Annotated in this window: 72 protein-coding genes and 1 tRNA gene (1 of these 73 running past the window's edge); 7 read left to right on the top strand and 66 right to left on the bottom strand. The window is 28.6% G+C overall.

The features are described from left to right. The 41 genes from X275_RS04795 to X275_RS04995 all read right to left on the bottom strand — a co-directional run. Positions 1 to 1174 (bottom strand): cache domain-containing protein (locus X275_RS04795; RefSeq protein ID WP_047267791.1); only part of this gene is annotated, 1174 nt, incomplete at its 3' end. A 24-nt stretch (positions 1175 to 1198) separates the two neighbouring features. Beyond that, positions 1199 to 1942 carry an alpha/beta fold hydrolase gene (locus X275_RS04800; RefSeq protein ID WP_047267792.1) on the bottom strand — a complete coding sequence of 248 codons (744 nt, stop codon included), beginning with the start codon at positions 1940 to 1942 and terminating at the stop codon, positions 1199 to 1201. Between the two features lie 252 nt (positions 1943 to 2194). Further along, complete coding sequence (gene rho, locus X275_RS04805) at positions 2195 to 3451, bottom strand: transcription termination factor Rho (RefSeq protein WP_047267897.1); 1257 nt, start codon at positions 3449 to 3451, stop codon at positions 2195 to 2197. Between the two features lie 318 nt (positions 3452 to 3769). Further along, complete coding sequence (rplQ, locus tag X275_RS04810) at positions 3770 to 4180, bottom strand: 50S ribosomal protein L17 (RefSeq protein ID WP_047267793.1); 411 nt, start codon at positions 4178 to 4180, stop codon at positions 3770 to 3772. 5 nt (positions 4181 to 4185) lie between these two features. Continuing rightward, positions 4186 to 5235, bottom strand: coding sequence for a DNA-directed RNA polymerase subunit alpha (locus X275_RS04815; protein ID WP_047267794.1), 1050 nt, complete (start codon positions 5233 to 5235; stop codon positions 4186 to 4188). 86 nt (positions 5236 to 5321) lie between these two features. Then, entirely contained in the window at positions 5322 to 5951 is a 630-nt protein-coding gene (gene rpsD / locus X275_RS04820) for a 30S ribosomal protein S4 (RefSeq protein WP_047267795.1), read from the bottom strand. A 21-nt stretch (positions 5952 to 5972) separates the two neighbouring features. Next, positions 5973 to 6356, bottom strand: a complete 384-nt coding sequence (gene rpsK / locus X275_RS04825) for a 30S ribosomal protein S11 (protein ID WP_047265662.1) — start codon at positions 6354 to 6356, stop codon at positions 5973 to 5975. A gap of 15 nt (positions 6357 to 6371) precedes the next feature. Next, complete coding sequence (gene rpsM / locus X275_RS04830) at positions 6372 to 6740, bottom strand: 30S ribosomal protein S13 (RefSeq protein ID WP_047267796.1); 369 nt, start codon at positions 6738 to 6740, stop codon at positions 6372 to 6374. Between the two features lie 22 nt (positions 6741 to 6762). Next, positions 6763 to 6879, bottom strand: coding sequence for a 50S ribosomal protein L36 (rpmJ, locus tag X275_RS04835; protein ID WP_047265664.1), 117 nt, complete (start codon positions 6877 to 6879; stop codon positions 6763 to 6765). A 4-nt stretch (positions 6880 to 6883) separates the two neighbouring features. Then, complete coding sequence (infA, locus tag X275_RS04840; RefSeq protein WP_084825113.1) at positions 6884 to 7135, bottom strand: translation initiation factor IF-1; 252 nt, start codon at positions 7133 to 7135, stop codon at positions 6884 to 6886. A 17-nt stretch (positions 7136 to 7152) separates the two neighbouring features. Beyond that, positions 7153 to 7905, bottom strand: coding sequence for a type I methionyl aminopeptidase (gene map, locus X275_RS04845; RefSeq protein WP_047267797.1), 753 nt, complete (start codon positions 7903 to 7905; stop codon positions 7153 to 7155). Further along, a complete protein-coding gene (locus X275_RS04850; RefSeq protein WP_047267798.1) occupies positions 7902 to 8561 on the bottom strand; it encodes an adenylate kinase in 660 nt (219 codons plus the stop codon). Before X275_RS04850 ends, map begins: the two co-directional genes overlap by 4 nt. Positions 8562 to 8563: 2 nt before the next feature. Continuing rightward, on the bottom strand, positions 8564 to 9841 hold the full coding sequence (secY, locus tag X275_RS04855; protein WP_047267799.1) for a preprotein translocase subunit SecY: 1278 nt from the start codon (positions 9839 to 9841) through the stop codon (positions 8564 to 8566). Continuing rightward, positions 9841 to 10296, bottom strand: coding sequence for a 50S ribosomal protein L15 (gene rplO / locus X275_RS04860; RefSeq protein ID WP_047267800.1), 456 nt, complete (start codon positions 10294 to 10296; stop codon positions 9841 to 9843). The genes secY and rplO overlap by 1 nt, the downstream gene beginning before the upstream one ends. 13 nt (positions 10297 to 10309) lie before the next feature. Next, a complete protein-coding gene (gene rpmD / locus X275_RS04865; RefSeq protein ID WP_047265669.1) occupies positions 10310 to 10495 on the bottom strand; it encodes a 50S ribosomal protein L30 in 186 nt (61 codons plus the stop codon). A gap of 3 nt (positions 10496 to 10498) precedes the next feature. Next, on the bottom strand, positions 10499 to 11032 hold the full coding sequence (gene rpsE / locus X275_RS04870) for a 30S ribosomal protein S5 (RefSeq protein WP_052913647.1): 534 nt from the start codon (positions 11030 to 11032) through the stop codon (positions 10499 to 10501). 17 nt (positions 11033 to 11049) lie between these two features. Further along, the gene (rplR, locus tag X275_RS04875; protein WP_047267801.1) at positions 11050 to 11412 is read right to left on the bottom strand and encodes a 50S ribosomal protein L18; all 363 of its coding nucleotides are present in this window, start codon (positions 11410 to 11412) and stop codon (positions 11050 to 11052) included. 14 nt (positions 11413 to 11426) lie between these two features. Continuing rightward, the gene (rplF, locus tag X275_RS04880; RefSeq protein WP_047267802.1) at positions 11427 to 11981 is read right to left on the bottom strand and encodes a 50S ribosomal protein L6; all 555 of its coding nucleotides are present in this window, start codon (positions 11979 to 11981) and stop codon (positions 11427 to 11429) included. Between the two features lie 14 nt (positions 11982 to 11995). Next, a complete protein-coding gene (rpsH, locus tag X275_RS04885; RefSeq protein WP_047265672.1) occupies positions 11996 to 12400 on the bottom strand; it encodes a 30S ribosomal protein S8 in 405 nt (134 codons plus the stop codon). A 13-nt stretch (positions 12401 to 12413) separates the two neighbouring features. After that, on the bottom strand, positions 12414 to 12599 hold the full coding sequence (locus tag X275_RS04890) for a type Z 30S ribosomal protein S14 (RefSeq protein WP_047265673.1): 186 nt from the start codon (positions 12597 to 12599) through the stop codon (positions 12414 to 12416). Between the two features lie 14 nt (positions 12600 to 12613). Further along, a complete protein-coding gene (gene rplE, locus X275_RS04895) occupies positions 12614 to 13168 on the bottom strand; it encodes a 50S ribosomal protein L5 (protein ID WP_047267803.1) in 555 nt (184 codons plus the stop codon). A gap of 17 nt (positions 13169 to 13185) precedes the next feature. Beyond that, positions 13186 to 13503 (bottom strand): 50S ribosomal protein L24, encoded by a 318-nt coding sequence (gene rplX, locus X275_RS04900; protein ID WP_047267804.1) that lies wholly within the window; start codon positions 13501 to 13503, stop codon positions 13186 to 13188. A 9-nt stretch (positions 13504 to 13512) separates the two neighbouring features. After that, positions 13513 to 13881 (bottom strand): 50S ribosomal protein L14, encoded by a 369-nt coding sequence (gene rplN / locus X275_RS04905; protein WP_047265676.1) that lies wholly within the window; start codon positions 13879 to 13881, stop codon positions 13513 to 13515. Beyond that, positions 13881 to 14183, bottom strand: a complete 303-nt coding sequence (rpsQ, locus tag X275_RS04910) for a 30S ribosomal protein S17 (protein ID WP_047265677.1) — start codon at positions 14181 to 14183, stop codon at positions 13881 to 13883. Before rpsQ ends, rplN begins: the two co-directional genes overlap by 1 nt. 6 nt (positions 14184 to 14189) lie before the next feature. Beyond that, the gene (gene rpmC, locus X275_RS04915) at positions 14190 to 14396 is read right to left on the bottom strand and encodes a 50S ribosomal protein L29 (RefSeq protein WP_047265678.1); all 207 of its coding nucleotides are present in this window, start codon (positions 14394 to 14396) and stop codon (positions 14190 to 14192) included. Continuing rightward, positions 14393 to 14821: a 50S ribosomal protein L16 gene (gene rplP, locus X275_RS04920; RefSeq protein WP_047267805.1), complete on the bottom strand. Its 429-nt coding sequence runs from the start codon at positions 14819 to 14821 to the stop codon at positions 14393 to 14395. The genes rpmC and rplP overlap by 4 nt, the downstream gene beginning before the upstream one ends. A gap of 22 nt (positions 14822 to 14843) precedes the next feature. Continuing rightward, positions 14844 to 15476 (bottom strand): 30S ribosomal protein S3, encoded by a 633-nt coding sequence (gene rpsC / locus X275_RS04925; protein ID WP_047265680.1) that lies wholly within the window; start codon positions 15474 to 15476, stop codon positions 14844 to 14846. A gap of 12 nt (positions 15477 to 15488) precedes the next feature. After that, positions 15489 to 15941, bottom strand: a complete 453-nt coding sequence (gene rplV, locus X275_RS04930) for a 50S ribosomal protein L22 (protein WP_047267806.1) — start codon at positions 15939 to 15941, stop codon at positions 15489 to 15491. A gap of 14 nt (positions 15942 to 15955) precedes the next feature. Then, a complete protein-coding gene (rpsS, locus tag X275_RS04935) occupies positions 15956 to 16240 on the bottom strand; it encodes a 30S ribosomal protein S19 (RefSeq protein ID WP_047265682.1) in 285 nt (94 codons plus the stop codon). Positions 16241 to 16257: 17 nt separating this feature from the next. Further along, complete coding sequence (gene rplB, locus X275_RS04940; protein WP_047267807.1) at positions 16258 to 17082, bottom strand: 50S ribosomal protein L2; 825 nt, start codon at positions 17080 to 17082, stop codon at positions 16258 to 16260. Between the two features lie 16 nt (positions 17083 to 17098). Further along, positions 17099 to 17398: a 50S ribosomal protein L23 gene (gene rplW, locus X275_RS04945; protein WP_047265684.1), complete on the bottom strand. Its 300-nt coding sequence runs from the start codon at positions 17396 to 17398 to the stop codon at positions 17099 to 17101. Beyond that, positions 17398 to 18075 carry a 50S ribosomal protein L4 gene (rplD, locus tag X275_RS04950; RefSeq protein WP_047267808.1) on the bottom strand — a complete coding sequence of 226 codons (678 nt, stop codon included), beginning with the start codon at positions 18073 to 18075 and terminating at the stop codon, positions 17398 to 17400. Before rplD ends, rplW begins: the two co-directional genes overlap by 1 nt. 34 nt (positions 18076 to 18109) lie before the next feature. Next, positions 18110 to 18733, bottom strand: a complete 624-nt coding sequence (rplC, locus tag X275_RS04955) for a 50S ribosomal protein L3 (protein ID WP_047267809.1) — start codon at positions 18731 to 18733, stop codon at positions 18110 to 18112. Positions 18734 to 18763: 30 nt separating this feature from the next. Next, entirely contained in the window at positions 18764 to 19072 is a 309-nt protein-coding gene (gene rpsJ / locus X275_RS04960) for a 30S ribosomal protein S10 (protein WP_047265687.1), read from the bottom strand. Between the two features lie 88 nt (positions 19073 to 19160). Further along, entirely contained in the window at positions 19161 to 20360 is a 1200-nt protein-coding gene (gene tuf, locus X275_RS04965; protein WP_047265688.1) for an elongation factor Tu, read from the bottom strand. A gap of 33 nt (positions 20361 to 20393) precedes the next feature. After that, positions 20394 to 22472, bottom strand: coding sequence for an elongation factor G (gene fusA / locus X275_RS04970; RefSeq protein WP_047267810.1), 2079 nt, complete (start codon positions 22470 to 22472; stop codon positions 20394 to 20396). Positions 22473 to 22492: 20 nt separating this feature from the next. Then, the gene (rpsG, locus tag X275_RS04975) at positions 22493 to 22960 is read right to left on the bottom strand and encodes a 30S ribosomal protein S7 (RefSeq protein WP_047267811.1); all 468 of its coding nucleotides are present in this window, start codon (positions 22958 to 22960) and stop codon (positions 22493 to 22495) included. Positions 22961 to 22972: 12 nt separating this feature from the next. Next, entirely contained in the window at positions 22973 to 23347 is a 375-nt protein-coding gene (rpsL, locus tag X275_RS04980; protein WP_047265792.1) for a 30S ribosomal protein S12, read from the bottom strand. 316 nt (positions 23348 to 23663) lie between these two features. Continuing rightward, the gene (locus X275_RS04985; protein WP_047267812.1) at positions 23664 to 24851 is read right to left on the bottom strand and encodes a vWA domain-containing protein; all 1188 of its coding nucleotides are present in this window, start codon (positions 24849 to 24851) and stop codon (positions 23664 to 23666) included. Then, positions 24839 to 25408: a hypothetical protein gene (locus tag X275_RS04990; protein ID WP_047267813.1), complete on the bottom strand. Its 570-nt coding sequence runs from the start codon at positions 25406 to 25408 to the stop codon at positions 24839 to 24841. The genes X275_RS04985 and X275_RS04990 overlap by 13 nt, the downstream gene beginning before the upstream one ends. Further along, positions 25395 to 26750 (bottom strand): MFS transporter, encoded by a 1356-nt coding sequence (locus X275_RS04995; protein ID WP_047267814.1) that lies wholly within the window; start codon positions 26748 to 26750, stop codon positions 25395 to 25397. The genes X275_RS04990 and X275_RS04995 overlap by 14 nt, the downstream gene beginning before the upstream one ends. A gap of 263 nt (positions 26751 to 27013) precedes the next feature. On the opposite strand from X275_RS04995, the gene pulA reads away from it, so the two are divergent. Then, positions 27014 to 29608, top strand: coding sequence for a type I pullulanase (gene pulA, locus X275_RS05000; RefSeq protein ID WP_084825114.1), 2595 nt, complete (start codon positions 27014 to 27016; stop codon positions 29606 to 29608). A 98-nt stretch (positions 29609 to 29706) separates the two neighbouring features. Here the strand turns inward: pulA and X275_RS05005 are convergent, their stop codons facing one another. Both X275_RS05005 and X275_RS05010 read right to left on the bottom strand, forming a co-directional pair. Further along, positions 29707 to 29940, bottom strand: coding sequence for an ATP-binding protein (locus X275_RS05005; RefSeq protein WP_047267815.1), 234 nt, complete (start codon positions 29938 to 29940; stop codon positions 29707 to 29709). 201 nt (positions 29941 to 30141) lie between these two features. Continuing rightward, positions 30142 to 30216 (bottom strand) — tRNA-Gln (locus X275_RS05010). A 108-nt stretch (positions 30217 to 30324) separates the two neighbouring features. Here X275_RS05010 and X275_RS05015 point away from each other — a divergent pair. The 6 genes from X275_RS05015 to X275_RS05040 all read left to right on the top strand — a co-directional run bounded on the left by X275_RS05015 (position 30325) and on the right by X275_RS05040 (position 38899). After that, positions 30325 to 31980 carry a nucleoside kinase gene (locus X275_RS05015; RefSeq protein ID WP_047267816.1) on the top strand — a complete coding sequence of 552 codons (1656 nt, stop codon included), beginning with the start codon at positions 30325 to 30327 and terminating at the stop codon, positions 31978 to 31980. A gap of 262 nt (positions 31981 to 32242) precedes the next feature. Beyond that, complete coding sequence (locus X275_RS05020) at positions 32243 to 33490, top strand: S41 family peptidase (RefSeq protein ID WP_084825115.1); 1248 nt, start codon at positions 32243 to 32245, stop codon at positions 33488 to 33490. Continuing rightward, positions 33491 to 34186 carry a hypothetical protein gene (locus X275_RS05025; protein ID WP_047267817.1) on the top strand — a complete coding sequence of 232 codons (696 nt, stop codon included), beginning with the start codon at positions 33491 to 33493 and terminating at the stop codon, positions 34184 to 34186. It abuts the gene before it with no gap. Then, positions 34186 to 34611 carry a hypothetical protein gene (locus X275_RS05030; RefSeq protein WP_047267818.1) on the top strand — a complete coding sequence of 142 codons (426 nt, stop codon included), beginning with the start codon at positions 34186 to 34188 and terminating at the stop codon, positions 34609 to 34611. The genes X275_RS05025 and X275_RS05030 overlap by 1 nt, the downstream gene beginning before the upstream one ends. Before the next feature lie 4 nt (positions 34612 to 34615). Further along, the gene (locus X275_RS05035) at positions 34616 to 36976 is read left to right on the top strand and encodes an efflux RND transporter permease subunit (protein WP_047267819.1); all 2361 of its coding nucleotides are present in this window, start codon (positions 34616 to 34618) and stop codon (positions 36974 to 36976) included. 237 nt (positions 36977 to 37213) lie between these two features. Next, positions 37214 to 38899, top strand: coding sequence for a hypothetical protein (locus tag X275_RS05040; RefSeq protein ID WP_047267820.1), 1686 nt, complete (start codon positions 37214 to 37216; stop codon positions 38897 to 38899). A gap of 8 nt (positions 38900 to 38907) precedes the next feature. On the opposite strand, the gene X275_RS05045 is transcribed toward X275_RS05040, so the two are convergent. The 23 genes from X275_RS05045 to X275_RS05155 all read right to left on the bottom strand — a co-directional run. Then, positions 38908 to 39255, bottom strand: coding sequence for a (Fe-S)-binding protein (locus X275_RS05045; protein WP_047267821.1), 348 nt, complete (start codon positions 39253 to 39255; stop codon positions 38908 to 38910). Between the two features lie 13 nt (positions 39256 to 39268). After that, a complete protein-coding gene (gene rsxA, locus X275_RS05050) occupies positions 39269 to 39844 on the bottom strand; it encodes an electron transport complex subunit RsxA (RefSeq protein WP_047267822.1) in 576 nt (191 codons plus the stop codon). Beyond that, positions 39841 to 40458 (bottom strand): electron transport complex subunit RsxE, encoded by a 618-nt coding sequence (gene rsxE, locus X275_RS05055; protein WP_047267823.1) that lies wholly within the window; start codon positions 40456 to 40458, stop codon positions 39841 to 39843. The genes rsxA and rsxE overlap by 4 nt, the downstream gene beginning before the upstream one ends. Next, complete coding sequence (locus X275_RS05060; RefSeq protein WP_047267824.1) at positions 40458 to 41165, bottom strand: FMN-binding protein; 708 nt, start codon at positions 41163 to 41165, stop codon at positions 40458 to 40460. The genes rsxE and X275_RS05060 overlap by 1 nt, the downstream gene beginning before the upstream one ends. Continuing rightward, complete coding sequence (locus X275_RS05065) at positions 41162 to 42145, bottom strand: RnfABCDGE type electron transport complex subunit D (RefSeq protein WP_047267825.1); 984 nt, start codon at positions 42143 to 42145, stop codon at positions 41162 to 41164. Before X275_RS05065 ends, X275_RS05060 begins: the two co-directional genes overlap by 4 nt. Further along, positions 42142 to 43470, bottom strand: coding sequence for an electron transport complex subunit RsxC (gene rsxC, locus X275_RS05070; RefSeq protein WP_047267826.1), 1329 nt, complete (start codon positions 43468 to 43470; stop codon positions 42142 to 42144). Before rsxC ends, X275_RS05065 begins: the two co-directional genes overlap by 4 nt. Positions 43471 to 43483: 13 nt before the next feature. Beyond that, the gene (locus tag X275_RS05075; RefSeq protein WP_047267827.1) at positions 43484 to 44368 is read right to left on the bottom strand and encodes a radical SAM protein; all 885 of its coding nucleotides are present in this window, start codon (positions 44366 to 44368) and stop codon (positions 43484 to 43486) included. Position 44369: 1 nt separating this feature from the next. After that, positions 44370 to 44633, bottom strand: a complete 264-nt coding sequence (locus tag X275_RS05080) for a hypothetical protein (protein ID WP_047267828.1) — start codon at positions 44631 to 44633, stop codon at positions 44370 to 44372. Continuing rightward, entirely contained in the window at positions 44633 to 45661 is a 1029-nt protein-coding gene (locus X275_RS05085; protein WP_047267829.1) for a DUF4899 domain-containing protein, read from the bottom strand. The genes X275_RS05080 and X275_RS05085 overlap by 1 nt, the downstream gene beginning before the upstream one ends. A 16-nt stretch (positions 45662 to 45677) precedes the next feature. Continuing rightward, positions 45678 to 46925 carry a glucose-1-phosphate adenylyltransferase gene (locus tag X275_RS05090; protein WP_047267830.1) on the bottom strand — a complete coding sequence of 416 codons (1248 nt, stop codon included), beginning with the start codon at positions 46923 to 46925 and terminating at the stop codon, positions 45678 to 45680. A 35-nt stretch (positions 46926 to 46960) separates the two neighbouring features. Beyond that, complete coding sequence (gene glgD, locus X275_RS05095) at positions 46961 to 48073, bottom strand: glucose-1-phosphate adenylyltransferase subunit GlgD (RefSeq protein WP_047267831.1); 1113 nt, start codon at positions 48071 to 48073, stop codon at positions 46961 to 46963. Positions 48074 to 48077: 4 nt separating this feature from the next. Continuing rightward, positions 48078 to 48728, bottom strand: a complete 651-nt coding sequence (locus tag X275_RS05100; RefSeq protein WP_047267832.1) for a hypothetical protein — start codon at positions 48726 to 48728, stop codon at positions 48078 to 48080. 4 nt (positions 48729 to 48732) lie between these two features. Further along, positions 48733 to 49899, bottom strand: a complete 1167-nt coding sequence (locus X275_RS05105) for a class I SAM-dependent rRNA methyltransferase (protein WP_047267833.1) — start codon at positions 49897 to 49899, stop codon at positions 48733 to 48735. Then, entirely contained in the window at positions 49896 to 50339 is a 444-nt protein-coding gene (gene ndk / locus X275_RS05110) for a nucleoside-diphosphate kinase (protein WP_047267834.1), read from the bottom strand. Before ndk ends, X275_RS05105 begins: the two co-directional genes overlap by 4 nt. A gap of 32 nt (positions 50340 to 50371) precedes the next feature. Beyond that, entirely contained in the window at positions 50372 to 50995 is a 624-nt protein-coding gene (locus X275_RS05115; RefSeq protein ID WP_047267835.1) for an ABC transporter ATP-binding protein, read from the bottom strand. After that, a complete protein-coding gene (locus X275_RS05120) occupies positions 50985 to 52058 on the bottom strand; it encodes an ABC transporter permease (protein WP_047267836.1) in 1074 nt (357 codons plus the stop codon). The genes X275_RS05115 and X275_RS05120 overlap by 11 nt, the downstream gene beginning before the upstream one ends. Continuing rightward, entirely contained in the window at positions 52055 to 53239 is a 1185-nt protein-coding gene (locus X275_RS05125; protein WP_047267837.1) for an LCP family protein, read from the bottom strand. Before X275_RS05125 ends, X275_RS05120 begins: the two co-directional genes overlap by 4 nt. A gap of 4 nt (positions 53240 to 53243) precedes the next feature. Further along, positions 53244 to 53966, bottom strand: coding sequence for a hypothetical protein (locus X275_RS05130; RefSeq protein ID WP_047267838.1), 723 nt, complete (start codon positions 53964 to 53966; stop codon positions 53244 to 53246). A gap of 22 nt (positions 53967 to 53988) precedes the next feature. After that, positions 53989 to 54552: a bis(5'-nucleosyl)-tetraphosphatase (symmetrical) YqeK gene (yqeK, locus tag X275_RS05135; RefSeq protein WP_047267839.1), complete on the bottom strand. Its 564-nt coding sequence runs from the start codon at positions 54550 to 54552 to the stop codon at positions 53989 to 53991. 12 nt (positions 54553 to 54564) lie between these two features. After that, positions 54565 to 54870, bottom strand: coding sequence for a DUF503 domain-containing protein (locus tag X275_RS05140; protein ID WP_047267840.1), 306 nt, complete (start codon positions 54868 to 54870; stop codon positions 54565 to 54567). Next, positions 54851 to 55378 (bottom strand): cob(I)yrinic acid a,c-diamide adenosyltransferase, encoded by a 528-nt coding sequence (locus tag X275_RS05145; protein WP_047267841.1) that lies wholly within the window; start codon positions 55376 to 55378, stop codon positions 54851 to 54853. The genes X275_RS05140 and X275_RS05145 overlap by 20 nt, the downstream gene beginning before the upstream one ends. Before the next feature lie 127 nt (positions 55379 to 55505). After that, positions 55506 to 57590, bottom strand: a complete 2085-nt coding sequence (gene fusA, locus X275_RS05150; protein WP_047267842.1) for an elongation factor G — start codon at positions 57588 to 57590, stop codon at positions 55506 to 55508. 26 nt (positions 57591 to 57616) lie between these two features. Continuing rightward, on the bottom strand, positions 57617 to 57671 hold the 3' end of the coding sequence (locus tag X275_RS05155; RefSeq protein WP_047267843.1) for a phosphodiester glycosidase family protein. 1775 nt of this gene lie beyond the right edge of the window; the window shows 55 of its 1830 coding nt (coding positions 1776–1830); its start codon lies beyond the right edge, outside the window; its stop codon occupies positions 57617 to 57619.

The raw sequence follows: 57671 nt of genomic DNA on the forward strand, positions 1-57671 counted from the left end.
TGTCTACTTTTTTGCTTAATTCCATTAATGGTTTTGATATTTTTCTGGCAAATATTATTGATATTATTATCGATATTATTAATATTATTATTGAGGTTATTATCAACACTATTTTTATCTTTTCTGATGCTAAAAATGCTTCTTTTGTCGATACTTCTGATATAAATGCCCATTTTATTTCTTTGTATTTAAATGGCGCATATGCCACTATTACTTTTTCACCTTTGTAATTTCTCCCTATTTCCCATCCTGTTTCTCCTGATAATGCCTTTTCTACATAATCTGTTTCTACTTTTTGTTTTAATATCGTTTCTTCTCCTGGTAGATTGTTTTTCATTATTTTATCTTCACTTACTATATATGTCTTTCCTGTTTCTCCCATTCCACTTTTGTCAAGAAATATATTTTCAAATGTTTCATCTAAAATTCTGACTATTAAATACCCTACATTTTCACCATCATATAATACTCTTTTTCCGGCAAAAAAACCGTGTTCTTCTTCACCAATATTATATGATTCTATATCCGAAAAATGAACATTATCATCATTAGACTGTTTTAGAATATTATATAACCTTCCTAAAACAGTATCTTTATATTTACCATTTTCTATATTTGTTCCAAAATCTTCGTTTTTTTTCACAGAATACAATATATAACCATCAGGCGTTATATAATAAATATCATAATATATTTCTTTTATATTTATTAATTTTCTTAATAATGGGTTTATCTGCTCATGTATGGAATTATATTGATATATTTCATCCAATATATCTGGTGATATTTTATTTTGATCAAAATTATCATCATAGAAAAAATTATCTAATTTTTCTCTATTTTTATATGGGTTTTTTTCATAATATACTATCTGTAAGTCTTTTAAATATTTATCAAATCCACCTAAACTTTTTGAAAAATCTTCTTCACCATAAAAACCATTTAAATTTTCTATTATAACTGGCATTTCTGTGAAATAAACTAAATCGTTTTTTACCTCAGATAATGTTTTTTCTAAAAATACTTTTTTTGAATCTCTTGCAACTATGAGCTTATCAACAAAACTTTGTTGAAGTGAATTTTGTGAATTGGTAAGACTTATATAAAAGAATATCGAAAAGGATATGAAAAGCAAAGAAAACACCAGTATGAGAATTTTAGAATTTATTTTCATATTTTTCCCTCCCTGAAATAATAATTAATTTATAAACTCTAAAATATTAGAAATATATTTATCTTTATATCGTGGTTCATTAAAAATCTCATGCTTGGCATATTTATGTTTTTGTATGACCAATGTTTTGAATTTTTTTGCTAATTCATTACAACTATCAACTTTAATTATTTTATCGGATTCTCCATATTGTAATAATACGGGTATATCAACATTTTCCGCTTCTTCTAAAGCTTTTTCGGCTTCTGAAAAAAGTTGTTTTGCAGTTTTAAAGGCTATTTTATTATGAACAAGAGGATCATCTAAATACTCTTTAATTGCCTTTTCATCATGACATAAATCTTTTGGGTCTATACCATTGTTTATTGATATTTTTCCCATCCATCCTATTGTTGATAATAAAATTTTATGAAATGCTGTATATAATTTTCCAACTGCTGGAGAAGATAATATCAATTTTTCCGGTTTTTTATTAGAATATTCTGTATATCTTAATGCAATTAGGCCGCCCATACTATGACCAAATAATATAAATTTTTCTGGTGTTATTTCTTCTATAAATTTGTATATTTTATAAAAACTTTTTATATAACCTTTTGGTCCTTCACTTACTCCATGCCCTGGAAGATCAAAAGTAATCACCTGATAGTCTATATCAAGAAGTATATCTATTAAAAATTTGTATCTTCCAGAATGCTCGCCTAACCCGTGAATAATTACAAATGTTTTTTTCGAATTTTCAGTACTTTTATATCTTTTCAAAAACATTTTATCACCTTAATTTTTTTTATTTTTTCTTAATTTAGTCTGTCTAAAAAGTCTCAAATGAAACGAAGACTCGAAGATTGCCCTTAAAATTATGAATGTAAGCCGTCAAAAAAACAGGATGTTTTTTTGAGTGAAGCTTTTTTATGGATAAAAAATCTGAACGACGGCTGAGAATGAATAATTTTAAGGATTAGCAATCGAGCTGTCTGAGTGAATTTGACTTTTTGGACAGTCTTTTTTAATTTATATTTTTTAATTCATAAATTTTTGTTTTTCTATTTCTTTAAATAATTTTTTATTATTGTCATATTTTCTCATTAATCTGAAAATCTCCATTATTGCTTCTTCTTTTGACAAATCATGTAACCAATTTCTTAAAATCCATGAATATCTAAGTTCTTCTTTTGTAAATAATAATTCTTCTTTTCTTGTTCCAGAAAGTTTTATATCTATTGATGGGAATATTCTTTTATTTGCTAATTCTCTTGATAATACCAATTCCATATTTCCCGTTCCTTTAAATTCTTCAAATATTACTTCATCCATCTTTGAACCAGTTTCAACAAGCGCTGTCGCCAATATAGTTAAACTTCCTCCCTCTCTAATTCGTCTTGCGGCACCAAAAAATTTTTTCGGAAATGTTAATGCAGAAGGATCTACACCTCCACTTAATAATTTACCACTTGGCGGAACATAAAGGTTATATGCTCTTGCAAGCCTTGTCAATGAATCCATTAATATAATAACATCATGACCAAATTCAACCAATCTTTTTGCCATATTTAAAGTCATTTCAGCAACTTTTATCTGATTTTTTGGGTCCATATCAAAAGGCGCTGCTATTACTTCCGCATCAACTGTTTCTCTTATATCTGTAACCTCTTCAGGTCTTTCATCTATTAATAATACTATTCTTTTGGTCTCTGGATTATTTTTTGCTATAGAATTTGCCATGTCTTTTAATAATGTTGTTTTACCAGCTTTTGGTGGTGCAACTATAAGACCTCTTTGCCCTTTACCAATAGGTGAAAATATGTCTATAATTCTTGAACTAACTGGGGAAGATTCAGATTCCAGTTGAAGCCTTTCATTTGGATAGACTGGTGTAAGATTTTCAAAAGAAATTCTATCTCTTGCATGCTCAGGTGCCTGATAATTTACAGCTTCAACACGCAATAATGCAAAAAATTTTTCTCCTTCTTTGGGAGGACGTACCTGCCCTGCAACTGTATCACCTGTTGCTAAATTAAACCTTCTGATTTGTGATTGAGATACATATACATCATCATTTCCGTTTAATAAAGAATTGTGTGTATTCCTTAAAAAACCATATCCATCTGGTAATATTTCAAGAACTCCTTCATGAAAAAAATATCCAAATGATTCAGTTTGTTTGCTGAGTATTTTAAATTTTAATTCATGATCAGTCAATACAGAGTAATTTTCTATTCCATATTTTCGTGCAAGATTATATAATTGTCTTCTGGACATTTGATTTAATTTTCCCATATCTATTTCTACAGGAATTATTTCATCTTTTTTTACATCTTTATTATTTTCATTCACGATTTCACCTCATTGAATTTATTTGTAATTGAATCTATTATATTCATTGATTATTTTTTCGTAATTTTACTTCATATGTGTTATCAATAATAAGTCCAATTGATATTAGCAGAATGTTAGAAGTTTATGAAGAATTATTTTTGTGGATGCTTTTTATTGTATATTATACCACATTTTTTATTATATAAAAAACTATCAACAACTGTATAAAAAAGTTTTATTTACAATCTAAATAATAAAATGCCCCATTGGGGCATTTTATTATTTTTCTTCTTCGTTTTCCTTTTTCTCTATATTTTCAACTAATTGTAATAAAGATAATTCTGCAGCATCTCCTCTTCTAAACCCTATTTTTAATATTCTTGTATATCCACTGTTTCTATTTTCAAATACTGGTGCAATTTCATCTACTACTTTATTCGTAAATTTTCTATCATTAAAATATCTATTTATCTGTCTTCTTAAAGCAATACTTCTATCTTTATTGTCTGTTGTTTTTGCTTCTTTAGCCTTTGTCAAGATTTTTTCAACTAATGGCCTTACTGCTTTAGCTTTTGCTGTTGTTGTTATTATGCTCCCATGCTCAAACACTTCTCTTGCTAAATTTTTTAATAATGCCTTCCTATGTGAAGCATATCTGCTTAATTTGTTTGTTTTTACTCTATGTCTCATAGTAATCAGGCTCCTCCCTTCTGGATCTCATCATAATCCAATTGGAATTTTTCTTTTAATTCCTTTCGGATCTCATCTAAGGATTTCTTTCCAAAGTTTTTGATTTTCATTAATTCATCAGGATCCTTTTTTAGAATATCTCTAACTGTATGTATTTTTTCTCTTTTTAAACAATTTTTTGCTCTTTTGCTTAAATCTAATTCATCAATTTTTGTCTCTAATATTTCAATATTAATAGTTTTAAATTCATCTTCTACTTCTTGAGTTGCAGATTCATCTACAATATTTTCACCTATTTCAATAATAGGTTGTTCTTCTTCTTTTTCTTCTATAATCTCTTTCCATGATGCATATATAATGTTAAAATGTTCAATTAGTATCTTGGTTGCTTTTACTAAAGCATCTTTGGGATCCACTGATTTTTTCGTCCATACTTCCAGGATTAATTTGTCATAATCAGTTCTTTTACCAACACGAACATTCTCTGTTAAATAATTTACTCTAATAACAGGGCTGTAAACTCCATCTATATATATATATTCTATATCTTTTGATAAATCCATTTCTGCCGTTGAAACAAATCCTTTCCCAATAGTTGCATATAATTCCATTTCGAATTTTCTATTTGTATTCATAGTTGCAATTTTAAATTCCGGATTTGCTATTTCAATTCCAGCAGGGGTTATTATATCTCCAGCTTTTATTTCAGCTGGACCCATTTTGTCTATTCTTAAAATTATTGGTTCTTTTAAATTAGTTATATTATCAAAATCTGTTACTTTTAGTTCCACTTTCTTTAAATTAACTGTGATTTCTAAAATATCCTCTTGAACGCCTTCTATTACATCAAATTCATGTAATTTTCCTGGAATTCTGATGCTGGTAATTGCCAATCCAGGAATTGAGGATAACAATACTCTTCTCAATGCGTTACCTATTGTAACTGCATATCCTCTTTCTAAAGGCGACAAGACAAACCTGCCATATTTGTATTCTAATTCTTCTGATTCTTCTAAAGTTTCTAATATCATTTTCTCCGGTTTGATAAATTCCATTCATTACCCCCAATTTAGCTTTTCTAAATTGGAGTGCACCCCCTTTCTTTTTGTTAGGCGCGTTTTTGCGATAATCAATGTAATTATTATTTTGAATAAAGCTCGATGATAGCCTGTAAGTCTACTGGTACTTCCATCTCATCTAATGTTGGTAATCTTAAAAATGTACCTTTGAATGCATTATAATCTACTTCTATCCAATCTAATTTTTTGTTTGCTTTTTGAGTTAATTCGATTCCCTGTTTAATAGGTAATATTGATCTACTCTTTTCTTTCACTTCAATAACATCTCCTGGTTTTACTCTATATGATGGAATATCCACTTTTTTACCGTTCACAAGGAAATGTCCATGTCTTACTAATTGTCTTGCTGTTCTTCTGTTTACTGCATACCCCATTTGATATACAACATTGTCCAATCTTGTTTCAAGAATTCTCATTAAGTTTTCTCCTGTATTTCCTTCTTTTCTTGAAGCTTCATCAAAGTATCTTCTAAACTGTCTTTCTAATACACCATAAATTCTTTTTAATGCTTGTTTTGATCTTAATTGTAATCCATATTGTGTTGGTTTTTTTGTTTGTTTTCCGTGTTGCCCTGGTGCATATGGTCTTCTTGCAAGAGCACATTTGTCTGTATAACATCTTTCACCTTTTAAATATAATTTAAATCCTTCTCTTCTACAAAGTTTACAAAGAGATCCTATATATCTTGCCATTACATTCCCTCCTCTTAGGCCTTACATTCCTTTTCTTTTCTTTGGTCTACAACCATTATGAGGTATTGGAGTTTTATCTTTAATATTTTCAATTACCAACCCTGCAGCTTGCATTGTTCTTATTGCTGATTCTCTTCCAGCACCTGGTCCTTTTACATATACATCTAATCTCTTTACTCCATATTTCAAAGCTTCTTTTGCAACTTTGTCTGCTGCTAACTGTGAAGCATATGGAGTTCCTTTTTTTGTTCCTGAAAAACCAGCTGTTCCTCCACTTGCCCAATATAATGTATTTCCTGCTGGATCTGTTAATGTTATTATCGTATTGTTAAAAGTTGATTGGATATGTACAACTGCTTTTTCAAGAGATATTTTCTTTTTCTTTTGAGTTGTTCTCCTAGCCATAAATAAACCTCCTTATTACTTTTTCTTGCCGATTTTTGAAGGTCTTGGACCCTTTCTTGTTCTTGCGTTTGAATGTGTTTTTTGTCCTCTAACAGGTAATCCATTTTTATGCCTGTAACCTCTGTATGAACCGATTTCAATTAATCTCGCTATACTTTTTTGAATTTCCTGTCTTAATTCTCCTTCAACGAGGTAATGTTCGTTAATATAATGTGTTATTTTACTAATTTCATCATCTGTTAATTCTTTTGCCCTTTTGTCAGGATCTATCCCTGTTGATTCTAATATTTCCATTGCTCTATGTTTGCCTATTCCATATATATATGTAAGAGCAATGAACAACTTCTTGTTGTTTGGTACTTCAACACCCAAAATACGTGGCATTCAAATTTCCCTCCTTTAAAATTTATCCCTGTCTTTGGTTATGCTTAGGATTTTTGGAACAAACTACCCATACTCTGCCTTTTCTTCTTATAACTCTACAATGTTCACATCTTTTCTTTACTGAGGCTCTTACTTTCATTTGCTCATTCCTCCTCACTACTTGGATTTCTCTTAATTCTCTCTCTTCTTATTATTCTTCCTCTATTTAAATCATAGATAGATACTTCTACTATCACTCTATCTCCTGGTACTAATCTTATAAAATTTTTCCTCATTTTACCGGAAATATGAGCGAGAATCATATGACCATTATCCAATTTTACTCTAAATGTAGCATTTGGTAACGATTCTACAATATGACCTTCCATTACAATAACATCATCTTTTTTTGCCACGATAATCACCTCTCGGGCTAATCTAATATGGTTAATATCTCTGGACCATTTTTGGTGATAACCAGAGTATTTTCATAGTGAGCTGCATACGATCTATCTGCTGTAATAGCAGTCCAACCATCTTCCAACACTTCAACCTTATGTGTTCCTATAGATACCATTGGTTCTATTGCAAAAGTCATTCTTTCTCTAATTAGAGGACCTTTTCCTTTTGACCCATAATTTGGAATTTGCGGATCTTCATGTAATTTTCTTCCAACTCCATGCCCAACATAATCTTTAATTATTGAAAATCCAAATGACTCAACATATGTTTGAATAGCATTGCCGATATCTCCTATTTTGTTTCCTGGAATAGCCTGTTCTATACCTATCCAGAATGATTTTTCCGTTACTTCGACTAATTTTTTTATTTCTTCAGAAACTTCACCTATAATGAATGTCCTTGCGGCGTCCGCTATATATCCGTCTAATGTTAACCCCATATCTATTGATACTATATCCCCATTTTTGAATATTTTTTCCTTTAGTGGAAATCCATGCACAATTTCTTCGTTTACCGATATACATGTAGCATACGGAAATCCACCATAACCTTTGAATGTAGGAATAAAACCTTTCGCTTTCATATAACTATTAACAAATTTTTCTACTTCATATGCATTCGAACCTTCTACTACTAAATCCTTTATTTTCTCAAAGAGGATAGCGAGCTGTCTTCCAGCTCGCTTCATTTTATCAACTTCGGATTGCGTCTTAACTAAAATCATATTATCCCTTCCAATATATTAAACACTTCTTTTGTAACTATTTCAACCGTTCCACTACCGTCTAATGTAAAGAATTGGTTATACTTTCTATAAAATTCTATTACGGGGTATGTTTTTTCCATATATACTTTGTATCTATCCCTTACTACTTCTTCTTTATCATCATCTCTTTGAATCAATTCTTCACCACATATATCACATTTATTTTCTATTTTTGGTTTTAATGTTATTACATTATATATTTTTCCACATTTTGGACATATTCTTCGTGAGGTTATTCTTTTTACAACTGTTTTCTCATCAACTTCAAGGTATATTATTCCCGTTATAGGATTTTTTATATCCTTTAATAAAGTTTCTAATGCTTCAGCTTGTGGTAAAGTTCTTGGAAATCCATCTAATATAAAGCCTTTTTCAACATCATTTTGATTTAATCTGTTTTTTATTACTTCCAACATTATTTCGTCTGATACAAGTTGTCCACTATCTAATACTGATTTTATTTTTTTTCCTAATTCACTTCCTGAAGCTACAGCTTCTCTTAACATATCACCTGTAGAAATATGAGGTATATTATATTTTTTAGAAACTTCTTTAGCTATAGTTCCTTTTCCTGCTCCAGGAGGACCAAAAAACAATAAGTTAAGCTTTTTCATTATTATCTCCTCCCACGGAGTTTGCCTTTTTTCATAAAACCTTCATATTGCCTTGTTATCATATGAGCTTCAATTTGTTGCATTATATCTAATGAAACACCTACTGCAATAAGTGCTGAAGTTCCACCTATCCATATATTAACCCCAGATGCACTTCTAATAATGTAAGGTAATAAAGAAATCACCACAAGGAATACTGCTCCAATAAATGTTACTCTCATCATTGTTTTGGTTATATAATCTGATGTTGGTTTTCCAGGTCTTATACCTGGTATAAAACCGCCATATTTCTTTATATTTTCTGATATATCATTTGGATCAATAACAACTGAATTATAAAAATATGCAAAGAAGAATATAAGTAATGCATATATTATTAAATAAATTGGTGTGCCATAACCAAACCATCTACTTACCCATTGAGCTCCTGTTGCGGTTGCAAGCATTGAGGGTAATGTCATAATCGCTGATGCGAAAATTATTGGTAATACACCACCACCGTTTACTTTTATTGGAATGTATGTAGAAGCTCCTCCATATATTTTATTTCCAACAACTCTTTTTGCATATTGAACATTTATTCTTCTTTCTGATGTTTGTAAATAAACTGTTCCCACAACTACTGCAATTGCTACTATAATTAATATTATCCATTCAAAAATGCTTAATCTTCCAACTAAACCACTTGCTACATATTGCGGAAATCTTGATACTATACCTGCAAAAATCAATACTGATATTCCATTACCTATACCTTTTTCTGTTATCATTTCACCTAACCATAATAAGAACATGGTTCCTGCAACTATTGATGTTGTTGATATCAATATAAATAATAAATAATTCAAATTAGGAGCTCTATATCCAGCTACTCCTAATGACAAGAAAAATCCTTGAAGCAATGCAAGACCTAACGTAACCTGTCTCGTCAATCTTCCAAATTTTTTTCTACCCTCTTCCCCTTCTTTTAACATTTCTTTCAAACTTGGAATTACTGATGCTAATAATTGTAAAATAATTGATGCGTTAATATAAGGTGTTACACTTAAAACAAAAATTGAAAACTGTTTTAAAGATCCTCCTGTAAATACATCAAAAAAACTAATTAATCCTTGTGAAGCTCCTCCTAATCCTGCTATAAAACCTTCCCATCTTACTAAATCTATACCTGGAATAGGTATATATATTCCTATTCTAAAAGCTATTAAAGCTATTAATGTAAATATAATACGATCCCGGAGTTCCGGGATCTTCCACATATTTTTAAATGCTTCTTTCATTACTGAATCACCTCGACACTTCCGCCGGCTGATTCTATTTTCTCCTGTGCTTTTTTACTAAAAGCATGAGCTTTTACTTTTAATGGTTTTGTCAATTCACCATTTCCTAATACTTTTACACCATCTTTTATTTTTTTAAGTATTCTTTTTTCTAAAAGTTTTTCTGGAGTTATTTCTTCGTTTGCTTCGAATTTACTTTCTAATACAGAAATATTTATTTCTGCATAATTCTTTTTAAATGGTGCATTTGTAAATCCATATTTTGGAATTCTTCTAAATAAAGGTGTTTGACCACCTTCAAAACTTGGTCTAACCTTTCCTTTACCTCTGGATTTTTGACCTTTATGTCCTTTTCCACCTGTTTTTCCTAACCCAGAACTCCAACCTCTTCCTGTTCTTTTAGCTACTTTTCTTGATCCTTCGGCGGGTTTTAAGTCTGATATTTTAAGAGACATATTTGCTACCCCCTCATTCTTCAATTTCTTCAACTTTTATAAGATGTTGTACCTTTGTTATCATACCTCTTATTTCTGGTCTATCTTCTTTTATTACTTCTTGATTAGGTTTTCTTAACCCCAAGGCATCTAAGGTGGCGAGTTGTCTATAATTTTTTCCCGCTCTTCCTCTTACAAGTTTTATTTTTAATTTAGCCATTTCTTATCCCTCCTTATGGGCACCTTGAAATACCTTTTTAACACTCAAGTCTCTAAGTTCTGCATATTCTTTTGGAGATTTTAATTCTTTTAATCCGTTCAATGTTGCTTTCGATAAATTTATAGCAGTTGTTGAACCCAATGCTTTCGAAAGAATATTATGTACTCCTGCTAATTCTACAACAGCACGAACTGCTGCTGAAGCAATAATACCTGTACCTGGTCCGGCAGGCTTTAATAATACCTTTGAAGCATCCTGTTTTCCTAATACTTCATGAGGTATAGTACCATTTTTTACTGGAACTTCTATCATATTTTTCTTTGCATTTTGAATTGCTTTCCTTATTGCTTGAGGAACTTCTCTTGCATTTCCACTTCCAACTCCAACTTTTCCATTCCTATTTCCTACAACAGCAACAACTCTAAAAGATATATTTTTTCCTCCTGTTGTAACCTTTGTAACCCTTCTAATTTCTATTATTCTTTCTTCAAATTCTTCAGCAGCTGCTGAAGCCATTAAATTCTTATCTAAGGTCATTTTCTGTTTACACCTCCTTAAAAGTCAAGACCTGCTTCACGTGCAGCCTCAGCTAATGCTTTTATTTTCCCATGATATTTGAAGCCGCCTCTATCAAATGATACTTTGGATATTCCTTTTTCTAAAGCTCTCTTAGCAATTAATTTTCCAACTTCTTTAGCAGCTTCAATATTCCATGTTTTTTCTAAGTTTAGTCCTTTATCTACAGTAGAAGCAGCTGCTAATGTATGTCCTTTTGTATCATCTATAATTTGAACATATAAATGTTTATTGCTTTTGAAAACTGCCATTCTTGGCCTTTCAGGAGTTCCAAAAACTTTTCTTCTAACCCTTAAATGTCTTTTTCTTCTTAACTTTTTCTTTTGAATGGGTTTAATCATCTGGTCAGCCTCCCTTAAACTTTCTTACCTTGTTTTCTGATAATTACCTCACCAACGTATTTTATACCTTTTCCTGAATATACATTTGGTTTTCTGAATCTCTTAATTTTTGCTGCTACTTCACCAACTAAGTATTTATTAATACCTTTTACGATAACTTTGTTTGGTGCTGGTACTTCTATTGTTATTCCTTCAGGTGGAAGGTATTCAATTGGATGAGAATAGCCCAATTGTAAAACTAATTTAGAACCCTGCATTGCAGCTCTATAACCTATACCAACTATTTCTAATTCTTTTTTAAATCCTTCAGTTACACCTTTAATCATATTTTTTACTAATGATGCATATGTTCCCTGAAACATATTAATTCTTTTTGCATCACTTTTTCTTTTCATTGATTCCTCATTGCCTTCAACTTTTATTTTATTATCTTCAATTACAAATTTAACATATGGCAAATATTCCTGAGTTAATTCGCCCTTTGGACCTTTAACTTTTATTATATTATCGTTAATTGTCACTTCTACTCCATTTGGTATATCTATTGGATTTTTTGATATACGTGACATTTATTCAGCACCTCCTACCAAACGTAACAAATTAATTCTCCACCGACTCCAAGTTCTCTTGCTTCTTTGTCGGTAAGAACACCTTTTGATGTTGAAATTATTGAGATACCCATTCCACCTTTTACTACAGGTATTTTATCTTTTGATACGTAAACTCTTCTACCTGGTTTTGAAACTCTTATAATACTATGAATTACTTTTTGTTTATTTTTTCTGTCGCCTTTATATTTTAACTGTATTTTTAATATTCCCTGTTTTCCATCTTCAATAAATTTATAATCTAATATATAACCTTCTCTTTTTAATATTTCCGCTATATTCCTTTTTAAATTTGATGCTGGAATTTCTACACTTTCTTTCATAACAAGATTCGCATTTCTTATTCTTGTAAGCATATCTGCTACGGGATCACTCCACATTAAGATTCCCTCCTTACCAACTTGCCTTTTTAACGCCTGGTAATTTTCCTTCCAGGGCTAATCTTCTAAAACATACTCTACATAATCCAAATTCTCTATATACAGCTCTTGGTCTTCCACATATTATACATCTGGAATATTCTCTTGTTTTATATTTCTTTGGTTTTTTCCATCTTGCAACCATTGATTTTTTTGCCATTATTTACCTCCTCCTTAATCTCTCTTGAAAGGGAAGCCCATTAATTGAAGGAGTTTTCTTGCTTCCTCATCAGTCTTTGCAGTTGTAACAATGGTAATATCCATACCCTGAACTCTTTTAACCTGATCTGGTTTTAATTCAGGAAATACTAATTGTTCCGTTAAACCAAATGTGTAATTTCCTCTTCCATCAAAACTATTTGGATTCATTCCTCTAAAATCCCTTAATTTAGGAAAAATTATGTTGATCAATTTGAATAAGAAATTATACATTTTTACACTTCTCAGTGTAACTTTTGCACCTATTGGCATTCCTTCTCTTAATTTAAAATTTGCAACACTTTTCTTTGCTCTTGTAACTACAGCCTTTTGCCCTGTAATTAAAGATAATTCTTGAGCATGCTTTTCAACAACATCAGCGTTTCTTGCGCCCTCACCTATTCCCATATTAACAACAATTTTAACTATTTTTGGAACTTCATGAACGTTTTTATAGCCAAATTCTTTCATGAGGGCTGGAACTACTTCCTTTTCATATTGTTCTTTTAATGGAATGTATTCATATCTCATAATCTATTCCTCCCTCATTAAACCTTATCTATAATTTCATTGCATTTTCTACAAATTCTTACCTTTTTACCTTCTTCTAAGAATCTGTATCCAACTCTTGTTGGTTTACCACAACTAGGACATATAATCATTACTTTACTTATATGTATTGGAGATGGTTGTTCTATAATTCCACCTTCTCTTAATTGCTGGGTAGGTCTTTGATGCTTTTTTACTATATTTACATTTTCAACTACAACTTTATTTAATTTTGGTATTACTCTTAAAATTTTCCCTTCTTTACCTTTATCTTTTCCGGAGATTACTTTTACTAAATCACCCTTTTTTATTTTCATACTCTCACCTCACCATACTTCTTGTGCAAGAGATGCTATTTTTGTATAACCTGCTTCTCTTACTTCCCTAGCAATTGGTCCGAACACACGAGTACCTACAGGCATATTGTTTTTATCTATTAAAACTGCTGCATTTTCATCAAATCTTATATGTGAACCATCTTTTCTTTTTATTTCTTTTTTGGTTCTAACAACTACAGCTTTTACTACCTGACCCTTTTTTATGTCTGTGTGCGGTATTGCTTCTCTTACTGAACATACTACAACATCTCCAACTGTACCAACCGATTTATGAAAACCGCCTAAAACTCTTATAACTCTTAATACCTTTGCTCCTGAATTATCTGCAGCTCTTAAATAACTTTCGGCTTGAATCATTATGCGTCACCCCCAACTTCTTCCACTGCTTCGGGTGTTTCATTATTTTTTTCCGCAAAAATATTCTTTTCAACTATTCTGACGACTTTCCATGTTTTTGTTTTTGAATATGGCTTTGTTTCTTCTATTTCAACAATATCACCTATTTCACATTCATTATTTTCATCATGAGCATGAAATTTCTTTGATTTTTTAACAAACTTTTTATATATTGGATGTTTTATTTTTCTTTCTACTTTTACAGTAATGGTTTTATCCATTTTATCACTTACAACTTCGCCTATTAACGTTTTTTTAGGCATTACTCATTACCTCCTTATACCCAATTCCCTTTGTCTGAGAATTGTTTTTATTCTTGCTATGTCTCTTCTCACCATTTTTATGGAAGCAGTATTTTTTATTTGTCCTAATTCGTGTTGAAATCTCATTTCGAATAATTTTTTCTTGGATTCTTCTAATTTTACTCTTAATTCATCATCTGTTAAATTTATTAATTCAGCTACTTGTTTTTTCATTTTGCTTCCCCCCTTATATGGTACCTGGGTACTATTTTTGTCTTTATAGGTAATTTAGTTGCTGCATATTCTAAAGCTTCTTTTGCTAATTCTTCAGAAGTTCCGGCAATTTCAAATAAAACTTTTCCTGGTTTTACTACTGCTGTCCAACCTTCAACGTCTCCTTTACCTTTACCCATTCTTGTTCCGATCCCTTTTGAAGTAATTGGTTTATCAGGGAATATTTTAATCCATATTTTTCCATTTCTTTTTAATGTTCTAACCATTGCTAATCTACAAGCTTCAATTTGTTGTGAAGTTATTAAAGCAGGTTCCAAAGCTTTCAAGCCCCATTCGCCAAAGTCTACCAATGTTCCTCCTTTGGCATTACCTTTCATCTTTCCTCTTTGTATTTTTCTATATTTATATCTTTTTGGCATTAACATTTACATCACGCCCTCCTTTAGTTCATAACTGAGTATCGCCTTTATATACCCAAACCTTTATTCCGATTGTTCCAGACAATGTTTGTGCTTCAGCAGTTCCGTAATCAATATCAGATCTTAATGTTTGTAAAGGTAATCTTCCTTCCATATACCATTCAGTTCTTGCGATTTCTGCTCCATTTAATCTTCCTGAGACCATAATTTTAATTCCTTTTGCACCTCTTTTTAAAGCTGCTGATATTGCTCTTTTCATGGCTCTTTTATATGAAGCTCTTTTCAATATTTGTGCCGAAATATTTTCTGCTATTAATAATGCATTTACTTGAGGATTTCTAATTTCATCAATATTTATTCTAACATTTCTATCATTAACCATTTTTTCAATTTCTTTTTTTAACGCTTGAATCTCTACACCTTTCCTTCCAATAATTATTCCAACTCTTACTGCTTTTATTGTTATGTTTATTTGTGTTGAAGATGGTCTTTCAATTAATATATCTCCTACACCAGCTTCGTAATATTTTCTTTTTATGTAATCTCTAATTTTTAAATCTTCTTTTAAAAATTCTGCATAATTATCTTCACTAAACCAATTAGCCTTCCATGGTTTTGAAATTCCTAACCTAAATCCATATGGATGTACTTTTTGACCCACGGACATTCCACCTCACTTCTGAGATTTTAACTCTTTTTCTTTTTCCCTATCTCTAACAACAACAGTAATATGTGCTAACCTTTTTTGTAATATGTCAGCTCTTCCTCTTCCTCTCGGCCATAATCTTTTCATTCTTGGCCCATCATTTACATATACTTCTGCAACGTATAAATCATCTGCATTTAAACCAAAATTATTTTCAGCGTTTGCTATTGCTGATACTAATACTTTATATGTTAACCTTGCAGCTTTTTTAGGACTGAACATTAATACTTGTAATGCTTCATCTACATTTTTGCCCCTAATAGCATTTACAACTGATCTTGCTTTTTTTGGGGAAATTCTTAAGTATTTTGCAGTAGCTTTTGCTTCGATTTTTGGCTGTGCTGCTTCAGCTTCTTTTCTTATTCTATGAAAAACAGATCTTTTCAATTTTTTACCATCTTGAATTCTTGATACAGCCATGGTTATGTCCCTCCTCATTTCACCTTGCCTTTTTTAGCCTTTTTGTCAGCATGACCACCAAATCTCCTTGTTGGTGCAAATTCTCCTAATCTATGTCCAATCATATGCTCTGTTATATAAACAGGTATATGTTTCATGCCATTATGTACTGCAATTGTATGCCCTATCATTTCGGGTAAAATCATAGATGCTCTACTCCATGTTTTTATTACTTTCTTTTCACCTTTTTCATTTAATTCCCTAATCTTTTTCAACAGACTTGGGTGTACATAAGGTCCTTTCTTTAACGATCTACTCACTCACAGCACCCCCTAGGTTACTTTTTTCTTCTTCTTACTATAAATTTATCTGATTTTCTCTTTCCACGTCTTGTTTTATATCCTTTTGCAGGTGTTCCCCAAGGACTCCTTGGTATATGACCTTTACTTGCACCTTCACCACCACCCATTGGGTGATCAACTGGGTTCATAGCCATACCTCTAACATGTGGTTTCTTACCAAGCCATCTTGTTCTACCTGCTTTACCAAATACTTCGTTAATATGATCTTCATTTCCAACCATACCAATTGTAGCCATACATTTTATATGAACTTTTCTCAATTCGCTTGAAGGCATTCTTAATAATGCATATTTACCTTCTTTTGCCATCAATTGTGCATATGTTCCTGCCGATCTTGCTATTTTTGCACCTTTTCCAGGTTCGAATTCTATATTATGAATAATTGTACCTACAGGTATATTTTCTAATGGCAATGCATTACCAGGCTTTATTTCTGCATTTGGTCCTGATAATATTTCTTCTCCAACTTTTATGCCTTTTGGAGCAAGAATATATCTCTTTTCACCATCTGCATATACTAATAATGCTATTCTTGCACTTCTATTAGGATCATATTCTATAGATACAACCTTTGCTGGAACACCAAATTTTTCTCTTTTAAAATCTATTAATCTGTATCTTCTTTTATGTCCACCACCTCTATGTCTCATAGTAACTCTACCATATGAGTTTCTACCACCTGTTTTCTTGAGAGGTTTAATTAAGGATTTTTCCGGGGTGGATTTTGTAATTTCTGAGAAATCTGTGATTATCATAAATCTCCTTGAAGGAGTTGTTGGCTTAAATTTTTTGAGACCCATTCTAACTCACCTCTCCTTATAAATTACCTTGAAGCTCTTTTATAACATAACCTTCAGCTAATTTAACAATTGCTTTTTTCCATGATCGTGTTTTACCTTCAAATCTTCCCAATCTTTTTGGTTTTGGTTTCACATTCATCACGTGAACTTTCTCTACTTTAACATTAAATATATCCTCAACAGCTTTCTTGATTTCTGGTTTTGTTGCATCTTTTGCAACTTCAAAAGTATATTTATTTTCACTCATCAACATATATGTTTTTTCTGTGAGGATCGGCCTGATTATTATATCATAATTAAATTGTTTTCTATCCATTAGCCGAGCACCTCCTCGATCTTTGTTACTGTATCCTTTGTAAGGATTACTTTTTCATTGTTTATTATATCAAATACATTCAAACCATCAACATTTGTTTTATTTCCATTTTTACCCTGATTTGGATTATCAACGATTATAACTTTTACTCCAGGAATATTTCTTGCAGATAATTTTACATTTATATATTCATCTTTTTTCCATGGCAATACTATTAATGTTTTAGTATTTTCAAATCCAAAGTTCTTTAATACTTCTTTCATATCCTTTGTTTTTGGTTTTTCAAATGTCAATTCATCCACTACTATTAAATTATTTTCTTTTACTCTAACACTTAATGCAGATCTTAAAGCCAATTTTTTCATTTTTTTAGTTAATTTTTTTGACCAATCTCTTGGTTTTGGCCCAAATGTAACTCCACCATGTCGCCACAATGGTGATCTGGTAGAACCTGCTCTTGCTCTTCCAGTATGTTTTTGTGCCCACGGTTTTCTTCCGCCGCCTCTTACTTCAGCTCTTGTCTTTGTTGAAGCTGTTCCTCTTCTTTTATTTGCTAACTGCATATCGACATATCTGTATAAAAGATCCATATTCGGTTCAATTGAAAAAATAGAATCTTTTACTTCTATTGTTCCAATTTTTTCACCTTTAATTGAATAAAGGTCTAATTGAGCCATTTTTATTTACCTCCTCATTCTTCATTTTCGGGGCTTACTTTTTTATTGCTTTTCTTATTATTAATAATCCACCCCTCGCACCTGGAACTCCACCTTTAACAGCTATTAAGTTATTTTCTTTATCTATTTTTATAACTTCCGAGTTTAATACTGTAACTTTTTCATTTCCATATTGTCCGAACATTTTTTTACCTTTAAATACTTTTGCTGGTTCTGTATGATTACCCGTTGAACCCAATGCTCTATGGAATTTTGAACCATGTGTTTTTCTTCCACCACCAAAATTCCATCTTTTCATAACACCTGTATAACCTCTACCTTTTGACCAACCAGTTACGTCTATTTTTTCCCCTTCTTCAAATATTGTCACATCAATAACCTGACCAATTTCATAATTATCAACATTTTCAACTTTGAATTCCTTTAAGAATCTCATAGGTTTTACGCCAGCTTTTTTGAAAATCCCAAGTTTTGGCTTGTTTACTTTATACTCTTTAACTTCTTCAAATCCAACCTGAATAGCTGTGTATCCATCTTTTTCTTCTGTTTTTTTCTGTACTACTACACATGGCCCAGCCTTTATAACTGTGACCGGGATGGCTTTACCATCTTTATACACTCTTGTCATTCCTACTTTTCTTCCTAATATACCTTTCATGCTAATTCACCTCCAGAGCCCGATCAAATATTAAGCTTTCATATCTACTGATACACCTGATGGTAATTGTATCTTTAATAATTGTGTAACTGTTTCTTGAGTTGCATCATAAATATAAATAACTCTTTTATGTACTCTTTTCTCAAATTGTTCTCTTGAATAATTGTATTTGTGAGGAGATCTTATTACTGTATAGATTGTTTTTTCTGTTGGTAATGGTATTGGTCCTGAAACCTTTGCATTACTTTGTTTTACCGCATCAATTATTTTCTGCGCAGATTCATCTAACAATCTATGATCATAAGACTTTAATCTTATTTTGATCAATTTCTTTGCCATATAAACCCTCCTTTAAGCATTTAGCAAAGGGAGCGTGGAAGCTCCCCGATTTTATATTTTATAGTAAAAACTTTGCAAAAAGATTTTATTATTCTACTATTTCTGTAACAACTCCAGCACCAACTGTTCTTCCACCTTCACGAACAGCAAATCTCATGTTCTTTTCTAATGCTACAGGGTAGATTAATTCTACTGTTGTTACAATGTTATCACCAGGCATTACCATTTCTGCTCCGCCTTCGAATTCTAACAATGTACCTGTAACGTCAGCTGTTCTAATATAGAATTGTGGTCTGTAACCTTTTTTGAATGGTGTATGTCTTCCACCTTCTTCTTTCTTTAATACATAAATTTGTGCTTTGAATTTTTTATGTGGTGTTATTGAACCTGGTTTTGCTAATACTTGACCTCTCCATACTTCATCTTTATCAATACCTCTTAACAAACATCCAACGTTGTCACCAGCAATACCTTCATCTAATAATTTTCTGAACATTTCTACACCAGTAACTACTGTTTTTCTTATTTCATCTGTCATACCAACGATTTCTACTTCATCACCTGGATGAATTGCTCCTCTTTCAATTCTTCCTGTAACAACTGTTCCTCTACCTGTGATTGAAAATACATCTTCAACAGGCATTAGGAATGGCTGATCTACAGGTCTTTGTGGTTCTGGGAAGTAGCTGTCAACTGCATCCATTAATTCGTAAATCTTTTGTACCCATGGATCATCTTGAGAGTCTGCTTCTAATGCTTTTAATGCAGATCCTTTGATAACTGGTATTTCATCTCCTGGGAATTCGTATTGACTTAATAATTCTCTTACTTCCATTTCTACTAATTCAATAATTTCTTCGTCATCAACCATATCTGTTTTATTTACAAATACAACAATTGCAGGAACATTAACCTGTCTTGATAATAATACGTGTTCTCTTGTTTGTGGCATAACACCATCTGTAGCTGCAACAACCAAGATAGCACCATCCATTTGTGCAGCACCAGTGATCATATTTTTGATATAGTCTGCGTGACCAGGACAATCAATATGTGCATAGTGTCTGTTGTCTGTTTCATATTCAACGTGTGCAATATTAATTGTGATACCTCTTGCTTTTTCTTCTGGAGCTTTATCAATTTGTTCAAATGGTGTAAAGTCAGCGTATCCTTTCATTGCTAATGATTTTGTAATAGCTGCTGTTAATGTTGTTTTACCATGGTCAATATGTCCGATAGTACCAATATTCATATGTGGTTTGTTTCTGACAAACTTTTCTTTTGCCATTTTTTTCCCTCCTCTATGTTTTGTGATGAATTATTAACCGTTTATGATTTTCTCCGCTACAGAAGCAGGAACTTCTTCATAATGTGAGAATTGTATTGATTGTGTAGCTCTACCTTGAGATAATGATCTTAACACTGTCGCATATCCAAATAATTCTGATAATGGAACCAACGAATGAATCAATCTAGTATTTGTATTACCAACATTCTCAAAACCCTCTATTCTTCCTCTTCTTGAATTTAAATCTGCTATAATATCACCCATATATTCTTCTGGTGTTGTTATGTCAACCTTCATTATAGGTTCTAATAATACCGGATTTGCTTTTCTTGCAGCATCCTTTAATGCCATAGAACCAGCAATTTTAAATGCCATTTCTGAGGAGTCAACTTCGTGATAGGAACCATCATACAATGTCGCTTTTATACCAACCATCGGGTATCCAGCTAATATACCTGATTGCATTGCTTCTTTTATACCAGCTTCAACTGCAGGAATATATTCTTTCGGAATAATTCCTCCTACTATTTTATCTTCAAATTCCAATACTTTTGTATTATCTATAGGTTCAATTTTTACTTTAACGTGTCCGTATTGTCCCCTACCACCAGATTGTCTGATATATTTTGTTTCAACATCTGCTGTTCCTCTGATTGTTTCCCTATAAGCAACCTGTGGCTGTCCTACTTTAACACCAACTTTAAACTCTCTTTTCAACCTATCTACAATTATTTCTAAGTGCAATTCTCCCATACCAGAAAGAATTGTTTCCCCTGTTTCATGGTCTAATTTTACATTTAAACTTGGATCTTCTTCAATTAAAGCCTGTAAAGCCTTAGATAATTTTGCTTCATCATTTTTTGTTTCTGGTTCTATTGATAGTGATATAACTGGTTCTGGGAATTCTAATTTTTCTAATACTATGCTTTCTGATTCTTCTGTTAATGTATCACCTGTTGTTGTATTTTTTAATCCTATAATAGCTACAATATCACCAGCTCTTATATAATCAACTTCTTCCCTTTGATCCGAATGCATAAACATCAGTCGTGAAACTCTTTCTTTTTTCCCTTTGGAGCTATTTTTTACATAACTACCCTTTTGTAATTTTCCAGAATAAACCCTTGCAAATGTTAATTTACCAACGAATGGATCTACCATTATTTTGAAAGCCAATGCTACAAATGGACCATTTTCATCTGGAGTCAATTCTTTTACAAACTCTCCTGTTCTTTCATCATATGCTTTCACAGGAGGTAAATCCAATGGTGAAGGTAAATAATCAACTATCGCATCTAATACTGGTTGAACACCTTTATTTTTGAATGATGTTCCACATATAACAGGAATAAATGCTCCTTCAATAGTTCCTTTTCTAATAGCTGCTTTTATTTTATCTTCTGGAATTTCTTCGCCTTCAAAGAATAATTCCATTATTTCTTCGTCATATTCTGAAATTGCTGTAATTAAATCTTCTCTATATTGTTCTGCTTTTGAAACCAAATCCTCTGGTATATCTCTATATTCAAATTTTGTTCCGTCTTCACTAATCCAATAAATAGCTTTCATTTTTACCAAATCAACTACACCTTCAAAATCCGCTTCAGCACCAATTGGTATCTGAATGGGTAATGGATTTGTTCCCAATTTGTCTATCATTGTTTGAACCGCATTATAGAAATCTGCTCCAAGTTTGTCCATTTTATTCATATATGCAATTCTTGGAACATGATATCTATCAGCCTGTCTCCAAACTGTTTCTGATTGCGGCTCAACACCTACTTGTGCATCAAAAACCGCTACTGCTCCATCTAATACTCTTAAAGCCCTTTCAACTTCAACTGTAAAATCAACGTGTCCGGGTGTATCAATGATGTTAATCCTGTGATCTTTCCAGAAACATGTTGTTGCAGCTGAAGTTATTGTAATACCTCTTTCTTTTTCCTGTTCCATCCAATCCATTGTAGCAGTTCCATCATCAACAGAACCTAATTTATGCTTTTTTCCAGTATAAAACAGGATTCTTTCTGTAGTAGTTGTTTTACCTGCATCAATATGTGCAATTATTCCTATATTTCTTGTCTTGTTTAAAGCATATAACCGCTCTTTCAAAATAATCCCTCCTCAATATATTACCAGCGGTAATGAGCAAAAGCTTTATTTGCTTCAGCCATTTTATGTACGTCATCTCTCTTTTTTACTGCTGCACCAACCCCATTATATGCATCTATTAATTCTTGAGCCAATTTTTCTTTCATTGGTCTTCCAGATTTTGAACGAGCAGCTTTTACTATCCATCTTAAAGCTAAAGATATTGCCCTTTCTTCTGGCACCTCAAATGGAACCTGATATGTCGCTCCTCCAACTCTTCTTGGTCTTACTTCTATTAATGGTCTAACATTTTCTAATGCTTGATGATACACTTCTAAAGGATCTTTTTCTAATTTTTCTTTTATTATTTCAAATGCTCCATATACTATTGATTGTGCAACAGTTTTTTTACCATCTTTCATTATTCTAACAACTAATTTAGAAACTAAAACATCATTATATATTGGATCAGGTGTTACTGGTCTTTTTGGCGCTCTTCTTCTTCTCATTTACTTACCTCCTTACTTCTTAGGTCTTTTTGTTCCATATTTACTTCTACTCTGTTTTCTTCCTTCAACACCAGCTGTATCCAATGTTCCTCTAATAATTTTATATCTAACACCTGGTAAGTCTTTTACCCTACCACCTCTTATTAATACATTTGAGTGTTCTTGAAGGTTATGTCCTTCACCCGGAATATATGCTGTAACTTCTATTCCATTTGAAAGCCTTACCCTCGCAATTTTCCTTAAAGCTGAGTTTGGCTTTTTAGGTGTCATTGTTGAAACCCTTACACATACTCCTCTTTTTTGCGGATTACTTTGTAAAGCTGGTGATTTTGATTTTTTCTTGATTTGTTTTCTTCCGTATCTTACAAGTTGATTTATAGTTGGCATAGTATTTTCTATTCCTCCTTTCAATATTTTAAAAAATACCAAGTGTATTTTACCTCAGGTCTTTTTAATTTTCAATTAAAAAGTTGTGATTTTTTTGTGAAGTTACGTTTGTGTTAATCGAATTTCTATATTCATTTTTATGATTTTTATAAATATATGGAATTGATATATCAATCAAATCCTTTATATTAAATATTTTTATTAGAAATATATTTTTTTTATAATTCTACTATATTCCATTCTACACGTTTTATAAAAAAATTGCTTTATTAATTTGTTACGATATAATACACGGCCCCGGGTGTTTTGTTAAATATCACAAAACTATTACAGAATTTTCCCCATAAATATTTTCAGCATTACTTTTGAATTCACTATTGTGTTTTTCACTTAAAACGAATAATACTCTTCGTTTAACAATAGGTATATCTGTATAACCATCTGTAAATATTATTATACCTTCGGGCCTAACGTTTTCTTCTAAATAATTAATAGCCGGTTCAAAATCTGTATTACCTTTACCTTTAATTTCTATATTTTTCCAATCTCCTTTTCCGTATTGTAAAACATTTTGTATATTATTATCAATTTGCACTATATATATTTTTGAATTATACATTCTAACTATTTTTTCTATTTCTGAAAAAAAAGCATTATACTCTTCTTCAATTATTGAACCACTTGTATCAAGTACTACCGCAATTTTTGGACCAAATTCAGCTCTCCAACCTGGTTGATTATCATATCGCCTATTAGGTCTCAATACTGTTCTATATTTTTCTATTATCATCGAACTTCCAAAAAATCTTCTGATTAAATCTTTCCAGTTTTTTCTGGATTTTTTTATTATTAAAGATATGGGTACTTCTAATCCAGAAGGAATATCCCCTTTTGCTTTTTCATATGTTTCACTAATTACTTCACTTACAAGATCACTCACCACTTCTTCTATGAGTTCAAAATTTCCAAATTCTTCGTGTGAGTCAACTCTATAATCTTCCAATAATTCCAAATCAATTTTATTAGATTTTTCAAAATAATCGATAATATATTTATAATATTCTTCAACTGTTTTATTTATGTAATTTATCGGTGGTCCGATAAAAATATTTTCATTATCCGTTCCACAGCCTTCATCAAGCAATACGTTGAGCGGAATAGAAAATGCATCTAATTCTCTTATTTGTTGATTAACCGCTGCATCCATTGCTAAATTCCAGAGTTTTTTATCTTTTTTATCTTTTGATTTAATAAATATATGACCATGTATTATATGAAAAATTTCATGTTTTAAAAGAGATTTTGAAAATATTAAACCTTTTGCTCTTAATATTTTTGGATTATATATTATTTTAAATCTTCCAGATTTAGATATTGAAAGTTTTATTGTTCTTACATTAAAAGATGGTATATTATCAAAATACATTTTTAAATAATTATAAAATATACTTTCTTTTCCAAGTTCTATCCATGATTTTTCTATTATATCATTTATATCTTCCATTTCAACACCTCTAATATTTCTAAAAGATTTATATTTCTGGAAATTCTATTTGCTATATTGTTATTGTAATATCTATAATCTTCCGTTACATCTTTTAATATTTTTATTTTTTCTTCTCTTAATATTTTAAAAAAATCTTCTGGTGTATATTTTTTTATTTCTTTCATTTCAATTTCCAGTAAATATTTTTCTTTTATATTATACTCTAAACCTTCTACATTTATAAATTCATCAAGCACTATTTCTGGATTTTCTTTTATTACATGCCTGATTTTTATAACCATTTTTTTATTAAATAACTGTTTAATATCTTTGGGTATATAATTTTCTTCTTTTTCTATTTTCTCGTGCGGAATTTCAGTATTAGCTTTATATGCAAAATTCCATTTCTTTATTAATTTATTGTTATCTTTTATTATTTGTAATCTAACCCTTTCTATCTCGTCTCTGGTATTTTTTATATACCATTGTATAATTCCTATTTTCTTTATAGATTTATCTTTTAATTTTATAGCTTCTTTTTCATTAATTGTATATTTTCTCTCAATTTCTAACATCATTTCCCTCCGCTTTTGCCCTTCTTTTTTTTGGTTTCAAAATTTTCAAGTATATTGGAAGATTTATTTCTCGTCTTTTAAACAATGTTGGATTTGATAATAACCAGCTTTTATATCTTATTGGTTTTTCATATGCTTCAACACTTGTCAGGTGCAATAAGGCATATATTCTCAATAAAAAACCTGCAAATAAGAGTATTTGAATTCCATGATATTTATCTCCTAATATATAAAAATTTCTTTCTTTTAATACATTACCAAAAAATCCCCCTATATTTGAAGCAATTATCGCTGAAATTCCAGAGATAAAAGCATATACACCTATATAACTTTCTGCTGGTTCTGAAACAGTTTCAAGCAATAAATTAAAAAACGTCAAATTTATAGCCGACCACGCAAATGCAGAAAATATACTATCGAGCAATAATAAACTTTTAAAATTATAATCAGTCATTACAAAATAAAGTAATGGAGCTATCGTAGCCAAGGTTATACCTATCATTAATATATTTTTATTTCCATATTTATCGCTCAATTTCCCATAAAACGGATATAATATTATTGTTATTAACCCTGATAATACGCTTAAATTTCCCAAAAACGTCGTATTAATATGTAATATAGCTAATTGATAGTATGAAAAATATGGCCTGGTTAATTCTATAGAAAACGTCCATATGCCAACAAATACTAAAAATGTTTGAAATTTTTTATCTTGAAATGGTTTTTTTAAATTTATCTTAAAAGATTGTTCTGTAATTTCCGGAATTTGATGAAATAAAAAAAGAATTATTGTAACTATAGAAAAAAGCGCCACTAATGATGATACTATCAGTATTCCTGATTTTTTATCTGAAAAATCTAAAAAATGAGCATACATATATGTCGCTAAAATTCCTACTGCTGAAGCAAATACATTTCTCATTCCAAAATATTTTCCCCTTTTTTCAAAAGGTACTAATTCCCTCATAGAAGTTGTCCATATGCTGCTAATAAATGTTCCAAATAATGAATATACAAGCATTATGCTTACAAAAACCCATGATTTTGTTATATTGAAAAATATTGCAACTGGAAGAAAAACTAAAGAACCTCGTCCTATTATAGAAACAATTATTAAACTTTTTTTTCTTCCATTAAAAAGTTTGTACCAAAAAGGAGTAAAGATTTGAAACATCTGTGAAAAAACAGGAAAAGATGAAACAATGGAAATCTGAAAAGGATTCGCATTGAAATATAATGCTATAGATATTATTATAAATGTTTGAGTCGCCACAAAAAAAGCATTGAAAAACATTGCTTCAATTATTGACAATTTTAAAGTTTTTGTAAGTTTAATCATTTTTTTCCTCCTTTTTATACACCATAATTATACCATATTATATGCTTTAATTATTTTATTTGCTTTAATTTTCTTTCATTATATATTTAAACTAATTTGTTATTATTAAAAGGATATTTTAACTTCTTATTGTATTTTATTGATTATAATCAAATTATACTATAATTAATTACCGTTTTTTTTATTTGTTTTAATTTTATAAACCGTTATAATAATCATGTATAAAAATATTTAATTTTAAATTTTATATAGGAGGAGATTCTATGAAAAACAGAATATTATTTTTTGCGTTATTTCTAATTTCTTCTTTAGTTTTAGCTACTTTCCCTATGTATAGTTCTGCTAAAACAGCTGAAGATTTTGGTGGAAAAACTGTTCTAATAGTTCATTATTACCGTTATGACAACAATTATGATGGTTGGAATTTATGGGTATGGCCTCACAAACCCGAATCTTTAGAAGGACATGCATATAAATTTACCGAAAAAGATAATTTCGGACCGTATGCCATTATAGTTCTGGATAAGAAATATACTGAATTAGGTTATATCATAAGATTAAACGAATGGCAGGCTAAAGACATTGAAAAAGATAGATTTGTCAAAATACCTGAATCAGGTGTAGCCGAAATATGGGTTGTTACAAGTGTTGAAAAACCTTATTTAAATCCTAATAATATAGATATTAGTCCGAGAATTTTAAATGCTATTATGGATTCTAAAAAAGAAATTAAAGTTATTTTAACCACTCCATTTGATACAAAAAATTGGGCTGGAAAAATATCTGTTCTTGCTGAAAATAAGGAATTAAAGATTGATAAAGTTGAAAAACTGGATCCAACTGACATTTCAAAAACTACTAAAATTAAAATAATTTTAGAATCACCATTTAACGATATTGACAAAAACGTAATAATAAAAATCAAAGATTTTGTTGAAAAAAGTGTAATAATGAGAAATATATTAAATAATTTTTATTATAATGGAGATGATTTAGGAATTACCTATACTGATAATTATACTATTTTTAAAGTCTGGTCTCCAGTTTCAAAAAGTGCTGAGGTTTTATTATATAACGATTACAAATCACAAAAAGCTGATAAAACTTATCAAATGAAAAAAGTAAAAAATGGTGTATGGAGTATAAAGATATCTGGCAATTTAAAAGGAAAATTTTATAAATATAGATTCTATTCTTATGGCAAATACAGAGAAACTGTAGATCCTTATTCTATAGCGGTATCCGTAAATTCTGAAAAATCTGCTATTATAGATTTAAATGATACTAATCCAAAAAATTGGGATAATGACATTAAACCTCCATTTATTAATCCTGAAGATGCTATTATTTATGAAATACATGTTAAAGATTTTACTATAAATAAAAATTCTGGCGTGGATGAAAAATATCGCGGTAAATACTTAGGACTTGTTCAGGAAAATACTCAAACTCCAGATGGTATAAAAACAGGATTATCTCATCTGAAAGAGTTAGGTGTAACTCATGTTCATATTATGCCTATACAGGATATTTATTTTATAGATGAAACTAAATTTAAAGAACAATATGGTTGGGGATATGACCCAAAATTATATAATGTCCCTGATGGATTTTATTCTATAAATCCATTTGACCCAAATTCAAGAATTAAAGAAGTAAAAGAAATGGTTAAAAAATTACACGAAAATGGAATAAGAGTTATATTAGATGTGGTTTATAATCATACTGCTGTTGTAGGAGAAGGTTCGGCTTTTGATCAAACTGTTCCATATTATTATTACAGAACAGATGATGCAGGACGTTATACTAACGGTTCAGGTGTAGGGAATGAAATTGCAACTGAAAGACCTATGGTAAGAAAATTTATAGTTGATTCTGTAAAATACTGGGTTAAAGAATATCATATTGACGGATTTAGATTTGATTTAATGGGATTAATTGATAAAAAAACTATGAATGAAATAAGCACTGAATTACATAAAATTGATCCTTCCATTTTACTATACGGAGAACCGTGGACTGGTGGCGGACCTTTATTATTTGGAAAAGGCGATCAAAAAAATATGCATATTGCTATGTTTAATGATGATGTAAGAAATGCTATTAGAGGAAGTGTATTCAACGCTAAAATAAAAGGATTCGGTTTGGGCTCATTAGGTAAAGAATTGAAAATAAAAAGAGGGGTTGTAGGGTCTATTGAATACGACTCTCGTATCAGATTATGGACAGATGACCCTGAAGAAACTATAAATTATGTTTCAAATCATGATAATCACACATTATGGGATAAAAACGCTTTAGCCCTTGGATATCAACCATGGAAAGAACCTCTTCCAGAAAAAATTGAAGAAAAATTAAAGAAAGCTCAAAAATTTTCAAATGCTATAATTTTAACTTCTCAGGGAATACCTTTTTTACACGGTGGAGTTGATTTTGCAAGAACCAAAATGGGAAATGATAATCCTTATAATAAAGAATTACCGAATATAATAGATTGGTCAAGAAAAGAAAAATATTATGATATTTTTGAATATTATAAAGGATTAATAGAATTAAGAAAAGCACATCCTGCTTTTAGAATGACAGATAAAAACATGATTAAAAATAATATTAAATTTTTAGAAACTCCTAAAAAAAGAATGGTTGCATTTTTAATAAAAGATAATGCAAATGGGGATGAATGGAAGAATATTCTTATTATTTACAATGCTAATTCTTCAAAAATAAAATTTAATCTTCCTTCTGGCATATGGAATGTTGTTGTAAATGATAAAAAAGCTGGAAACACTGTAATTAAAACTGTTGAAAATTCTATTACATTGCAAGCATTATCTGCTTATGTATTATATCAAAAATAATAAAAAGCCGCATAACGCGGCTTTTTATTAACATTATGTTTCTAGATCAAAGCTTAAAAAGTTGCAATAAACAAAAACTATATTAAAGTCAAGCCAATTCATTTCTTTATAGGTATTTTTATTTCAAATATTGTCCCTTTACCTTTTTTACTATAAACCTGTAAATCTCCATCCATTTTTTTTATTAAAAAAGAAACAACTGTCAATCCTATACCTGTTCCTGGTTTTTCTCCTCTAATAAATGGTTCGAAAATTTTATCCTTTATTTCCGGATTTATTCCAATACCTGTATCAGCAATTTTTATAATCAAATAAGTTTCATTCTCAAACATTTTAGGTTATCGACAAAATAGTTCTAAAAAATATAAGTAAAAAAATAAATATTGTTGTTTCCAAAATACTATAAATTTAACTTAATTTATGATATAATTTAAATGCTTTATTGATTAAATGCTTTTTATATGCACTTATTATAAGCATTTAGATTGTATAATAGTCACTTTTTGATAAAAAAAACCGGCTTACGCCGGTTTTGGCTGGGGCGGATGGATTCGAACCACCGAATAACGGAGCCAAAATCCGCCGCCTTACCACTTGGCCACGCCCCAATCACAGTATCTATTATATCATATTTTTCATTTTTGTCAATACCTCTTTGTTTCTGTAAGAAAATAAGATTATTACAAAAAAATAAAGTCACGAAAGGAGGAATAGTGTTGAGGTTTGAATTGAAAATAAATGATAAAATTTTTTATGCAAAAAAAGGTCAAAGATACATTGATATTATCGAAAATATCCAGAAGAATCACCCATTCCCTATTTTGGCTGTTAAACACAATAACAATATAAAGGAGTTAAATAAAGAGGTGGAATATTCTGGAAATATTGATTTACTTGATACATCCACACTTGACGGTTTTAGAATTTATCAAAGAGGTGTTTTATTTCTTCTATATATGGCTTTAAAAGATTTATATCCAGAAGATAAGCTTTACGTTCATCACGCCATTGGAAGTGGATTATATTGTGAATTGAGAAACGGGAAACCTTCACAAAAAAAACTTGAAAATTTAAAGAAAAAAATGTTAGAATATGTTGAAAAAGATTTATCTTTTGAAAAAACTACCATCAGCAAATTTAGAGCTATGAAAATTTTTAACAATGTTGATTTAAAAGATAAAGCTTCTTTATTTAAATACCGAAAAAAAGATAAGGTAAATATATATATATGCGATAAATATTTTAATTATTTTTATGGTTATATGCCTCCTTCAACTAAATATACTGATAAGTTTGATTTGATAAGTATAGAAGATGGTTTTGTAATAATACATCCAACACCAGATAGCCCTGATAAACTCCCAAAATATAAGCACTATGCAAAATTGTCTTTTGCTTTCAATGAATATAAAGAATGGCTTAAAATTTTAGACGTTAGCACGGTTGGTGAATTAAACGAGTTAATTACAAAAGGTCCAAACGAAGTTATTGAATTAATAAGGGTTTCAGAAGCTTTACATGAAAAGAAATATGCTCAAATTGCTGATGAAATTATAAAGAGAAAAAATATAAAAATTATTTTGATAGCAGGTCCATCGTCTTCCGGAAAAACTACATCAGCTAAAAGGCTTGCATTGCAACTAAAGGTTAACGGTTTAAAACCAATCCCTATCTCTTTAGATGATTATTTTGTCGATAGAGAAAAAACTCCTAAAGATGAAAATGGAAATTATGATTTTGAATCAATTTATGCATTAAATTTGGAACTTTTTAATATTCACTTGCAAAAACTTTTAAAGGGCGAAGAAATAGAACTTCCTAAGTTTGACTTTGTCCACGGAAAAAGTTTAAAAAGTGGAAAAAGAATAAAAATAGATGATAATCAAATTTTAATTATAGAAGGAATACATGGGTTAAACGAAACATTAACAGAAAGTATTCCAAAAGAGTTTAAATATAAAATTTATGTTAGTGCTTTAACTCAGATGAATTTAGATTCTATGAATAGAATTACTACCACAGATACAAGATTAATAAGAAGAATTGTTAGAGATTTTAAATTCCGTGGTCATTCAGCCCTTGCAACTTTAAAAATGTGGCCTAGTGTACGTCGAGGAGAAGACAGAAATATATTTCCATATCAGGAGGAAGCTGATGTTATGTTCAATTCTAATTTAATATATGAACTTTCTGTTTTAAAAATATTTGCTGAACCATTATTGCTTTCAGTAGATAACTCTAACAAGGAGTATTCAGAAGCTAAAAGACTTTTGAAATTTTTAGATTATTTCCTACCAATTACAGAATTGGAAGAGATTCCAAAAAAATCAATTATAAGAGAATTTATAGGAAGAAGCACTTTTAAATATTAACTTTATAAATATTAATTAGATTGTCTAAAAAGTCTAAAAAGTCTAAAATGAAATGAAGGCTCGAAGATTGCCCTTAAAATTATGAATGGAAGCCGTCAAAAAAACAGGACGTTTTTTTGAGTGAAGCTTTTTTATGAATGAAAAATCGATGCGACGACTGAGAATGAATAATTTTAAGGATAAGTAATCGAGCTGCCTGAGTGAGTTTTACTTTTTAGACACTCTTATATTAATTTAATATGTTATGAAAGGAGAGATTTTTTTGAATAGAAGATTTAAAAGTATCGTAGTGGTTTTACTCATTATATTGTCCTTTGTCTTATTATGGGCAAATACAAATCAACAAAAAGATATTGAAAAATTATATTTAGAAAAATTCCAGAATCCAATTTATACTTTGCTTTATTATATTAACAATATTTATTATGAAAAAGATAAAGTTGATTATGATAAGGTGTTAGATTCTACGTTAAAAGGTTTAGTAGATGGATTAAATGATCCATTTGCATGGTATTTAGATTCACAACAGGTTACGGAAAGTAAAATAGAAGAATCTGGCGAATACGGTGGTCTCGGTATTCTGGTTAGTTATGATTCTAAACTTGAGGCCATAAGGATTGTAAGTCCAATGATTGGCACTCCAGCTTACGAAGCTGGATTACAGGCAGATGATTTAATTATAAGTGTTGATGGTTCTCCTGTTTCCGAAATTGGATACATTGGAGCTGTAAATAAAATGAGAGGAGCTCCTGGAACAACTGTGCAAATAGAAGTTTTTAGAGAAGGATGGGAAGAAGCTAAGAAAATTACTTTAGTTAGAGCAAAAATAGAAACTGTTACAGCTAAATATAAGGTATTTGAAGACAATAATTTTAAAATAGGTTATATAAAACTTACAAATTTTGCTGAAAAAAGCGCTTCTGAAATGCAAAAAGCTTTAAAAGCAATAAAAAGAGAAAATGTGGATGGAATTATTCTTGATTTAAGAAATAACCCTGGTGGTTTTTTAAACGTTGCTATAGATATTGCAAGTATGTTTATTAAAGATAAAACTATAGTTACTGTAAGATATTTCGATGGTTCTGAAGAGGTTGTAAAACCAAAAACTTATGAACATTTTGATTTTCTTGATAAATTACCCATTGTTTTATTGGTAAATAAATCTTCCGCTTCTGCTTCAGAAATTTTAACTGGTGCATTAAAAGATAATAAGATAGCCACCATTGTTGGAAAAACAACCTATGGCAAAGCTGCTGTTCAAAGGCCTATACCTCTAGAGAATGGTGGTGAAGTATGGTTGCCAATTGGACATTATTTTACTCCTAATGGCAATGATATACATCTAAAAGGTATAAAGCCAGATATTGAAGTGGATAATCCAAAAAAAGAAATCAAAAATGTTGAACAATTAGAAGCTAAAAACACCACAACATTTGAAGCTGTTATTGATTTAAATAATGATTTACAGTTATTAAAAGCCATTGAAATTTTGAAGGCGGGAGGAAAATAAATGAGAATATATGGGATGGTAATAGTTTTTTCTATTACCATTCTTTTATTAAGCATTATAACGTATTTTTTATTTGGAATGAGTGAAACTAAAATTGTTATAAGAGAAGCTATTCCAACTTTTTCAGCAAATAATTATCACAACGAAATAAAAGATAATATCATTTCTATGATTAAAGATTCAAAAAATCTTTCAAAGATTTTCTTCATTATTAAAGATTTAGGTGTCTTTATAGGAAAAATTCATATTAACTATTCCAATAATCATCTTTTTATAGCTGTGGTTAATAACGAAATATATGATGAATTAAAAACTACTTTAAAATCCTTTGATTCTTCTTTAATAGAATATAAGGAAAATTTAAGTTTTTATGGACTTCGATTAAATAAGAAAATTTCATATTCAAAAAATTTCACTTTAATTAATTACCCAACTATAGCAATATTGGATTTATCAAAATTATCTTTAAAAGAATTGAGTTTTTTAAAGTTAAAATATTTTGTAATGGATGAAAATACATATAAACCATATTCTTTTAAAACAGAAATATTAGAAAATTTAAAAAAAGAAAATGGTATTATTTTAGATATTAACATTCTAAATAATCCTGGTGTAAAACCTTTACTGGATGTATTTGTTGAATTGGGAATAAATGTCATTTATGATATGAAAGTCTATACTGGAGGAATTCACTGATGTTTAATAATATTTTTAAAATCATTTTTTCTCCTCATAAAATTAAAACTGTACATTATGATACTATTTTTGTTGGTATTATTATTCTATTTTATTTTTGGTTTTCTCCAATGTTTAGATATGTTTCCTTATATACTTTTTTCGTAAAAAGTATTTTTCTAATCTTTTTTATATTTATCAATAATGTTTTAAGAGCTTTTTTTTATCCTATAACGGATTTCAGAGTAATTTTTCCATATTATATGCTTTCACTTTCACCATTTTTATTACTGGGTTTTTTTTCTTTTTTTAATTATTATTTTTTAATACCATTTTTATGGATAGAATTATTAAAAGGATATAAAGATTTTAAAAACAAAAATTATATTTCTTTATTCTTTGGCACTATAATAGATACTTTTATTTACATTATACTATGGAGATGAAATAATGAAAAAAAGATACTTATTAATTTCAGAATTTTTAACGAAAAATTATAAATGGATTTTATTAATATTCTTTATGTTATCAATTGGTTTTATTTATAATTTAAAAAACTTAAAAATAAATTCTGATCTTTTAGAATTGCTTCCTAAAGATGATCCCATAGTTATTTCATATAGAAATGAGGTAAAATATCAATCTGAATCCGAAGTAATGATTGTTGCATTTTATATAAATAAAAATATAGATTATAAAAAATTAGCTTTAGACTTTTATGATAAAATGAAAAAAATACCTGAATTTAAAGATTTAGCTAAAACTGATGTATCTTTATTACTATCTTATGGTTTTCTAAATGTTTCAAATTCAAAATTGATTGATGATTTGATGAAAAATATTAAAGATACTTTTCATGCTTTTTCGGATATAAATCCTTATGATTTTAAATCTTTTGAATATATAAACAATACTATACATTTGTTAAATAAATTGGATAAAAATTTTGAAAAATCAAGAGAATCTGATCCAATGCTTGGATATTATACTTTATCTCCTGATAAAAATATAATGGTTATGGGAGTAACATTTAAAGAACCAACTTCAAACTTGCAATTTGTAAATAAAATAATACCTAAAGTAAAAAAAATTCTTTCTGATATAAATAAAATTTATTCTATAAAAACCGGATTAACTGGATCTTATATATATACTTATGAAGCAAATAAAACCGTATCTTTTGATTTTTCAATTACTACTTATTTATCTATTATTTTGATTATTATAATTTTTTATATAACTTTTGGTAGTTTAATCACTACAATACTCGTTTTTATTACTTTAGTAATTTCTGTTGGTATAACTTTAGGCTTATCAACACTTATTTTTAAAGAACTTAATATCTTGACTTCATTTGTCGCAGCTATAACTCTTGGGTTGGGGATAGATTATGGTATCCATATAACAAGTCGTTTAATTACAGAATTCAAAGAGAGAAAGAATTACATTGAAGCACTTGCTATTACATATGAAACTGTGTTAATACCTGTAATTTTTGGAGTACTTACTACAATTTTTGTTTTTTTGTCGTTAATTTTTATGAAATTACCAGCTTTTACAGAAATGGCTTTAATTAGCAGTATTGGACTATTCATATTTTCTCTGGTAATGGTATTTATTACACCTATTACGTTTTACCCTTTTAGAAATATTATTCTTAAAACATATAAAGAAAATAAAATCAATATATGGTTTCAAAGACTCGGAATCTGGATACCAAAAAAAAGTCGTTTGATTTTACCCATTATAACTGTATTTATTCTATTCTTTTCAGTTTTTGGAATAATTAATTTTGCCAATTTTTCTTATACTCCTCCTGGATTAGCCCCAACAAATTCAGAAAGTACAATGGTTTTTAAGGATATAGCCCGTCATTTTGGAACATCCTTATTTAATGAAATGAAATTTATTATTGGAATTGATGAGGATTCAAAAGAAATAATTGATAAATTAAAAAAATCTCCATATATTTCTAAAGTTGAAAGTTATCTGGATATATTAAAAAAACAACTCGGTGATTTTGAAAAATTAAAAATTAAAACCAGAGAAATTTCTGAATTAGTCAATGATCCTTTTTCTGTAGCTGTATTAAAAAAATATAATATATACTCTGAAACATTAAAAATCATTGATTTAGCTTCAAAATCAAAAAATGAAAAAGATTTTATTTTAGGAATAACTGAGTTAATACCAGAAAATTTAAGAAAAAATATTCTTATCAATGAAAATGGGAAAGATTATTTTATTATATATATAACCCCTTCTGTTGATTTAAACAAAAATAACGGAATGAAATATTTCTTTGACTCATTAAATAAAAAGTATTTAAATAGATTTTTAGGAAATCAAAAAGCTATATATAAATTGATGTATATAATAGAAAGTAGATTTTATTATGTCATTTTATTTTCAATTTTTACAATAGGAATTCTAACATATTTTTCAAGAAAATCTTTTAAAGAAACACTTGTTGCTATTTTTGGTCTGCTTTTTGCTAACCTGACTACCTTTGGAATTATTTACTTTTTTGATATTAACGCAACATTCTTAACTATAATTTCATTACCTTTAATATTTGGAATAGGTGTCGATGGCTATATACATATTTTTCATGCAATCGATGAAGATAAGGTTCATTACTGGCATACATTAAAAGCTACTACATTATCATTTTTAACAACTATTTCATCTTTTATTACCTTTCAGCTTTCAAGAGGAGAATTGCTTAAACAATTCAGTTTAACTATGGTTTTAGGCATTTTTATTGTATGGATTTTAACTGTTTTATTAATACCTGCATTAAAAAAATGAAATTTACATTACTCGGCTTTTTGTTACGTTTGAAAATTCACAATTAATATTTAAGTATTGAAAAGTAACATTTATTTTTGTATACTATTGGTGTAAAAAGAAAATCCCCCTATCCCCCCCTGAAATAGATGGATAGACATTTAGCGGATCCACTGGATCCGTTTTTTTTATATTATAATTCATTATGATATAATATAATAAAGGTTTTAATAAAAGTTTTTATGCTGGAGTGATTTAATGAAAAAATATATTATATTCTTAATACTAAATTTTTTAACTATAATTACTACTTTTATTGTTTTTATATTTTCTATAAAATATAATATTGAAAATTATGTACAAATCAAAGATATTAATTATTTAAAAAATGCTATAATTGCTATTGATAATAATTTAAAAGAAAATATATTCCATTATGTAAAAAATAACCATATTTTGCTTAAACCTTTTAAATTAATATTGTATAAAAACAATAAAATTGTTTTTTCCGATTTTGAAAATCCAGATAATAAAGATTTTTATTTTAATAATGTTGAAATTGGAAATGATTTATATTCTTATGGTTATGATTTATCAGAATATGCAAAATATATCAATAATTTCTTCGATTCTTTAATATTTTTAGAGTATAACAATAAATTTTATCCAGAGCCTTTACCTAATACCAACTATAAAAAATTGAAACTTAATGATATTTATTTTTACATTATTTTCAATAAGAATTTTACTACTCTACTTGATCAGGAATTACCCATTTTTATAACTATAAACATTTTATTATTCTCTCTATTATTATTTTTAATATATAAAATTTTTGCTCTGTCAAATAAAGAACTAAATAATTTATTTTTATTTCTTGAAAATAATGAAAATATAGAATTAAAAACCAAAAAAGGAATTTTTTTAAAAGAAAAAATCAAACACATTATTAATGAATCAAAAAATAAAAAGAAGGAAGTAGAAGAATTAAAGACAGAAATTAAAAAAATTAATATTAATCATAATAATCTAATAAATGAATTCATTTTTTATATAAATACACCTCTTCAAACACTTATTAATTCAATTAGTTTAAATTTATCAGAAGATATTGAAAAAAAGATTATTACTAATATTATTTCAGAAATAAATATTATTATAAACAAATTTAAAACTATATTTTATCATGAATATAATGTTGGCAATCAAAATTTCTTTGAATTTTTTGATATAAATGAGTTTCATAGTAATCTAATTTATTTTTTATCCATCTATATAGATAAAAATAATATCACTGTAGAAAAAGAAATAAATATAAAAAATAAATTTGTTTTTACAAATAAAAATAAGCTATATAAAGCACTATACGAAATATTACTTTTAATTTTCATGGATAAAAATGGTGGAAGAATAGATATTCTTTATACTTCAACTGATAATTTTTTAGAAATAAAAATTATAGATAATGATAATATTCACAATGATTATATTTTATTATTAAATAATAAATCATTGTTTGATAAATCAAATATAGAATCATATAAGATCGAATCTATATTAAAATATATTGATGATTTAAACGGAAAGATTTTTTTAACTCAAAGTGCTTCTAATTCTATTATTAAAATTGAAATCCCTATTGATATTAATGAATTCATAATAAATTTTGATTTCAATGCATTAAAATCTTCGTATTTAGCTAAATTAATTGAGAAAAAGTATACTGTTAATCAGGCAGAAAAATACCTATATGAACTTTTATCAATATATGTTGATGTTTTAAAAAATTCTCAGAATGATACTTTGAATGATTTGATTTCTGTTTTAGAAAAAAATGATTTTTATTTATTAACAAACTGGTTGAAATTCATATTAAAATATCCCGATAATAAGAATATTGTACAATTCAAAAATTTATTAATAAAAAAATTGGAGAGCTTATAGCTCTCCAATTAAAATTTTTCTTTTATTTTATCTGGATCCTCATTTATTTCTTCCCAGATTTTTCTTAATTCATCATCGGACATTTTAGATAATTTGGTTAATTTTTCAGGAACTCCCTGCCTTTTTCCTGGCAAACAACCTTCTGGTTTTACATCACCATTTGCAAATCCTTTAGCAAAACCAGAACATCCTGGATAACCACATGCACCACAATTTATCCCTGGCAATAAATTTTCCGCAAAAATAACTCTAACATCTTCTTTAACCTCAAATTTTTTTTCAGCAAATGCTAAAAATGTCCCGGATAAAAAACCAAGTATTGAAAGAAGTATTATAGCATTTATAATTATAGACATCGAAATTCCTCCCTTATATTTTTATGAGACCAGAAAATCCCATAAAAGCCATCGATAATAAACCAGCAGTAATAAGAGCTATTGCTGTCCCTTTAAAAGGCTCCGGAATATCATAGTAATCCATTCTTTCACGTATAGCTGAAAATATAATTAAAGCCATCGCAAACCCCAAACCTGCACCAAGTGAATTTACAATTGTTTCTATTAATGTGTAACTATTTATAACATTAATCAAGGCTAATCCCAATATCGCACAATTAGTTGTTATTAATGGAAGATATATACCCAATGCCTCATATAAGTTAGGAGAAACTTTTTTTATATAAAATTCTATAAATTGAACTAATGTTGCTATTACGAGAATAAATACAATTGTTGTTAAAAATTCCAACCCCATTTTTACAAGTAATAAATTTAAAAACCATGTTATTACACTAGATATAACCATTACAAAGATAACCGCCATTGACATACCAGATGCTGAACTTATCTTTTTTGATACGCCTAAAAAAGGACATATTCCTAAAAATCTTGATAAAACAAAATTATTTACTAATATTGCTGATAGAAATATAAAAAATAATTTCATTTCCTTTCACCAGCCTTTGCCTTATTTCTATCATAAATACCTTTTGCGTTAAACATTGCCAATAACATACCTAATACTAAAAAAGCTCCTGGTGGAAGAATCATAATATATAATTTCATCGCATCTCCCCAAATTGGAAGACCAAATATTGTACCATTTCCTAATAATTCTCTAACAGAACCTAATAAAACTAATGCTCCTGTAAAGCCTAATCCCATGCCCAATGCATCATATATAGAATCTAAAATGCTATTTTTTGATGCAAATGATTCTGCACGCCCTAAAATTATACAGTTAACAACTATTAAAGGAATAAATAAACCTAACGTTTTCCATAAATCATATGTATACCCATGCATTAATAAATCAATTATTGTAACAAATGAAGCTATAACAACTATATATATAGGTATTCTTATGTTTTTAGGTACCCATTTTTTTATTGAAGAAACAACTATATTTGACATAATCAATACTGCTAATGTTGCTAATCCCATACCTAATGCATTTTCTGCATTTGTTGTTGTTGCAAGAGTTGGACACATCCCTAATACTTGTACAAATATAGGATTTTGTTGAAATAATCCTACTTTTAAATTTTTTATATTAGCCATTATTGAATCACCCCTTTGGATTTGAGGTATTCAAATCCTGTGTTTATTGAATCCGCAACAGCCCGTGGAGTAATTGTTGCCCCTGTCATAATGTCACTTGTCTGAACTATTCCTTCTTTTTTTCCATTTTTTATTTGTTCTGGTGTTGTTAAAAGAACTCCTGCATCTTTATTAACTTTCACCCCATTAACAAGACCTTTGTAATCAATTGGATAAAATCTTTCTTTTACATTATCCTGAGAAATGTTGGCTCCTAATCCCGGTGTCTCCTGAGAATAAGAAATCACTTCTAAATTATTAAAATATAATTCTTTTTTATCCTTTACAAAGGAAATAACTGATATAACCTCTCCGCCAAAACCTACACCTGAAACTGTTAAAATATATATATCTTTCCCTTCACTACTTGTATATTTATATGCTGGTGAATATACTTTTGTACTCGCACCTAAATATAAAACTCCTGTTTCATTAGAATCCCAAATTGAACTATTTAATTGCTTTAAAGTTTTAGGTATTTCATTTTTTGAAATTAATAAATTTCCTGTTTTTGAATCAATTAAAACTTTTTTTATTGCTTTTAATTTAGCCTGTAATTCAGCATTATCAATTGCTGGTTTTACTGAAACATATACAATTGAAACAATAAATCCTGAAATGACTATAAATAACATTAATATAAAACCTGTTTTTATATATTCTTTCATTTTTTACCACCTCTTACAGTTCCAAAAATACGTGGTTTAGCATAAATATCAATCAATGGAACAAGAGAATTCATAATTAAAATAGAAAAAGAAACTCCTTCTGGATATCCTCCAAAAAGTCTGATTATCATTGTTATAAAACCTAAACCTACACCGAAAATAATATGGCCTTTAACTGTCATTGGACTTGTAACCATATCCGTAGCCATGAATAACGCACCTAACATTAACCCTCCACTTAATATATGAAATAAAGGAGAAGCATATTTTGAAGGATCTATCATATAAAAAATACCGGAAATAACAAATACTGTAGAAATATATGTGATTGGTATCCAGATTTTTATTCTTTTTCTAATCACTAAATATATAAAACCTATTATTAAAGCTATAGCACTTACTTCTCCTATTGATCCCGGTACTGTTCCAATAAATAAACTTTTTAAATTAATAGCATAATCTGGATTATTATATAAAGCTTCAACCCCATGTTCTTTTAGTATCGCTAATGGTGTTGCTGTTGTTATTGTATCATATTTAAAATAAAACGGTCTATACCATGTCGTCATAGCAATTGGAAATGAAATTAACATGAATACTCTTCCAACTAAAGCAGGATTAAAAATATTTTTTCCTAATCCACCATAAACATGTTTTCCTAATCCAATTGCCACTAAAACTCCTATAAATATTTGCCACCAATTTACTGCTAAACTCAAATTCATAGCTAATAAAAGACCTGTTACAGATGCACTAAAATCCGGTTTGAAATTTTTTTGTTTCCTTAAAACTTTCATTATAAATATTTCCATACCTTCTGCTAAAATCATTGTATATAACATTATCCATACAGCCCTGAATCCAAATACCCATGCTGATACTAAAAATGATGGTATGAGGGCAATTAGCACATCTAACATTATACTTCTAACATTATCTTTTGTTCTTAAATGTGGAGCTGCCGCTATGTTCAATTTCACTTTTTAGCCCTCCCTTTTAAAGCTCTTGCTACTTTTTTCCCGGTTTTAAAGGTTTTCACCAATTCTATACCTGCAGGACAGGCATATGAACATGAACCACATTCTATACAATCCATCAAACCATATTCCATCGCTTTATCATACTCTCTTTTTTCGACTTGTAATTTTAATAAATAAGGCATTAAATTTATAGGACAAACCTGTACACATTTTGAACATCTAATACATGGAAAACTTTCTTTTTTAGGCACAATGTCTTTTGTTAACACTGTTAATGCATTATTCCCTTTAAAAGTTGGTAATTCAATATCAGGAAGAGGAATTCCCATCATTGGACCACCATATAATATTCTATCTATTTTTTCTTCTTCAACCAATCCAACATGATCTAATAAATCTTTAACCTTTGTTCCTATCCTATATATAAAGTTGCCAGGATTTTTTACTCCTTCACCTGTTAATGTTATTCCTCTTTCTACCAACGGTTTTCCATGCTCTACGGCTTCATATATAGCATAAGTTGTTGATACATTAAATACTATCACTCCAACATCTAAAGGCAATCCACCAGAAGGTACTTCTTTTTTAGTTATTGCATAAATCAATTGTTTTTCAGCACCTTGAGGATATTTTGTCTTTAATACTTTTATCTCTATTGGCTCACCTGACACAGCTTCTTTCATTTTTTCAATTGCTTCTGGTTTATTACTTTCAATTCCTATATAAGCCTTTTTTACACCTGTTGCATGCATTATTATTTTTATTCCTTTTACAATTTCAGAGGATTTCTCTATCATCATTCTATTGTCTATTGTTATATAAGGTTCACATTCTGCTGCATTAATTATTAAATACTCTGCTTTTTTACCTTTTGGAATAGACATTTTTACATGTGAAGGAAACATTGCTCCACCTAACCCAACTATTCCTGCCTCTTTTACTATATTTACTATCTCTTCAGGAGATTTTTTTGTATAATCACCATGTTCTGGAATTAAATCCCATTCATCATCTCCAGTTCTCTGGATTACGACTACATCGTTTCTTGTTCCAGTTGCAGCATTTGTCATTTTCACTATTTCTATAACTTCTCCAGTTATAGTTGAATGAATATTTGCGGATATAAATCCATTTGCTTCACCTATTTTCTGACCTGTTTTTACCTTTTGTCCTGGTTCTACTATAATTTTTGCTGGAGCACCAAGATGGTTAGTTGTATAAATGTATACTTTTTCAGGCAATGGCAGAATTTTAATTTGTTTATGTTCTGCCAGCTCTTTTTTTTCTGGCGGATGTACTCCACCTTTAAAAGTTAATAACGCCATTTCCTTCCTCCTTTCATAAATTCCTTGTTTGTGGGATATTATACAATATCTTATTTGGTTTTTCATTATAAAATGGTCTTGTACAATAACTACATCCGCTTGTTTTAATTGCTTCATCCTCTGAAATTTTTATTTCAGGAAATTTAATTAAAGAATTATTCTCAAACATAAAGTCTTCTTTCTTTACATTATTTTTTTCAATGATTTCTCTGGCAATCTGTATTTTTCTATATCTTTCTATTGAAGGAGGTTGCTTATTTTCTAATTTTGTTCCCTGAATAGGCGTAAAAGCAAATAATGATACTAATATATTGTATTTTTTCATTTCAAACATTAAATCTATTAAATCTTTATCTGTCTCCCCCAATCCAACAATTACATGCGTTGTAATCTTTCCAGGATATTTTTTAGCTGATTGTATTAAAATATTAAAGAGAGAGTCGAAACTCCCCCCTCTAATCTTTGGAAATAATTCTTTATTTGCTACATCTAAAGAAATCCCCAGATTGTCGATATTATAATTAAATATACTTTCAACTTCTTCAAAACTTTTTGGACGAAATGAAATAGCTTTTAAAATATCTATATCATTTATTTCATTTAATAAATCCTTCAAATCATAAAAATAGGTCTCTGTATTAACAACCTGAATACACAATCTTTTAAATAGATTATTTTCTTTAAGTTTGCTTAAAAATTCTTTTATATCGTATTCTGGCCATTTTATTCTTGATAGATAATCTTTGTCAGATTCTGCTTCGCGAGCTTGAGCACAAAAACTACAATTATAAACACATTTTTCCCCTAACATTAAATAAGCTGTTGGCATTTCAAAATTAATTTTTCCTTTTTTTAAACCAAGCAAAACAGCTGTTGCATATGATAACTTTAATTTCATTTTATTCCTCCTGAATTCTAATTCCTTCTATACCATTTTCAAAGGTTATTTTTATCAGTGTAGCTGAAGGACTGCCATATATTATTTCAGAACTATATTTTCCCTCACTAAAATAGGTCTCTATATCTGTTATTAATTTTAATTCATTTTTAAATATATTTTTTCTATATATAGAATTTTTATATATATAATTTATCATAATTAGATTAAATACAATACCAACAATTATTAAAGAAATTATTAAAATTAAAGAATAAGTATTCATTAAAATACACCCAACCATATTCCTAATAATATAGCACCTATTATTAATCCCATAGATAATCCAAAAATTATTAGAATATCACTACTTTTTACTTTATTTTCTGGCATATTTGCTTCTCTTTTTAAACCAGCTATAGAATCTTTTAAAATATCTCCTATTATTTTATCTTCAGGTGGATTAAAATATTCTTCTCTTTTTCTATGCATTTCGGCAATTTTATTAGAATCTACCATCATTTTTAAATTTTTTGAAATAACCGCTTTCCCTATTATTCCACCGCCAAGATCCATTTTTATAAAATAGTAATCGGTATCAGGAATTAATTCTTTAGCTATTAATTTTGATTCAATCGGTAAAATATTTTTTCCGGTTTCGTCAAACTTATCTGGATATTGCTCTTTCAATCTATTCAAATTTGCAGGTTCTATAGGATCTATAATCAGTGAATATATTGGGTCTCCTACATCAAGATTATTTATTGTCATTCCAGTTAAAGGATCAGACAACGGCAATACCTCTGGAGAAGATTGAACATCTACTCTATTCAAGTATGACTTTTCTTTTTCACTAAAACTTCTATGCTGCGTCATCAACCATACAAGATCTTGATACGTTAATTTTTCAGCAACTATTTTTAAATTCACTTCACCTTCCCATTCTTCAAATATTTCGGACAATATGGCTTTTACTACTGCTACATCAGAATCTCTTACTCCCAAAAACATTTTGGCATTTATTATTTCTGGACCATATCTTTTTATAGTTGACTGGACAAAAGCTAAAAATTGTTTATTTAAATCTAATACTGTAGAATCTTTTATTGCTTTATAATACAATTCTTCCAATTTAGATTTATATTCTATATAAGATAAATTAATATCTGGCAATTCAAATTTTGGCAATTTGGATTTTGGTATTGATAACACTTTATATTCAGGATTTCCTTTTTGTTTACCAAACATATACCCTATTATTATTTCGGCTGTTAACGAAGATGTTGCAAAAAATTTTACAGCATAAAAATCCATAAATTTCACCTCCTTCTTACACTACATAACCGCCAGAAGGTATGTCTCCTGATATATCTGTTATATAGTTTCCTATTATAACATTTTTACCAATCTTTATATTTGATGGAATGGAGGTATTAAATCCTATTAATGTTATATCTGTATTATAAACTTTTTTATTATACGAACTTTCTTTAAATTCTCCAACTCCAATTTTTACATTTTCTCCAATTTCAGAATTTTCACAAATTATAGATTTTTCTATATAAGCACCTTTTCTTATTATTGTTTTATTCATTATAACTGAATCCTTAATTATTGCTCCTTTTTCTACTTTCACTCCTTGAAATAAAACCGAATTATGAACTTCACCATATATTTCACATCCTTCACTGATTAAAGATCCCGTTAATTTAGCCTCTGAAGATATAAATGCAGGTGGTAATTCTTCTGATTGAGTATATATTTTCCAGTTAACATCATGTATATTTAGCATAGGCATAGGACCTAACAATTCAAGATTTGACTCCCAATAAGATTGCAATGTCCCAACATCTCTCCAATATCCTTCATAATTGAATGCATACATTTTCTTTCCTTCTTCAAGCATTTTAGGTATTATATTTTTTCCAAAATCATGCTCTGAATCTGGATCCTTTGAATCGTCAAGTAATAGTTTTTTTAAAATAGACCACGTATAAACATATATTCCAAGTGATGCCAGATTTCCTCTCGGTTCCTTTGGTTTTTCTTGAAATTCTATTATTTTTCCAAATGAATCTGTAACCATAATTCCAAATCTATAAGCTTCGTTTATAGGGACTTCCATACAGGCAATCGTAACATCAGCATTTCTTTCTATATGATAATCTATCATTTCGTTATAATCCATTTTATATATATGATCTCCAGATAATATAACAACAAAATCCGGATTAAATCCATCTATATATTCAATATTTTGATATATTGCATCAGCTGTTCCTTTATACCATGATTGTTCTGTACTGCTAACATATGGAGGTAAAATAGTTAATCCTCCTGATTTTATGTCAAGGTCCCATGGCCTCCCAATTCCTAAATGCTTATTTAAAACATGTGGTCTATATTGAGTTAATACCCCTACATTATATATTCCAGAATTTACACAATTACTTAAAGCAAAATCTATAATTCTATATTTTCCACCATATGGAACTGCTGGTTTTGCTAAATATTCTGTTATAACTCCTAATCTGGTTCCCTGACCTCCAGCTAATATTAAAGCCACAACATTCATTATTGTCCCCCCTTTTTTCTGACTTGACTTATAGAAATCTATATAATCGTTCCTTTTTCTATTACCATTATTTTATTTTCGCTTATAATTTTTTTACCTTCTCTTATTTCACAATCTTTATCTATAATAACATTTTTTATAACGCTTCCTTCAGATATTATTGTATCCTGTAATATTATTGAATTTTCAACAATTGCACCAGCCTTTATTTTAACTCCACGAGAAATTATCGAATTTCTTACTGTTCCATTTATTATTGTTCCATCTGCAATGAAAACATTATGTATATTAGCATTTATATTTATTTTTGGTGGTGCATAGTCTTTTAATTTCGTATATATTTTATTTGAATAAAATAATTCTTTCCTTACATCATCTTTTAATATATCCATATTTGTCTCATAATATGTTTTTATTGATTTCTTTATATTTGACCAGTAGCCTCTAAAATCATATGCATACACCCTTAATTTTTTCAAATTTGGTATAATAATATCATGAACTATATCTTTACCGCCATTAGGTACAGTTGTATACAATAATTCTATTAACAATGCTTTATTTATAAAATAAACTCCAAGAGATATCCTTTTTGATATTGATTTATCAGGTTTTTCATGAAATTCAAGAATTCTTCCTTCTTCATCTGTAATTATCTGTCCATATGTATTTATAAATTCATCATCTTCTATTTCTTTTGATAGTATTGTTATATCAGCCGCATTTGATAAATGATAATGATATAATTGATTAAAATCAAAATTATATATATGATCACCCGATCCTATAAGTACAAAATCCTCGTCTCCTCTTCTTAATAATGTCATATTTTGAAATATTGCATCGGCTGTTCCTTTGTATACAGGAATTTCTTCTTTGTTTTTAAAATATGGTTGCAATATAAACAAACCACCTGTTTTTCTATCTAAATCCCATTCTTTCCCACTACCTAAATGATCCATTAGACTTCGTGGATAATATTGGGTCAACACTCCAACTTTTTTGATTTTTGAATTAACAAAATTACTTAATGTAAAATCAATAGCTCTATATTTACCAAAAACAGGTACTGCTGCACTGGCTCTTTTCCTGGTTAATTCACCTATTCCACTTTTAGAAGAACCTGCCAGAATTAATCCTAAAACTTTCATTTTATCAATCCCCCTTGAGAATTAAAAAAAATTCTTTTTCAATTTCCAATAGTTCTTTTTTAGTTTTTTCATCCAATCTCGGATATAAATAAGTATAATCTTTTCCTAAAAATTTTAATATTTTTACAAGAAAATTCTCTTTAAAATATGGATATTTGAATAATTTCTTTAAATTTTTAAGCATTTTTTTATATGCATATTTATAACTAATTTCTTTTACTCCAAATTCAACTTTCAATATTCTATCAAATTCATTTGAAATTTTTTCAATCTCTTTTATTTTCAGAATTTTCCACCATTTGTGTTCTATAAAATGTATTCCAAAAATCCTTAATGAAAGTAGTTCATCAAAATTGTATTCGAATTTTGTGTGAGATATTGTTTCAGAATAATATGAATTTATTAATCCATGTAATTTTTCATCCAATTCCATATGGGATATAAAACCATAATAAAAACTATCTGGAAAATTTCTAAGAATTGTTTTATAATCTGTGCTTTTTAATTTATGTAATTTGCTTCCAATTTCAATATATTTTAATTCATTAACATAAAAAAACACATCTGGTCCCTGAGCTCCTAAGTATAATGCCGAACCCCATAAATCCCTCTGAATTTTCGTTGCATATAAAATATGTGCTAATATACTGGGCATATAATCACCTCAAAATCCTAACCCATAAGCATTTCAAATATAAACTTTCTGGTATCTGTAATATCCATGGATGATCATTGGATTGAGTAATAATATCCATATTTTGTAATTTTATCCCCTCTTTTTCAACACTTCTTCTAAGAGACTCAATAAGCAATTTTATATCAGCTTGATAAGCGCAGCTACATAAACTTAATATACCAAAATTTTCTAATCTTTGAATACCCAATCTTGAAATTCTTTTGAAAATTTGAACACCTTTAAATCTTTCTGCTTTTTTCTTAATTAAAGATGGAGGATCCAGCATCATTAAAGTGAATACATTTTCTGTTTTACTCAAAAAATTTTCTACATCGTCAAAAACCACTTCTATCTTTTCTGATAAATTATTTATCTTAGCGTTTTCTTTCAATATTTCCAATGCATATTTATCTTTATCAACAGCAATTACTCTTTTCGCTCCATATTTAGCCATATTTAAAGCAAAACCACCTGTGTATGAATATGCATCGAGTCCTATAGCCCCTGAAGAATATTTTCTAATATAAACTCTATTCTTTCTTTGATCAAAAAAGAATCCTGTTTTTTGCCCATTTTTTATATCAACAATGTATTTTATTCCTTCTTCTTCGATAATAAAATTATCAGGTGGTTCTTTACCATATAAAACACCTGTATTCCTTTTTAAATTTTCTTTGGATGATGTCTCAAAATCACTTCTTTCATATATTCCTTTTATTTCATCATTAAATATCTTTATTAATGCATTTATTACTTCATCCTTTTTATTCTCCAACCAAACATTTCTAAACTGGATAACTAAAAAATCTTCATATTTATCTATTATTAAACCAGGGATCCCATCAGCCTCAGCGTGAAAAAGTCGATATGATTTCCCAAAATTATTTCTTAACTTCAATGCTCTTATGAATTTATGATAAAAAAAGTTTTCATCTATTATTTCATCCTTTAAAGATAATATTTTCACCATAATATTTGATGAGTTTGAAAATATTCCCTTTCCTATAAATTCAAATTCATTTGAAAAAACATTACAGATTTCTCCATCCTTTTTTTCGCCTGTTATTTCTTGAATTTCATCTTTAAAAATCCATAAATATCCATTTTTTATTTTATTATCTTTATCTTTTTTTAATTTCACTATAATCATAAATCGTGTTGCACATCCAATCTATATTTTAAAATTTCGTCTTCTTTAAAGAATATCTTAATTTCTCGTTCTGCATTTTCCGGCGAATCTGAAGCATGCACTATGTTCTTTGTAATGCTCATACCAAATTCTCCACGAATACTTCCCGGAGAAGCTTTTAAAGGGTCTGTATTTCCAATTATATGCCTTACCATTTCAATAACTCGCGGTCCTTCTAATACCATAACAACAACTGGCCCTGATAAAACAAATTCTATAAGTTCATTATAGAATGATTTTCCTTCATGTTCTTTGTAAAGTTCTTTTGCCTGATTTTCTGTTACCCATATCATTTTCATGGCTATTATTTTTATTCCTCTTCTCTCTAATCTGCTTATTACTTCACCTACTAATCCTCTTCTTACAGTATTTGGTTTTAAAAATAAAAATTCTCTTTCCATAAAGATTCCCCCTTTTTTAACCTTTTTTCAAACTATTTTTTTATCAACCCATCTTCTAATAAAATTTTTTTATTACAGTATTCCATTAGTTCTTTTTCATGAGAAACAACTATTACGGTTTTATCAAACTCTATCATTTTTTTAAATAATTCAAAAACTATCCTTTTATTTTCAAAGTCCAAACTCCCTGTTGGTTCATCAGCCAGTATAATTTTTACATCACCAACCACAGCCCTTAATATGCTCGCCCTTTGCTTTTCTCCACCAGAAAGCTCATCAGGATATTTATTCAATAATTTATATATACCCAGAATTTTAGAAAATTTTTCTATTTCTTTTATATTTTCTTTTTTTGTTCTAATATATTGGGCTAATTTTGCATTTTCTAAAATTGTTAATTCATTTATTAAATTAAAGAATTGAAATACAAAACCTATTCTTTTTTTTATATTTTTAAAAGAATACAATATTTCTCCTGATGTTGGTTTTAAAAGATCTCCTAACAGAAATAATAAAGTACTTTTTCCGCTTCCAGAATATCCATATATGCCATAATAATTGTTTTTTTGTATTGTTAAATCAATATTTTTTAAAACTTCATTTTTCCCATCATATGAAAATTTTATTTTTTTCATTTCAATTAATTTATTCTCCATGGAGCACCTCTATGGGATCAAAAGATAATAATTTTCTTGAGGAAAAATACGAAAAAGAAAATGATAATATTAATATAAACAAAAAACTTACAAATATATCCTGTAAAGATGTGTAAAATGGTATTTTTTCTATATAAAATACTCCAGATGGCAATTTTAGATTTATTCGTTGTAATATTAATATTGTAGTTAATGAAAAAATAACTCCACTAACAAAACCGCTTATCGCTATAATCAAACTTTCAATTATAAATATAATTGAAATTTTAGTTTTATTCATACCCATTGAATATAAGATTCCTATTTCTTTTTTTCTTACAAATATGGAATACATAACTGAATTAGAAATACTAAATCCACTCATTAAGACAACAAAAAAGGTTATTAGCAATGCAAAATATGAATCTATCTCTACAGCTTTGGCAAAATTCTCATTTTGTTCTTCCCATGTCGTTGAAAAATATCCTTTTAAATATCTATCTTTTATATTTTTCGCATTCTTAGGATTATTTAAATATATACCAGTGTAATCTAATTTTTCGACATCTTCCTTTTTCACAATAAATGATGAATCTATAATATATATTCCAGAATGAAAAACACCTGTAATTTTTATGTTTTTTAATTTTATTTTGTTTTCACTATCTGTATATAGTATATTCAACGTATCTCCCGGTTTAATATTCAAATTTTTAGCCATAACACTGCCTATTATACTTCCCTGAATATTACCATTAACTATAAGTTTTTTATAAAAATCAAGATTATTAATTTCCCAATATGATACTCCTATTTTTTTTTTATTTTTATTAAAAAATCCCTGATACATTGAAAAATATATTTTAAACTTTTCGTCTTTTAATTTTACAGAAGTTTTATCATATACTATTATATGAGGATAGAAAGAAGTCAATGAATCTATTAAAGCTTTATCAAATCCTTTTATTACAGAAATAACAACAATCATTCCCCATACACCAATAAAAATTGAAAGGAATGGAAATAAAAAGTGCTTTTTGTTCTTTCTTAAAAAACCTTTTATTAATAATATTATATCTTTCATGAATCATTCCCCACTAACATAATCACATCAGAATTTAACGTATTATATGAATTATTACTTAAAAATTTTATAATAGAAAAGTATAATTCAGGATTTTTTTGTATATCTATTATTTCAAAAACTGTTTTACTATATCTCTTTTTTATTTCATCCATAACTTTTTTTTCATATTTTTCATTTTTTATTATTAAATACGATCTGTTTCTCGATATTCCCTCTATATCTGGCAATATATCAACTATTTCAATTAAATATCCATAAGAATTTTTCCATCTATTTCTCATCACAGTATAAAAACTTAACTTAAAATCTGGCATATTGTTAATTAATGTTATCCATACTTTTTTACTTTCTTCTGGTTCTTCAAATTCTACCAGATATTTTTTCGTAGATATTATTTTATTTGTATCGATTTTGACATAATCACCTATAATTTCAATTGGAAGAGACAAAAATTTTATTTCAGATTTTTTTGATACAAGAAATAATGAAAATAATTTTTTAAAATCAAATGAATTTACTGTTTTATTTAAAACTTTATCTATAGAATATAATATCTTAGATAAACCCGAACTTTTAGCCGCATTCATTAATGCAAATAGTACATCTTTCTGTCTTTGAATTCTACCCAAATCACCTAAAGCATCATATCTAAATCTAGCATAATACAATAATTCTTCACCATTTAAATAATTATATCCTTGTTTGAAATTTATGTGTAAATTTTGGTGAAAATCCTCATAATACATATCTTTAGGTACATATATTTTAACCGGAGAATATATATCACCTATTTCTTTAAATAAACCATAATCGAAAATTAAATAATCAGATATTTTTACTTTAAAAATATTTTGTATTAATTCCTGTAATTTCTCTACTCCGTATTTCACATATACTGCATTTATTCTCATAGTATTATTATCAATTGTTACTAGTAAATCTCTTGGAATGGGTAAAACCAGGACTTTATTTTTCTTTTCACTAACTCCAACCAATAATATCGAGTCTGTTCGAGATATTTTTTTGTTAACATCCATTGTATCCATACCTAAAACTAAAAAATAATATGGATCTGATAGCTTATCCATTTTTGTATAAGTTTCAACAAAAGGAAAAAACATAGACATTATTACTATAATAGAAAAAATAATGCCCAACATATATATTAAAAGTTTCATTTAATCACTCCAGAATAGTTTTTAACGATTCAAGTGAAGTTTTATCAATATAATTTCTTTCCATTTTCTTTTTTAAATCTGGCAAATTTATCGTCACCGGTTTTGACAATAATGTTTTTATTTCTAATTTATTATAACTTGTTATAGAATATTTTGAAAATGCCTGTAATAAAGCAAAGGCTCCATTATAAGATAAATTTGTATTACCATACTTTCTTATTTCTTTTACAATATTATTAGCTATCAACATATCAAATAATCCAGATTTTCTAGCTTTTAAAAAATTGAATAAATCATCTATTGAGTTTCCCTGACCTTTTAATATAGATAAAAATGGTGAAATGTTTCCACTTTTCAAAACAAAATGATATTTGATAGTTGACGGATTTATATCAAACATCTGTTCAAAATTTGTCAATGCTTCTTCGGGTTTTAACGAGTCTATATATAAATTTTTTTCAGAATAATATATGTTATCCGGACTTTTAACTATGAAAATTTTTCTTGATTGATTTTTTATTCTGATAAAATATAATTCTGTTTTCTGTGGCATTTCATAGGTAATAAGATAACTCACTGCATCTGCTTTTATTTCAGTGGTGTTTTTTAAATTATTATAAAAGTAAAAAACACCTCCTAACCCAAGAGCTATTATTGCAATAAATAAAAATATTAACCATTTATTTGAACTTTTTCTTTTTCCTCCTACCTGAATTCTTGTTGCCAACGCATCCACCTCCAAAATTTATTTAATATTGTAATATGTTATTCCATGCTTCAACTGTATTATTCAATAAAAAATGGTTTTTATTTAAAGAATATATAATTTTATTTTTTAATATTTCTTTATATGCCTTATTAATATCATGAAAAGCTATTTTTCTAAAATATTCTACCTTATCATAATTTCTTGTCGGTTCTATAGAATCAGAAACAAATAATATTTTACCTATTAATCCATAATATTTATAACCACTCGTATGATAATAAATAGCCTCATAAATATCATCTGGTATATTATATTCTCTTTTAAGATATTCTGCAGCAATTTTACCATGTAATAATATTGGGTTTTTTTCTTCTTCGAATGAAATTTTTATACCATATACTTTTGCTATTTTTAAAAATTTATACGGTTTAATATCACGAAATAAATCATGACCAACAGCTGCCAACTCAGCTCTACTTTCTTCGATATTATATTTATTGGCTAACATTTTAGCTGTATATAATACACCCATAATATGTTTTAATCTATATTCTGATACTATTTTTTTTAATGTTTTTTTTATTTCATTTATTATTTCCTCCAAATATCATCACCTCTATAATATCTCATATTTTGAATTTATTACCATTAGACCGTGTTTATATTCTATTTCTTCTTCTATTTTTTGAAAAAATGTTAATAAAAAATCTTTACTTTTTGAAAGAGTTGTGATTGTGATTTCGAGAATTTTTTTATTATCATTAAAATCACTCTCTATAACAGCTATATTGTGTTGCTTTCTCAGGTTATTCGTTAATTTTTTTACTATACTTCTTTTTTCTTTTAATGATTTTACATCTATTAATTCAATTTGATATGTTGCTAAAATTACCCACACTATATCACCATTTTTTATATTCAATTTTATTTATTAAAAATTCTTCATATCTTGCCATTATAAATAACAGATCGGATAATCTATTCATATATATCAATAATTCCTCAGAAACTTTATCTTCATCATTTACACAGATTATCCTTCTTTCTGCTCTTCGAGCAATAGTTCGACATATATCTAACTTGGCAGATTCTATTGTACTACCTGTAATAACAAACCCATTTAATTTAACTTTTTCCTCGAAGTTTTTTATATATTTCGTTAATTTTTCCCCATCTTCTTTGGTTATTGGTTGAATAAAATTCTTATTTTTAGAAGCCAATTCCCCTGCCACTTTAAATAAGTCATTTTGTATTTCATTTATTATATTTTTTACTTTATATGATTTTACATAATGTTTTGCTTCTCCTAAATGTGCAGATAATTCATCTATTGTGCCATATGCCTCCACTCTTAAATCATTTTTAGGAACCCTTTCACCTGACCATAAACTTGTTTTACCTTTATCTCCTCCACCAGTACTTATTGACATAAGTGTTTCCTCCTTATTTTATTATTCAATTTTATTATACCATTTTATATGTGAAATTTTAAGAACTTTAATAAAAAAAGCGGTCGGTTTCGACCGCTTTTTTTATTATCTTTATTTTAACTATTTTTTATTCTTGTTCTGCTTTTTCCCTTTCTCTTTCCTGTATTATTTTTTGTTGTATATCAGGAGTTACTTCCTGATAAGTCGAAAATTTCATTGTAAAGTATCCTTTACCACTTGTAATTGAACTTAACCTTGGAGAAAAATCGAGCATTTCAGCGAGAGGTATTTCTGCATCTATTCTATCCATACCTCTGCCCATCGACTGCATTCCCATAGGTCTTCCTCTTTTTGAAGATATTTCTCCCATAACATCTCCTGTATATTCTGTCGGTGCAAATATTTCAACTTTCATTATCGGTTCCAGAATAACAGGGTTTGCATTTTTCATACCATCTTTAAAGGCCTGCCTTGCAGCTATCTGGAAAGCAATATCAGATGAATCAACATCGTGGTAGGAACCATCAAATAAAGTAACCTTTATATCCACTACCGGATATTCAGCTACAACACCCTTTTTCATTGCTTCTTTTATACCCTTATCTACAGATGGTATAAAGTTTTTAGGAATTACTCCACCAACAATTTTATCAACAAACTCATATCCTTCTCCTCTTGGCAATGGTTCTATTTCTATTTTTACATGCCCATATTGTCCATGCCCACCCGTTTGTTTTTTATGCTTATACTCTGCAGTTACTTTTCTTCTAATTGTTTCTCTATATGCTATTTTAGGCTTCCCTACTTCAACGTTCACCTTAAAAGTCTTTTTTAATCTTTCAATCATTATTTCCAAATGAGTTGTACCTAATCCAGACACTATTGTTTCTCCAGTTTCCGGATCAAATTCCCATGAAAATGTGGGGTCTGACTCTTGCAGTTTAGATAATGCATTATTTACTTTATCTATTTCATTTTTAGATGTTGGTTTTACAGATTTTGAAATCATTGGTTCAGGAAATTCTGGTACATTTATTTTAATAAGTCTTGATGAATGTGCAACTGTATCGTTTATTCTACTCTTTTTTAATTTTGGTACAACGATTATGTCTCCCACAGAAGCTTCTGGTATTTCTTCATTTTTATCAAATCTTGGTATATATATATGTGAAACTTTTTCATTTGATTCTTCCTGTACTTCTACAAATGAATCACCGGATTTTACTTTACCTGATAATACCCTTATATAAGTTAGTTTTCCAACAAATGGATCAACTGCATTTTTTATTACTAATCCAACAAATGGTTCTTCTTCTTTCCCTTCTATTTCAAATTCTTTATCCTCAATTTTTCCTTTAAAAATTCTTTCTGATGGATACATTCCAACTAATCTGATCATTTCCATAAATCTATCTAATCCTATATTTTTCTCCGCGGAACCAATTACTATAGGTACTATTTCATCATCTTCAAATGCTTGATGAAGAGCTTTAAAAACATTTTCAGGATTTAATACTTCTTCGCCTTCTTCTAAATATTTTTCCATCATTTCTTCATTTGTTTCTACAACATCTTCGATTAATTCCTGATGATAATCTTCATAATACTTCTTCGCAATTTCTGGTATTTCATTTAATTTTTTATCTTTTCCGCTTTGATTCAATTCATATTCAAATGCTTCATGTGTAATTAAATTTACCAATCCTTTAAATTCTGATCCTTCTCCAACTGGAACTTGCAAAGGAACTATTTTTACACCATCTTCAAATACTTCTTTTATTGATGAAACCAATTCCTCAAAATTAACTCCTTCTTTATCCATCTGATTTATGAATATAAAAATAGGTTTTTTATTTGCACGTGCTATCTTCCATATTCTTTCGGTAGTTACTTCAACACCCGAATTCGCATTTATTACAAGAACAACATTATCAACTGCATTAATTGCAACATCTATATCTCCTAAAAAGTCTGCCATACCCGGAGTATCAACAAAATAAAATCTTGAATCGTTATAGTCTACAGAAACAACATGGTTTGAAAATGTTGATCCCTTTTCTTTTTCTATTTCTTCATCATCAAGATATCTTTGACCTATTCTATCTGCACCACTATAATTTTTTAATATTGCATCCATCAATGTGGTTTTTCCACATCCATGATGCCCAAAAAGTCCCACTATCCTTTTTTTATCTGTTTTAATAATAGCCATATACTACACCCCCACTGTTAGAATATCTATTTTTTCTTAAATACCCCCAAAAAGGCAGGAATTTTATTTCTCCAATTTTCT

This window comes from Marinitoga sp. 1197 (assembly GCF_001021165.1).
Lineage (GTDB): Bacteria > Thermotogota > Thermotogae > Petrotogales > Petrotogaceae > Marinitoga.

Excerpts from the sequence above, each read along its gene's own strand:
- secY (WP_047267799.1), bottom strand. The coding sequence starts at position 9,841 with ATGAAAGAAGCATTTAAAAATATGTGGAAGATCCCGGAACTCCGGGAT.
- rplV (WP_047267806.1), bottom strand. The coding sequence starts at position 15,941 with ATGGCTGTATCAAGAATTCAAGATGGTAAAAAATTGAAAAGATCTGTT.
- rplB (WP_047267807.1), bottom strand. The coding sequence starts at position 17,082 with ATGGGTCTCAAAAAATTTAAGCCAACAACTCCTTCAAGGAGATTTATG.
- X275_RS05060 (WP_047267824.1), bottom strand. The coding sequence starts at position 41,165 with ATGAAAGAATATATAAAAACAGGTTTTATATTAATGTTATTTATAGTC.
- rsxC (WP_047267826.1), bottom strand. The coding sequence starts at position 43,470 with ATGGCGTTATTAACTTTTAAAGGTGGAGTACATCCGCCAGAAAAAAAA.
- rsxE (WP_047267823.1), bottom strand. The coding sequence starts at position 40,458 with ATGGCTAATATAAAAAATTTAAAAGTAGGATTATTTCAACAAAATCCT.
- rplN (WP_047265676.1), bottom strand. The coding sequence starts at position 13,881 with ATGATTCAAGCCGAAAGTTATTTAAGAGCTGCAGATAATTCAGGAGCA.
- rplP (WP_047267805.1), bottom strand. The coding sequence starts at position 14,821 with ATGTTAATGCCAAAAAGATATAAATATAGAAAAATACAAAGAGGAAAG.
- tuf (WP_047265688.1), bottom strand. The coding sequence starts at position 20,360 with ATGGCAAAAGAAAAGTTTGTCAGAAACAAACCACATATGAATATTGGT.
- X275_RS05105 (WP_047267833.1), bottom strand. The coding sequence starts at position 49,899 with ATGATTATAGTGAAATTAAAAAAAGATAAAGATAATAAAATAAAAAAT.
- rplR (WP_047267801.1), bottom strand. The coding sequence starts at position 11,412 with ATGATTAAACCCATTCAAAAGAAAAAGTTAAGAAGAAAAAGACATTTA.
- X275_RS05030 (WP_047267818.1), top strand. The coding sequence starts at position 34,186 with ATGTTTAATAATATTTTTAAAATCATTTTTTCTCCTCATAAAATTAAA.
- map (WP_047267797.1), bottom strand. The coding sequence starts at position 7,905 with ATGATTTTAGTTAAGACGCAATCCGAAGTTGATAAAATGAAGCGAGCT.
- rpsD (WP_047267795.1), bottom strand. The coding sequence starts at position 5,951 with ATGGCAAGATATATAGGATCTCTTTGTAAACTTTGTAGAAGAGAAGGA.
- X275_RS05045 (WP_047267821.1), bottom strand. The coding sequence starts at position 39,255 with ATGTCTATAATTATAAATGCTATAATACTTCTTTCAATACTTGGTTTT.
- rpsM (WP_047267796.1), bottom strand. The coding sequence starts at position 6,740 with ATGCCACGTATTTTGGGTGTTGAAGTACCAAACAACAAGAAGTTGTTC.
- rplC (WP_047267809.1), bottom strand. The coding sequence starts at position 18,733 with ATGAAAGGTATATTAGGAAGAAAAGTAGGAATGACAAGAGTGTATAAA.
- rpsQ (WP_047265677.1), bottom strand. The coding sequence starts at position 14,183 with ATGCCTAAAAAAACGTTAATAGGCGAAGTTGTAAGTGATAAAATGGAT.
- rho (WP_047267897.1), bottom strand. The coding sequence starts at position 3,451 with ATGGGAAAATTAAATCAAATGTCCAGAAGACAATTATATAATCTTGCA.
- rsxA (WP_047267822.1), bottom strand. The coding sequence starts at position 39,844 with ATGAAATTATTTTTTATATTTCTATCAGCAATATTAGTAAATAATTTT.
- rpsE (WP_052913647.1), bottom strand. The coding sequence starts at position 11,032 with ATGACCTTAGATAAGAATTTAATGGCTTCAGCAGCTGCTGAAGAATTT.
- X275_RS05145 (WP_047267841.1), bottom strand. The coding sequence starts at position 55,378 with ATGTCAATAAGTACTGGTGGAGGAGATAAAGGTAAAACAAGTTTATGG.
- X275_RS05085 (WP_047267829.1), bottom strand. The coding sequence starts at position 45,661 with ATGGATTTTTATGCTGTAAAATTTTTTGCAACATCTTCGTTAACAGCC.
- X275_RS05005 (WP_047267815.1), bottom strand. The coding sequence starts at position 29,940 with ATGTTTGAGAATGAAACTTATTTGATTATAAAAATTGCTGATACAGGT.
- glgD (WP_047267831.1), bottom strand. The coding sequence starts at position 48,073 with ATGAAAGTTTTAGGATTAATTCTGGCAGGTTCTTCTAAAAGTGGAATA.
- rpsH (WP_047265672.1), bottom strand. The coding sequence starts at position 12,400 with ATGTGGAGTGATCCCGTAGCAGATATGCTTACAAGAATAAGAAATGCG.
- X275_RS05115 (WP_047267835.1), bottom strand. The coding sequence starts at position 50,995 with ATGGAGAATAAATTAATTGAAATGAAAAAAATAAAATTTTCATATGAT.
- X275_RS04995 (WP_047267814.1), bottom strand. The coding sequence starts at position 26,750 with ATGATTAAACTTACAAAAACTTTAAAATTGTCAATAATTGAAGCAATG.
- X275_RS05100 (WP_047267832.1), bottom strand. The coding sequence starts at position 48,728 with ATGCCCAGTATATTAGCACATATTTTATATGCAACGAAAATTCAGAGG.
- X275_RS05025 (WP_047267817.1), top strand. The coding sequence starts at position 33,491 with ATGAGAATATATGGGATGGTAATAGTTTTTTCTATTACCATTCTTTTA.
- X275_RS05035 (WP_047267819.1), top strand. The coding sequence starts at position 34,616 with ATGAAAAAAAGATACTTATTAATTTCAGAATTTTTAACGAAAAATTAT.
- X275_RS04990 (WP_047267813.1), bottom strand. The coding sequence starts at position 25,408 with ATGTTAGAAATTGAGAGAAAATATACAATTAATGAAAAAGAAGCTATA.
- X275_RS04850 (WP_047267798.1), bottom strand. The coding sequence starts at position 8,561 with ATGAAAAAGCTTAACTTATTGTTTTTTGGTCCTCCTGGAGCAGGAAAA.
- ndk (WP_047267834.1), bottom strand. The coding sequence starts at position 50,339 with ATGGAAAGAGAATTTTTATTTTTAAAACCAAATACTGTAAGAAGAGGA.
- rplX (WP_047267804.1), bottom strand. The coding sequence starts at position 13,503 with ATGAAAATAAAAAAGGGTGATTTAGTAAAAGTAATCTCCGGAAAAGAT.
- rplE (WP_047267803.1), bottom strand. The coding sequence starts at position 13,168 with ATGAGATATGAATACATTCCATTAAAAGAACAATATGAAAAGGAAGTA.
- rplW (WP_047265684.1), bottom strand. The coding sequence starts at position 17,398 with ATGGATAGAAAACAATTTAATTATGATATAATAATCAGGCCGATCCTC.
- X275_RS04815 (WP_047267794.1), bottom strand. The coding sequence starts at position 5,235 with ATGGAATTTATCAAACCGGAGAAAATGATATTAGAAACTTTAGAAGAA.
- pulA (WP_084825114.1), top strand. The coding sequence starts at position 27,014 with ATGAAAAACAGAATATTATTTTTTGCGTTATTTCTAATTTCTTCTTTA.
- X275_RS04890 (WP_047265673.1), bottom strand. The coding sequence starts at position 12,599 with ATGGCAAAAAAATCAATGGTTGCAAGATGGAAAAAACCAAAGAAATAT.
- rpsL (WP_047265792.1), bottom strand. The coding sequence starts at position 23,347 with ATGCCAACTATAAATCAACTTGTAAGATACGGAAGAAAACAAATCAAG.
- X275_RS05080 (WP_047267828.1), bottom strand. The coding sequence starts at position 44,633 with ATGAATACTTATTCTTTAATTTTAATAATTTCTTTAATAATTGTTGGT.
- rpmC (WP_047265678.1), bottom strand. The coding sequence starts at position 14,396 with ATGAAAAAACAAGTAGCTGAATTAATAAATTTAACAGATGATGAATTA.
- X275_RS05125 (WP_047267837.1), bottom strand. The coding sequence starts at position 53,239 with ATGAAACTTTTAATATATATGTTGGGCATTATTTTTTCTATTATAGTA.
- rplO (WP_047267800.1), bottom strand. The coding sequence starts at position 10,296 with ATGTCTCTTAAAATATCAGACTTAAAACCCGCCGAAGGATCAAGAAAA.
- rplD (WP_047267808.1), bottom strand. The coding sequence starts at position 18,075 with ATGGCTCAATTAGACCTTTATTCAATTAAAGGTGAAAAAATTGGAACA.
- X275_RS04985 (WP_047267812.1), bottom strand. The coding sequence starts at position 24,851 with ATGGAAGATATAAATGATATAATAGAAAAATCATGGATAGAACTTGGA.
- rplF (WP_047267802.1), bottom strand. The coding sequence starts at position 11,981 with ATGTCACGTATATCAAAAAATCCAATAGATATACCAAATGGAGTAGAA.
- fusA (WP_047267842.1), bottom strand. The coding sequence starts at position 57,590 with ATGGCTATTATTAAAACAGATAAAAAAAGGATAGTGGGACTTTTTGGG.
- X275_RS04800 (WP_047267792.1), bottom strand. The coding sequence starts at position 1,942 with ATGTTTTTGAAAAGATATAAAAGTACTGAAAATTCGAAAAAAACATTT.
- rpsG (WP_047267811.1), bottom strand. The coding sequence starts at position 22,960 with ATGAGAAGAAGAAGAGCGCCAAAAAGACCAGTAACACCTGATCCAATA.
- X275_RS05040 (WP_047267820.1), top strand. The coding sequence starts at position 37,214 with ATGAAAAAATATATTATATTCTTAATACTAAATTTTTTAACTATAATT.
- rpmD (WP_047265669.1), bottom strand. The coding sequence starts at position 10,495 with ATGGCTAAATTAAAAATAAAACTTGTAAGAGGAAGAGCGGGAAAAAAT.
- rpmJ (WP_047265664.1), bottom strand. The coding sequence starts at position 6,879 with ATGAAAGTAAGAGCCTCAGTAAAGAAAAGATGTGAACATTGTAGAGTT.
- rpsK (WP_047265662.1), bottom strand. The coding sequence starts at position 6,356 with ATGGCTAGGAGAACAACTCAAAAGAAAAAGAAAATATCTCTTGAAAAA.
- X275_RS05075 (WP_047267827.1), bottom strand. The coding sequence starts at position 44,368 with ATGAAATTAAAGTTATCATATGCAACAGCTGTTTTGCTTGGTTTAAAA.
- rpsJ (WP_047265687.1), bottom strand. The coding sequence starts at position 19,072 with ATGGCAAAGAAATTGATCAAAATAAGATTAAAGTCTTATGATCATAGA.
- rplQ (WP_047267793.1), bottom strand. The coding sequence starts at position 4,180 with ATGAGACATAGAGTAAAAACAAACAAATTAAGCAGATATGCTTCACAT.
- X275_RS05120 (WP_047267836.1), bottom strand. The coding sequence starts at position 52,058 with ATGAAAGATATAATATTATTAATAAAAGGTTTTTTAAGAAAGAACAAA.